The following is a 57671-nucleotide window of genomic DNA, read 5'->3' as shown; positions in this document are numbered from 1 at the left end:
TTCATTTACCGAGCAACAAAAGGCGCAGAATGAGCCACAGCGGCGACCTAAACTTTTTGAAACGAACTTCCTGACAGCCAATCTGTTCTGTCTTACGAGGAGTATTAAAAAGGTTAGAGCGCCAAGGCGGCCCCACTTTTTGGATTACGCTTAGTACAAATTTCCAATTCAGGTTACTCTTATGAATACGTGGCTTTCCCCGAGCGACTGTGTTCCTGAATGGCTGAGCTGGTTTGCAAACACTGCAGGCAGTGCTATTCTCGATACCGATTTACACGCCCCAATTGCCTGTCACTACTACCAGAATGAATACAACGAGTGGGAAGTGACTCTGTTTGTCTCAGATACCGAGGTGGTAGGAGGCTCTCGTGACGGAACTCGCCTGCCGTGTCCAGTTCAGCTGGATGTGTTACGCGTAATGGAGTTGTTTGACCAGATGCCGAAAACTCACTGGCAGTCCGGCGGCGTTCCCGAAGATGAAGAATTCGATCAGAATCTGTCATTCGAAGGACGAGTCCGCGGACATTACGTCTGGTTGAGAATGCTGGCGCAGGCTCCGAAACAGGCTGGTCCAGGACGCCTTTTGCACGCTACGACCGGCCGGCTGGAAGAACTCTGGTAGGCGACCGCCGACTTTTGTTCGATCCTGATGCGAGATCCCGACTTCAACACCTGGTAGACCATTGACGTCTGTCAGGAACGTTGACATCGCGGACAATAAAACGTGGAACGCTGAGCCTGAACGATACGGCAAATGCGTCCGCGGCGACAGGTCGGACACAATTCCCCGTTCTTCTGATAAACACGATGTCGGTTCTGATAGCTGCCATCACGGTTCAAAGCTGTTCGATAAGTACCATCACCAAGGGTCGATCCTTCGTAACGAATCGCTTCATTAAGAATCCGCGAACTCGCAGCTGCAATCCGCTGTATTCGCTCAGCGGACAGCAGGCCAGCGGGCAACTTTGGCGAAATTCCGGCTTCGTGCAGAATCTCACTCGCATAAATGTTTCCGATGCCTGCAACCAGGTTTTGATCAAGAATTGCATTTTTGATGGGGCGCTGAGTTCCGGACAGCCGGATGGCCCATTGATTCGGGTCCATATCAAGAGCATCCGGCCCCAATCGCCGGCGAAGTTCGATCATTTTCGTTTCAGTAAGAATCCGTACCGTTCCAAGCCCTCGACGGTCCCAGAATTCAAATGATTTCGCAAATCCGTCTTTTGGATCAAGCTCCCACTGAATTCGACGATGCGCCCGCGTTGGTGGCTCCGTAATCAGCAAAAGACCGGTCATTCTCGGTTCAACGACCATAGACAGATTCCGGTCCAGTGAAATGACAATACGCTTTGCCAGCCGCTGAACGGCATGAATCCGATTCCCCCTGAGTAAACGTTGAAATCGTGCTTTTGAAGGGTCTATCTGAATGGGTCTGCGAGAACACCGACAAAACCTGGTCGTCCGAATTTGACGGCCGACCAGATCTGTCCGGAGACCGCGAACCATGGTCTCAACTTCCGGCAATTCAGGCATAATGTCAGTTCAGCGGCCCAAAATCCGCATCATATCGTCGGGATTACAGATAAATTGACTGCTACAGCTTCGCAGCATGTCTCGCTACCCGCTACCCAATCGGTAAATCCGCTTTTTACAACTAAAACGGAGTGACCGGCAGGTTACGGATTCAGGGGAATCTTCTTGACGCTGCACGCTGACTGGACGATGCTAAATCACGTGTGCAGGTGTATCCAGTTGCGCCCCCGCTTGTTGTGCGTCCCGGTTTCCGTCGAGATCTGCTCCGACCAGTCATAAGGTCCAACTCATGGTCTGTCCTTCCACCTGTTGTCGCTCCATCGTACGGTTTTCCGCTGCCTTGGTTCTTGTCTGCATCTTGTCCTTTGCTGCTGTGGCGCATCCGGCGGAACAGTCGGATAATTTCACAGCAACAGCGACAATGCGACGAGCAGCCCGTGCTGCAGCGGAAGCAGGCGACTTCGTCCGTGCTGCATCAAATATCAGAGATGCTTCCAGAGTCTCGGGAAATCGTGATGTCGAGAAGCGTGCTGCACGAATTGCAGAATCGCTGTCCGGCGGTGGCTCACTCGCCGATTTCACCGAGTTGATCGAGTTGATCCAGGAACAGACGTCTCCTCCGGCGCTGTGGATCGAAGCGGACGGCGAAGGTGGAACCATTTCCACATTTGCTCAGGGCATTTTTGTGGGTGGTCCGGCGATGCTTGCATCGGTGGCTCTTCGCAACGATGGAAGCCGACTGGACACCGTCATGTCAGAGGCTCTGCGAGCCAACCAAAATACGAATGTTCGAAGTCCGTCAAATCTGCGATTGGTTTCATTACCCAGACTGGAACGATACGTCAGTGAGTTACTGGCAACAGGTCAGCCCGTCCCGGAAGAAGTACGAAATCTTGCCGGAATATCCCGAGTTCAGTATCTGATGACGTTTCCGGAAACCGGTGACGTTGTGATTGGCGGACCCGCAGCGGACTGGACAGAGAATGAAGATGGTCGTGTTGTAAGCATCACCGACGGACGGCCGGTATTGCAACTGGACGACCTGATGATTCTTGCTCAGACATTCTCAGATGGTGGTCCGTCGTTCTTCATGTGCAGCATTGATCCAAGGCAGGATCAGGTGCGGGCTGTGAATGAGTTTGTTAGAAAAAACCGACGGTCTTTGAACAAAGAGACTGCCGCACGATTTACAACCGAGTTGGAGCAGATCCTTGGCCTTCAGAATGTCATCGTGGATGGTGTGCCCGGTCAATCCCGTGTGGCCCGGGTCATTGTTGATGCAGACTACCGGATGAAACAAATCGGAATCGGAGAAGTCGTGGGTGCTGCGGGAATGAAAAGCTATTTTGATCTGCTGACCAAATCTGAACAGCGGGGCAGTGGGAGTATGGATGCTCTGCGCTGGTGGCTGGCGGCTGGTTATGATGCAATTCGGATGGACACGTCCGGGAATGGATTCGAATTCACAGGTGACTCCGTACGATGTTTGTCTGAAGATCAGATTGTCAATACCGACGGCAGTCGCCGCGCTACAGGGAAAGCTCGTGGAGCCAACGCCAGATTTGCACAGTTATTTACTGAGCATTTTTCAGCTCTGGCCCGCATCGATCCTGTCTTCGCCGATCTGCAGAACGTATTCGATCTGGCCATGGTCTCTGCACTACTGAATTCGCAGGGAACTGCGTCACTGGCAAACCTGGAGTCAGATGCATTCCTGGCGGCCACGGGACGCCAGGTAGATGTCCCCTCTGAATTGATGACGTCAGCAGCACACCGGGTCTTTTCCGGACGACATGTCGTCGTACAGGTGGCAGGCGGCGTGCGTGCGGATGTCAGGTCAGTGGTTCGCGATGCAGATCGATATCAGCATTCAGCTGAGTTGTCGAACACTCTGACTGACGCATCACCTATTGGCCACCGTTCTGATGCCTGGTGGTGGGACGCTGCCCGCTGAAAATCATCCGTTTCGGGTGGCACGTGAATATCCTTGAATCAGAAAACGACGAAGGTCAGGTACCATCGTCGTTTTTTTATGGTTCGTTGGGACGTCAATCCCGGAATCACAGACCACAGTGAGCACCGACAGACAACGATTGAATTTCTTAAAGCAAACGCCGCTGGCTGCCACAGGGCTTAGCCGTTCCTGAAACATCGGCACCGAAACATGCAGCTCCGCCCGCTTACCAGCTATTCGTGGACTCGCGAGTCACCTTTAGATCCGCTATGGTATGTGGATATAATTCCACAAACACTGTGGATTTCCGGAAAACAGTTGCCGAAGGCTGAGTGATCAAACATGTCCAGGTTGTCTCAGGCAGATCTGATGGACCTCAACCGGACGTTTGAGAATCGCTCGCCCCAGGAACTACTGTTATGGGCCAGGGAGATATTTGCGGACCGTCTGGCAGCTCTGTCGTCGATGCAGCGCGCAGGTTCGGTAATTTGCCACATGCTGCGGTCCATTCCGGTCAAAATGGATGTGCTATTCGTCGATACCGGTGTATTGTTTGAAGAATCCCTGGCAACGCGGGATCGCATCATCGAAGAATACGGACTGGAAGTACGGACGCTAAGCCCCCAAAAGACGATGCAGCAACAGACGGCCGATCTGGGAGTTTTGTATCTTTCTCCTGAGGGACAGAAACAATGCTGCGAACTACGGAAATCGGCCCCTCTCGATGCAGTCAAAGACGATTATGATGCATTGGTTGGCAGTCTGCGGCGAGCTGATGGAGGACAGAGAGGAACCTGTCCGATCCTGGCGGTTGACCCTCGTTTGAATGTGTTACGCATTAATCCGCTGGTAAACTTCACCGACGACCAGATGAACGAATACGCCAGGCAGAAAGATGTAATCACAAATCCTCTTCACGATCAGGGTTACGCAACGATCGGCTGCAATCGTTGTACAACACCGGTTGTGCCGGGAGAGCCTCGGCGAGCTGGTCGCTGGCGACATCTTGGTCCGTGGTCTGTCTACTGTGGTATCAATCCAACCGATCTGGACCCCGAACGGTCTCCATCGATCGACCTGCCACAGGATCTTGTCGACCGCATCCTGGGTCGAAGTACTGACTATATGATTTGATCCTCAGAGGTCTTTATCAGCAGTCGAAAACAGGGCCAACTTCAACATTGGCCTGTACCGCCGTTTACCACGTCGAACTGACAGTTCTTCGCAACCTGGCAGATTATTGCATTGGTTTTTGGTTCGTTTCAGCCGACACACTTTTGCGTTAGCCCTCTACACCAATAGGTATGTGAAACCAAACAGATCTCTTTCGTATTTCCTTGCTGCTGTAAACAGCCTCGTGTACTCTGGCTTGTTTGAATGGTGTGTCATCAGTGTTTGTGCAAAACATCCAATACATATTATCAGGCGTTCATTCGGCTTTAATCATAACAGTCTGAGTATCGTTGTCCGTCAGAATATTATCTTTGCATTCGCCCGTGAATTAGGCCCCAGGATCAGACCAGACACAACTTCCTCCAGTAGTCTGCCTCATGGAACCAAGTTTCCTATTGTTAAGTACGGCCTTTGTGATCAGCGCTATCTCGGCACCACTGATGGCCAGGCTGGCTCTACGATTGCATATCGTTGATTCACCCGATCAGCATCGCAAACTTCATAAACGATCGATGCCTCTGACGGGCGGTCCCACACTCCTGTTTTCTGGTGTTGTAACCGTCACGATCGCCTGCCTTTTTTTTCCGGATATTTTGAAGGATGGTCCGCGCGATACCGCCTTTCTGATCACGTTGTTTTTTGCCAGTCTGGTGATTGTTGGAGTTGGCCTGCTTGACGACAGATTTGCAATCCGTGGGCGCCAAAAACTTCTTGGCCAGCTGGTTGCGGCCATGATTATGCTTCTTGCTGATATTACGATCACAAAAGTCAGGTTCTTCGGAATCGAAATCCACTTCGGCCATTTTGGACCTCTGGTCACTGTCGCCTGGCTGCTTTGTGCGATCAATGCCCTCAATCTAATCGATGGCGTTGATGGTTTGGCAAGCACAACGGGAATCGTCCTTAGTCTTTCCATTGCCGCCGTGACGCTTGTTCTGGGTGGCCGTCCGGACGGTTTTTTAGTGGCGATCGTCCTGACCGGTTCTCTGTCCGGATTTCTGATTTATAACTTTCCGCCTGCCAAAATGTTTCTGGGTGATTCGGGAAGTATGTTTATCGGGCTTGTGCTGGGATCAATCGCTCTCAAGGCATCTCTCAAGGGATACACGGCAACAGCATTAATCATGCCGACCGCTATTTGGGCAATTCCGATCTTTGACGTATCCATGGCCATTATTCGCAGAAAACTAACTGGCCGCAGTATTTATACCACGGACCGGAGCCACCTGCACCATTGTCTGGAACGTAAAGGCCACAGCCGGTCGCAGGTTCTTTTGGTCGTTGGCTCTTTGTGTGCAATGACCGGAATCGGAGCAATTGTTGGTTCTGTAATCGACAACGAACTCGTCACATTGGTTGTTGTGTTGACTGCGATTTCACTCCTTGTACTCACTCGGTCGTTCGGTCATACAGAAATGTGTCTCATTCGTAATCGTTGCGTACGGCTGGCCAGTTCGATGATAAGACGCCACCCTGCGGGAGAGTCGTCAGTGAACGACGAACAGGTGCATCTTAACGGCAATCACGACTGGGAGCGATTGTGGTCCACTCTCACCGAATTCGCAGAACGATTTGAAATGGACCACGTAGAGTTGATGGTCAGTTTGCCGCTCATCGGCGAAGAATATCACGCACGCTGGCGACGTAATTCCAGTGTTGAAGATCACGAAGCGTGGAAATCTGAAATACCGCTTATAATCAACCGGATGCATGTCGGTTATATTAGAGTGGAAGGAACCGTTGGTGACGGCTCCATCTGTGAATGGATGAGCGATCTTATTGGTGGGTTGCGATCGTTTGAGGAAGAGCTCGTATCGCTGATTCATGAGTTACGACTTCAGCGAGGCATTTCAGTAGAGTCCACACCTGTTTCAGTGACTGAACCAGAACCACAAATCGTGTAGCGGAAGATGTTCAAACGCTCTGTCATGGCTACGACACCCGAGAATTTCCCGGGTTGCAACGACTGAACAAGCGACAAATTCTGCAAAACACACGGCAGCCCCAGTCACACTCACTACTGAATGGTTGTTCCGGTGCTGAATTTCCTGATCTCCTAAGGACAGTGGCGTGCAGTCTGAATCACCGTCGGCGGCCAGGTTTGGTAACGCAGCGGTTTTCATTCTCCTGACGACGGTATGTCTGATCCCTTGGGTCCACGGTGGGAACATCCCTCTCGCCAGACTGATCCTGCAGGCCGGGGGATTCACTGCTGCTCTGCTTTCATCAGTATCGTGCATGCTGCGTAATGAACGACCTGCGTTTCCTCCAATTATCTTTCCGCTCGGTGTTGTTGTCGCCATCGGCGTCCTTCAGTTGCTGCCATTGCACGCTCCCATGGCCAGTCAGATGAATCATGCCGTCCTTGCCGAAATCCGTCACGAATTCATCGACGTTAAACAAACAGAATTGACAGCTGGTACTGCGTCACCTGCTGACACACGAACGACACTGGCCCAACTTACGTCATTAATGCTGCTGGCAATAACTGCCTTCGAACAGATTCGAACGCGTCAAACCGTGGCAGCAAGCCTTGCTGTGTTTACGGCGAATGCATCAATACTGTCTCTTTTAGGTATTGTTCAGTCGTTTCAGAACACACTATTTCTGATTCAGGATCAATGGTGGACGGGACTGGGAACGCCATTCGCAACCTTCATCAACTCCAACAATGCAGCAGGCTGGTTGACACTGGGCCTGGCATCCTCCATTGGATTGCTCGTTCTGCAGCTTGACACGTCATTTGCCGCCCGCGGACACTTTCATGACCGAACCCCGGGAGTATTTTCCGGAGCTGTTCGTTATGTAGCTACCTTGAATCTGCAACAGATTCTTGTGTGGTTCTCTATAGCATTGATTACGTGCGCAGTTATAGCAACGCGGTCGCGGGGAGGAATTTTGGCGACTGCCGTCGCATTTGTCGTGACAATTCTGGCACGCTCACAGAAACGGCGACTGACGGCAATTTTAATCGTGGTGATGGTTGGCGGAACTCTGACCTACAGTCTCATGGTGTTTCTGAGTCTGGATCAGACAGCCGCACTGGAACTCTCAACGCTAAAAGACCCGGCCGGAGAACTTCTGGTTCGCATTCAGCACTGGCGTGATTCACTGAACGTTGTCGCAGACTTTCCAGTCTTCGGTGGAGGGTTAGGGGCATATCGCTACACAACGCTGCCTTATCAAACTCGGGATGCAGGTGTTTGGTTTCAACATGCCGACAATCAGTACATTGAAATTCTGGTTGATGCCGGCATTGCTGGAGGCATTGCCTTGCTCATGATCGGACTTCCGACTCTGGTTCTCGCTTTTTGCACAACACGTCGGTCCATTGCCGGCAGGACACGAGGTTTTGTGTCGTCCGTCGGAGTGGTCCTCCTGTTTGCCACCGTTTCTCAGATGGTAACAGCGCTGGTCGATTTCGGCGCTGGCATGCCGGCTGCATCATCGCTGTTTGTAGTACTCGTCTCGATGTTGTCAGCCATGCAGAACCCTGATAAGCAGATCGATTTTCGCCCATCTGGACGAATTTTGTCATGGGCAGCACGCTTCGCCCTCATCACTGGCACTGTCTCGTTTACCGGCGACCTACTGGCAGCGCACAAATGTTACCTCATTGTGATCGATGGTCGGAAAGTGGAATCACTGCCTCTATCGTGGAACGCAATCGAAGCACGGGAAAAGCTGCTCAATCAGGCCAGGCTTGCCCTGAGACATCGCTCAGACGATGCGCAAACTCACGAATTGGTGTCCAGGCTGCTAAGCGATATCACTCGTTCACAGTTTTTGAAAGGTTTACCCGAACTTGCTAACCCTGAACAATTTCAGACAGCGTGGACACAAACGTCGTGTCTTGGGATTGCTCGGCGGATTGATTCACTTCGAGACGAACCAGACAGACAACAATACCTAAGGAACGTTCTTGAGATGTACCTGGACGAATCGGGAATTGTGAAACATTCACAGCGGCTGGTTAGTCGAATTCCTTTTCCGGGCGGAGTATTTCGGCGAACAGCAAGGTGGGAAGCAGCATCGACACGTCTAGACCAAGTGAATGAACTTCAGGCACGCGCTCGATTTATTGAACCCACTAAAAGCAAACTTGGCCTGGAACTGGGCGAGTTAATGTTGAGGAACGGTCGGCCATCAAAGGCCGTTTCCATCTGGCAACACGCATTAAACTCCGATGAATCGTTGCGATACCAAATCCTTTCCGTCTACTCGATGACTAACGCTCTTAATGATGGATTCGAGAATTTTGGTCCGACAACATACGCTCAGGCCGTCATTGCACTCACTCAATCAAGATCTTTGGGAGAACTGACAGATCGTCTGCGTACGCAGGCGGCTGAGTTCTGGAATTACCGGCAGTTACCACCCACCAAGGAGTACCAGCAGCTCCGGGCCGGCCATCTTCGTCATCTTGGCAATCTCGATGACAGGATCCAGTGGCTGGAACAGTGTGTCCACCGACAGCCCGACACCATTCAATTCCATCAGGAACTGGCAACGGCCTATTTCACTGCAAATCGCCTGAGTGACAGCGAAGATCAATGGTATGAAGTCCTGCGAATTGATTCCGGAAATCTATCGGCGGCACGGAGAATCCGGGCAATCAAACGCAAACGACAACAGATGGTGAAACCCTCCTTCCCGGAACGATGACAGAATTTGGCATCAAAAATTAATAGTTTTGTAAAATGATGAACCAACTTTTTCGGTTCGGCCAATATATTTTGACTTCATGACAACACCAACTGATTATGGATTTGTTGTTCCTGCATGGTAAGAATCAGTGCCTTGCGACACTGAGGTGTACTTCTGCAACCGGACTCAAGGAATGCAAACCATCAGAGGCAGCAATTCTTTGCATCAGAACTTTGACAATCCATGGTCTGCCCTGGAAGGACCGGAGGCCGGAGAAACCGGTCTCGACATCTGGGGTTTTCTCAGGCGTCGCAAGTCATTTGTTGTCGTGTTTGCAGTCTTTGGCGCAGGTCTCGCCTACCTTCTCTACCAGCAGAAAGTCCCTCAATATCGTTCAACCGCACGAATGGAGGTCATTCAGCGGACAAGTGAAAGAATATTTGACGGAATGCTCAGTAAAGACATGCTGGCCGATGCAAGTTTCGTCATCCCCAGCCCACATGTCCTGCGACCAGCGTACAAAATCCACAATCTGTCAAAGCTGGAGACTCTTCGCGATATACCTGAAGACGAAGCAATGCTCGTGATGTCCGGTGGGCTGTCGATTATGCAGCTCTCGCAGGGCATCATCGAACTCCAGTTCACAGGACCAAATCCATACGATGCCACACGAATCGCCGATGCGGTGGTGGACGAATACATCAGGCGACAAAAGTCAACATACGCCTCTGAGTCAGAGAAACTGACCAACATACTGCAAAATGACCGTAGTGAGATAGAAGCCCGTCTGGTTGCCGCAGAAAAGGATTACGAAGACTTCATGCAGCGGTCCCGGATACTGGCGACCGGCAACAGTGACCAGTCACGAAGTCGCCTAAGTGTCCTCAACGGACAGATATCTCAGCTGGACATCACGGAAGCGGAAATGAGTTCCCGCCTTGGTTTGTTCAATCAAAAGTTGCAGGATAGCGGACAGCGCGATGCGTTACTGCTTTTCATCGGGAGGGAAGGGCAAGGCGAAACCACGACGAATACGTTTCGACAGCGTCGGCAAGAAAAAAACATTGAGAGCGAACGCCGACTGTCCGAAGCTTTGCTGCCCCTCGTTGTGGAAGCAGCAATCATCGAACAAAAAGTGGGCCCGGACCATCCCAAACTCCGTGCAATACGTAAGCGAATTGACCTGGTACAGCGGGAACATGCACGAATCGAAGATCTGTTTCCGAACTCGGAATCAGATCCTGAATCTGTCGCAGCACCAGTCGATTCTGAACTGGAAGTGGACTATCTCTTAGTCTATCAGAAGGCACTTCGTCATGAACTGGAGCAACTGCATAATCAGCGTTCTGCGCTGAGGGAACTGGCCACAGCCGCCGAAAGTCAGGCTCAACTGGTCAGCAAGGATGAACAGGCCGAACTGCGTCTTCGACGCAAAGTCGATCGCCTGCAGGAACAATACATCAGTATTGCCTCAAAGATCGGCCAAACCGAATTGAACAAGGACATGAGCGGCGTGCGGGCCACCGTTATTATGCCAGCGTCATCCGGTGTTCTTGTATACCCAATTCTGTACAGATTTCTAGGCTTCGGCAGTGTCTTGGGACTGCTCGCCGGGCTGACGCTTGGTTACCTGATCGAAATGGCGGATCGGCGATTCCGAAAGCCGGAAGACGTAATTAAGGAATTTGGGCTCCCAATCCTTGGTCATATCCCCTATCTGAAAATCGATGAAGAAAGAGACGACAGCAATATCGCGTCCAGCGATGTCAATCCGGTTTTAGTTTGTGCTCATTCACCGCAATCCCGAACAGCTGAAGCGTTCCGATCAATTCGCACAACCGTTTATTTTGCGGCTTCAGAACATCCACGGCGGGTACTACAGATCACAAGTCCGGCAGCGGGTGACGGGAAGTCAACATTAGCAACCAATCTGGCTATTTCACTGGCTCAATCCGGCAAGAAAACAATTCTGGTTGAAAGTGATTTTCGAAGGCCAAATGTGCACACAATTATGGGTATTCCCAATACAAAAGGGATAGTTAACGTCTTGAAGAAAGAGTTAGAACTGGCTGACGCGATTCAAAGTACAGATATCAATGACTTGAGCGTTATAACGTGTGGAAAAGTTCCCGAAAATCCGGCGGAACTGTTGACCCGACCGGAATACGAAATATTGCTTGACAGTTTGCGACAACAATATGAATACGTTGTCATCGATACACCACCGGTGCTGGCCGTGACCGATTCCAAAAGCGTGGCACCTCGAGTTGATACAGTAATCATGTGTATGCGGTTGAGTCGCCATACCCGACAACTCGGACGGCGTGCGTTGGCTCAGTTGCGGGATATCGGCGCGAACATGGCCGGAATTGTGGTCAATGGAGTTGAAGAATCAGATGCATATGGCTACGGCTACGCAAGCTATCACTACTATGACTATCGGGATTATCCACACTACAAAAAGTACAAAACCTTGCAGGATGTCAGTGAGGACACCGAGCCTGCAATTGTGTCAAATTTGAATGCACCTGAGGGTAAAAACACCTGACCCCTGTGTCGAAACAGGAACAAACTTTGTTGCCAATGCACCTCAGTCAGGGCGAGAAATGATGAGGCTTTAGCAGCGATGGACGTGAAACTACTTCAAGAATTGGTGGTGTCAGAAGTGGTTTTATTCGCCCACAAACAAGGAGATGATGGAGCATGGTTGTGATGTACTCAACGAGCCGGGAATCCAGATCAACCAGACCATGATCGGGCACACATCCGAACGGAAGTTGCTTGGTGCCACCGTGATGCGAGAAGCTCTGTAAGGAGACAGGAGCCTCTAGCTTTTGGCAGCCATTTCTGTCCCGGCAAGACGCCCACTTGTCATCGCCCATCCGATATGCAGGCCGTGACTCCAGAGCACCATGCCGCCAAGTCCTGCCTGACCGGCAGCAAAAAGGCCGGGGATGGGCTGGTCCTGCCGATCCAGTACCTGGAATCGCTGGTTAATCGCTGCCCCTCCCTCGGTTGTTGTGAAGTAAGCCTTGACCGGTCCAAGCAGAACCCAAGGACCTGTATCCAGAGGGAATTCCGCCGCCGGCCTGCCAAAGGAATCAACAGTTCCATCACGGACGTGTCTGTTAAACTCGTTAAGGGTGGACTTCAGTCCAGGGAGATCGATCGCTCGTTGCTGGCAAATTGATTCAAGCCGCGTACTGCGGAGGGTAACGTCCGGTCGCAGGCGCAGGTAATCTTCAATGTAGGCATAAGCGATATCAGGTGCCGTGGAAATGAACTTGGGCCAGTGAGAATATTTCTCACAAAGCCGGCCGTCGAGCAGCAGATAGGAGATCTTATCCGGCTGGCGAGCCACGGCAATTTCTCTTTCCGGCCACGAGAGTTCGTTGACAAACCGCTGCCCTCGCGTGTTCAGGAGAATCACACCATCCTGAAAAAGACCATCCTCGGGATGTTGCCAGGTTACCAGCAGTCGCTTGATAAAATGGTTGATCATCCATCCCGGCATACGTTCGGCAAGCCATCCCATACAACGGAAGGCTGCGCCACTTGTCGGGAGCCACTGCTGAAACGGTCTGCGTGAACCTGGAAGAAACCGCAATTCAGGTCCGTACGTGATGTCCATGTTGACCAGTCTGGCCCCCACCTGCTCGGCCAGTTGGTGTCCGAGTCCGAGGGCATGGGGGTTAATTCCTTCGATCTCCCGATATTCTTCCCCCTTGTATCGAGCGATCATTTCCGGGTTGTTTGCATAGTCTCCTGTGGCCAGGAGAACTCCTCTGCGGGCCCGCAGCTGATACTGTTTTCCTCCCTGGTGGAATTCCACACCACTGATCCTGTCATTCTCCCGAAGTAACTGAGTGACCACCGCACCGGTGATGACCGTAGCACCAAGGCGGCGTAATGCCAGTTGAAACCTCACCACGTAGGCCTTGGCCCCGGGCACAACATTGTGCATGCGTGAGCAACGGTTTGGTGGTTCGGGACTGGGACCGACATAGTTCAGGCGAAGTTCTTCCTGGAGCCAGTGCAGAGTCTCAGCAGCATGTTCAAGAAAGAACCGGCGCAGGGGCTGGTTGTTGCGAGCCTCGAGCTCCCGGTCCGCAAAGAGGGACACATCCTCTTCATGGTCTTCCGGATTGTCATCAATTCCTGCCCGCTGTTGCCAGCGCGTCCCCGCCGCAGTAAATGAGCCAACTGCAATCCCCGTCGTACCACCCGGTTGTGGACGCCGCTCCAGCAGAGCCACGGATGCTCCCTGGCAAGCAGCAGAGTAAGCAGCCGCAAGTCCTGCACCACCACCGCCCACAATAATACAGTCATACGAATCGAGCATCTCTTGTTCTCAGGAACCTGGCAAGTGCTAACCAGCCGCCCTACAACGGAACGGTGATCGAACCTAACACGGAAGCGATAACAGTTTTGTTCCCGGCAATACCGGGGCATTGGTCCACCATCTGATGTCGGGTCATCATCAACGAATAAAAAGAAAAAATGGCTCGGATCTCTTTGTTCTTCTCGGGAAGACCCCACCAAACCGAGATGTTGGCCAGCGTCAGCCCGGACTTCGACCCGGCAAACGCAAGAACTCGTACGTCATTCAAAATAATTGTCGAGAAGAGGCGCAGGATCCGGCAACTGTCATTGTCATTCAGCTAACGGCGGCCGGCCAGTTACATCGATGAGGCTCAACGATGAAAGAGGTGATGCATCACAAGAATCGGTACCGCCACCGACCTCAACGGCTGCGATGCCGCCCGGACTAATGAAACAAGGGCCGAACCGGACGATCCAACTAACACTCTGGGTGACACCAGCAAAATGTCAGTTTGTGGCCCATAGCCGAAAGTCGGTAAAAACCGATGCTCCCACAAGGACTTGAACCTTGAACCTACTGATTAAGAGTCAGTTGCTCTGCCAATTGAGCTATAGGAGCGGTGTTCGCTAGTCTAGCGGTACCAACAAGAATTCCAAGAGACACTGCTGATCGGGTACAGTGCTGCGGTATCAAGGAATCAATGACCGCAAGACCAGTTGAAGAATAATGTTTCGGGAAGGATTTGAACTGACGTTGGTGAACGATTTAGCTTGCTTGGGGCACATCCGGAAGGTAGTTTCCTTTTGCACTGTCCCTCTGCAAATCCAGGAATCCTGGACTCAAGTTGTGATCTGGGTTGTCACCCAGGGGTACGGAGTTTGCGCAGATTTATTTCAATCGCGGATGCGGAATTCTCTGTTCGGCCCGTCCGAACAAATCAGGGAACCCGGAAAGAATTTTGGGTCGGGCGTAACCAAATCCATTGCAGACTCCAGGAAACCGAATTCAGTCGAATTTGACAAACGAATGCACAACACTGGAACATGGGACTGTGTCATGCTCCGGCGAAGGGATTTCAACAACCAGGTCACATCAATCTGAAGTCACGGCGATCCATCGGTGAATTGTGGTGACTCGGCAGACACTCTCAGACGCTGAACATAATGATTTAAAGATTTGCGGCCCGGAAAAGAGTAAGGAAACCACAATGAGGCGAAGAGCATTTATTACCGGGGTGACAGGACAGGACGGGTCATATCTGGCCGAACTGCTTCTCGAAAAGGACTATGAAGTTCATGGCCTCGTCCGTCGATCAAGTACCTTTGGAACCGAACGGATTGATCACATCTACCGGGATCCGCATTCAGAAGGAGTGCAGTTTCATCTGCACTATGGAGACCTCACCGATGGTCAGGGACTGACGAATCTGGTGCTCGATCTCGAACCCGATGAGATCTACAATCTTGGTGCGCAGAGCCATGTTCGCGTGTCATTTGACCAGCCAGCCTACACGCTGCAGGCGACCGGCGCAGGTGCTCTCAATGTTCTTGAAGCTGCTCGCCAGCTGCACAAACGCAAGACAGTCAAAGTCTACCAGGCATCTTCCAGTGAAATGTTCGGGGATGTCATTGAAACACCTCAGACGGAAACAACACCCTTTCGCCCTCAAAGCCCCTATGCCTGTGCAAAGGTATATGCCTTTCATCAAACAATCAACTATCGTGCATCCTATGACCTGTTTGCTGTCAACGGCATTTTGTTCAACCACGAAAGCCCTCGACGTGGCGAAACTTTCGTCACCCGCAAAATCACCAGAGCTGCAACACGCATAAAACTTGGCCTCCAGGAAAAATTGTTTCTCGGCAACCTTGATGCCAGACGCGACTGGGGATATGCAAAGGACTATGTCCATGGAATGTGGCTCATGCTCCAGCACGAGACCCCACAGGACTTTGTGCTGGCAACCGGAGAGACACAAACGGTGCGACGTTTTGCAGAACTGGTATTCGAACAGTTAGAACTGGATCCGGATGAGTTCATTGAAGTTGATCCCCGCTACTTCCGTCCAGCGGAAGTAGACTTGCTGCTGGGCGATGCGTCAAAAGCACAAACGGCATTGGGGTGGAAAGCGAAAACAACACTCGAGGAACTGGCTCACCTGATGGTCGAACATGATCTGGAACTCGCACGGCGTGAGGCAATCGTGTTGAACAATCGGGCCTGAATGAAGTCAAAATGCCACAAAGAAAAGGGCGGACGTGCCACTAACCGCGTTGATCACGGGAATTACCGGACAGGACGGGTCTTATCTCACTGAACTCCTGCTGAAAAAGGGCTACGAAGTTCACGGGTTAGTCCGTCGGTCCAGCACCCTGGATCGATCTCGTCTTAGCCATTTGTACGCAGATGAAACAGTTTACAATCAGCGACTGTTTCTCCACTACGCTGACCTGTCCGACCCCACCACGATTCGTCGCATCGTATCTCAGGTAAAGCCTGGGGAGTTCTATCACCTTGCAGGACAATCGCATGTTGGCCTTAGCTTTGAAATACCCGAAAGCACCTGTGATCTAACAGCAATGGGAACGCTGCGGATTCTCGAGATCCTTCGTGATCAGCCGAATCCTCCGCGGTTTCTTCACGCCAGCAGTCGCGAAATCTTTGGATCACCGTCAGTTAGTCCGCAGGATGAAGTTACGCCCATCAGTCCAAATTCTCCGTACGGCTGTGCCAAGTCGTTTGCGACTCAGATGACACGGGTCTACCGTAAATCACATGGTCTCTATTTCTGTAATGCCATCTGCTTCAATCATGAATCACCACGCCGTGGCGAAAACTTTGTTACACGCAAAGTGACCCTGGCAGCCGCACGGATCCGTGCCGGACTGCAGGAGTCCGTGTCGCTTGGCGATCTGGATGCCGATCGCGACTGGGGCTATGCCAAAGACTATGTCTACGCAATGTGGAAAATCCTGCAGCAGGATGTGCCCGATGACTACGTTCTTGCTACGGGAGTTTCCCGCTCGATTCGAAACCTGCTGAACATCGCTTTCAGCCATGCCGGCCTGCGTTGGCAGGACTACGTCAGAATTGATGAGAGTTTCCGACGCCCCGCAGATGCTTGTCAATTGCTTGGAAACCCCCGTAAGGCACAGCACAGACTGGGCTGGAAACATACCGTGGATTTCGAGGAATTGATCAAATTAATGGTCGATCACGACTCGGAACTGGTCAGATCGTCAACACGATAACTTCTGCATTCCAATCAATTCAGGTCGAACGTTTTTAGTGACTGATGCCCCAGTTCAGAGAATCGTCCAGACGTCTCGCAGATCGTGGCTGTATTTTTGCGTATACGGAACACACCGTCAAAATCGGGCGACGTCGCCAGTCAACTGCCTTTCAACTGAATGTCACGAGCCTGTAGTTTCAAACGTTGAACGACAATGTTGTCCGGAGGCCGAATACTCAAGATGTTGGCAGCTGCGTTCGCGCAGTTGTTTTTTGTTGACACCCCGGGTTTCAATTTTTCAGCTGTCGACTGAGCAGGGCAGGGCAGGGCAGGGCAACTGCGGGACTGGTGACACACCGGCAGCAACAGTGCTCAGTGGAGAGAAGTTCAGAGAATGTCTAAGACAGAATGCATTGCGGTCATTCAGGCGAGAATGCTGAGTACTCGTCTCCGTGGAAAGTCTTTGATGGCGGTTTCCGGAATTCCACTTTTGAAGTGGGTGATACAGCGCGTCCAGAAGATGGATTTTTTTACAAAGATCGTTGTGGCAACCAGCGTAGAAGCCGCAGACGATCCGATTGCAGCTTTTGCAGAAACCTGTGGAGTCAGTGTCCTGCGGGGAGACAGTGAGGACGTGTTACAACGTTTTGTCGACGCTGCTTCACAGCTTTCAGAAACTTCCGTCGTAGCTCGATTCACCGCAGACAATCCACTGTACGATCGCACCCGGAGTGCCCGACTGCTGGAACGACATCAGCAGGCGAATGCGGATTATACCCACATCGACGGTCTCTCCAAAATGGTTCCGGAGCTTATACGCGTGGCATGTCTTCGACAGATGGGCCGACGCGCTGAACAAGCGTGGGATCGTGAGCATGTCACAACTTGGATTCGACGTCATGCAGGTGAATTTGACGTCAATACAGAGAGTTCCGATTTCGAAGGTCTGCGACCGGAATATGACAATCGGTTCACAATTGATCGACGTGATCAGCTGGATGAATTCGAATCGATGATATCAGAACTGCGTTCCGGTGACCCGTCGTCAGTCATGCTTGATGACTGTTATCGCTGGCTCGACACTGAACGGAATACTGGTATCGGCCCGATTCAGCCTGGCCAGATTCGGGTTCGTCTGGCAGGTCGGGAAGTGGGTGACGGATGTCCCTGTTTTGTGATCGCTGAAATTGGTCAGAATCACAATGGGCAGGTAAATCTGGCGAAGAAACTGATTGATCTTGCGGCTCGATGTTCTGTCGATGCCGTCAAATTTCAGAAGCGTGATATTAGCTGGACGTTAACGGAAGAAGCCTACGACCGCCCCTACACAGGGCCAAACTCTTTCGGAGAAACTTATGGTCGGCACCGGGAGTTTCTGGAACTTAATGAATCGCAGCACCGGGAGTTGAAGGAATATGCACAGGCTATCGGTCTGATTTACTTCTGTACTCCCGGTGATCCTCCGTCAGTCGATATTTTGGAACGTATTGGGACTCCTTTTTATAAAGTGGCGTCGGGTGATATCACAAATGTTCCGTTGCTTCGACACATCGCACTCACCGGAAAACCTGTCATTATTTCCACCGGGATGGCTGGAGAAATGGAAATTAAACAGGCTTTGGAAGCGTTTGAAAACAGTTCGTGTGCAGTTACGCTGATGCAGTGTGTGTCTCAGTATCCTGCTGAACCGAAGAATATTAATCTCCTGGCTATTCCTGCGATGCGGAAGCAGTTTGGGACACTCGTGGCCCTGTCGGACCACAACCCAGGGATCATCACCGGAGTCGCCGGTGCTGCAATCGGAGCGTTCGCCCTGGAAAAACACATAACGTTGTCCCGAGCCATGCCGGGAACAGACCACGCTGCCGCACTGGAAGAATCCGGACTCAAACGTACCGTTTCCTACATTCGCACCGTCGAAGAGGCGATGGGGACCGGAAAAAAAGAATTCAATCCTGTGGCGCAGGCCGCTCGGGAAAAAATCACCCATTCACTTGTCAGCAGAGAGCCGATATTTGCCGGCAATGTGCTGACAGAACATCAGTTGGTGCTGAAGAGTTCTGGTACCGGAATTTCGTGGACGGATCGAGACCGCATACTGGGCAAAGTTGCCAAGAATGACATTCCTGCACATGTTCTGCTTCAGGAATCTGACTTTGAACAACAGGAATAATCCGGATCAACTCAGAAGTGGATCGAGGGAAATTCAACGTACAGGAGTACCACATTCCACGAACCGCAACCTGGTAATCGAGGTTCGCACTCTAAGTCTTAGTCTCCAGGGGAATTGTAACGTGATGCGTCCTTTTACGAATCTGCCGACATAAGCTGATCGCACCGAAACAAGAAACTAGGCACTGGTTATCGGTTACGAATCGATTGGTCGACGGCAGTTCTGTAGTTCACTCAATCGAGCATTCACAGATCTTCGTCGGGTCAGGTCTGGAGTCCCCGGCCGACGGCTTTTAACACCCCTGAGAGCACGACTGTTTATCATTTTCTATCGCGAGCTTTGTCTGATCGACCATGGATGGTCACCGTGACTACTCCCACATCCCTGCACTATGAAATTTGTCAGAAACTTTTGGCGGAAGATGCATGGATTTTTCTGGAAAAGCCCGTCATTGAACCCTGGATCACACTCCGCTCCGAAGAATGGCACAGACAACGACTATCACGGAAGGATCCTCTTTCATGTGCAGTCAGGCATCGGTCTATGTGACTGGCACGGTCGTTATTGTTGACGTTGGGTGAACGTCGTGGTGAGTATTTGAAGTTGCTGGATTATACCACGGCGACATTAGTCCGATCAGCAACATACAAAACAATGCTCAGAACATCCGGGCATGTCAGCCGAAAGCGCAAATCCAGTCTCTTCGATTAAAGACAAAGCTGTCCGAGGTGTTGCATGGAACTTTCTGAACGCCGGCAGTGGCTTCACGATGCAACTCGTGCGGGCTGTTGTCCTTGCACGACTGCTCTCCCGGACCGACTACGGCCTTACAGGTAAGGCCGTCGCAGCCACGTTTGTAGCAACACTGTTTACAAACATCGGATTTGGTACGGCTATAGTCCAGGCCCGGCACCTGAGTCGGAACACCGTGGAGAGCATATTTACCCTTCAGTTTCTCGTTGGTCTTCTACTGGCTTTGTGTCTGGCAGCCACATCCACCTTCCTGGCTGAATTCTACGGTGACACGCGATTGATATGGCTGGTCACAGCACTCGGAACCGGTATCTGGCTCAATTGTGCAATGGTCGTGCCTGTCGCGATGATGCAGCGAGAACTACGCTTCAAAGAGCTCAATCTCATGTGGATTTCGGTGCGGTTCGTCTCGTTTTCCGCCGCCATACTGATGGCGTTAACCGGCTGCGGATACTGGACTTTGATTATTCCGGATCTGGTTTCTCGTTTCTTGGCGTTTCCCTACATACTGTGGCGCCGTCGCTGGCGTCCCTCGCTGCGATTCGCGGTCAGTGATCTAAAGCCCGTAGCTTCTGTTTCGGCGAAATCATTTGCAACATTCTGTCTGGCAACTGCGAACACAAGTCTGGACTATGCAATCCTCGGTCGCTTTTTCTCCAGGCCGGTTTTTGGACTGTACTACTTTGGATATCAGCGAGTGCGGGGTCCGATGCGCATGGCTGTCACCAGTGTACGTTCGGCGTTATTTCCGGCTTTCACAAAAGCCACGACAGAGGAAGGGTTACGGTCGTCTATTGTTCGCACCATTCCTGTATTGGCCATTGTGACTTACCCACTGGCAGCCTGCCTGTTCCTGACTATACCCCAAATGGTCCCACTGATTTTTGGACACAAATGGCAGGACACCAGTCCGATCATGCAGGCGTTCACTGTTGGGGCACTGTTTATCCCGGCCAATCTTGTATTCAGCTCAGCATTTCTTGCACGAGCGATTTTCAAACCGTCCCTGATTGAAGGAAGCATCAGAGTCACACTAATTGGAATGGGTCTGATCTGGCTTGGAATAACACAGCAGTCAATTTTGACCTGTGCAATGTGGGTTGTCACTGTTGAGGCAATTGGAAACCTGATTCTTCTAGTATGGGGAACCCGATTATTCAAAGTTCCAATTCGCTCACTTTCCAGGGACCTGTGTCTCCCGTTTGCGGCAATTCTGACAGCCGCGCTGTGTGACCTGGCATGGGGAACACTCCGTTTCGAATACAGCGGAATCCACGCCTGGTTGATATTGGCCCTCCGGGTACTACAGATTGTTCTTGTCAGCGGAACAATCATCTGGCTGCTTGCCCCACAAACGGTGGCCGAAATCGGTAAAATCTTTCGATTGATTAAGAATTGAGTCACGTCCAGACACTGACGGCAAAACGAATTCAAATACTGTCCAGGTACTGGTCGCTGCTGACAAACAGTCCATTCGAGCAAGGTCACTCACCGTTAACTCACATTGGTCAATCTCTGACATTCTCGACATCTGAATGCTCAGAATCACCATCTGAAATCGAATCGTGAAGATAAAGAATTCTCTGAGTTTTCTGTTGCGCCAATTTGGACTCCTTAATGGAGCCAGAGCTGTCTATGACCGCTCACTTTCCGGACGTCTCGGTTTTCCGACGATCAGACTGCGGCCATGGGAGTCCGTTCGACGCGCCATGAACGGCGCCGGCGAAGTTACGAACTTCGCCGGTGAGCACCGACTCTTGCAGTTTCCGGTTCGGGGAGCGGGCTATCCAAATACGGTTGAAGGCCTTGTTGGTCGGGGCTTTCAACAGCGTGGGGCTACGGTGCTGGCCGCCGTTTGTAACTCGATCCTGCCAGCGTGCGACAATCGAGTGCGAGAAACGATGGATTTGATCACTTGTGAATCCTGTGTACGGACCTGTACAGAAATGTGGCAGCAGGGATTTTCGATCCCTCTGGTCACATACGACGAGGTGATTTCTGAGGATGAGATCGCAGTACTCAAAAATATTGCTGCCGATGTCACACCGGAGAACCTAAGTTCGCTTACTTATCGCAATATTGACCTGTCGACTTTCGTTTACAGTTCATTACTGCGTTTCATCACCGGCACAGAAATCCCGGACAACGAATCCGGCACTGAACTCCTGCACCGCTACGCACTTGCCGCTATCGTCACAACCGAGGTCACGTACAGACTCATTGAGCGTTTCCGACCAACGGTCATTCAACTCAGCCATGGAATCTACGTCACATTTGGCCCCGTCCTGGCGGTGGCCCGTAAAATGAACATCCCTGCCTACATCATAGCGCGAGCGTACCGCAAGAACACCATTATGTTCAGCAGGAACGAAACAGCATGGGACTCCATCAAACGAACCGGGATGGACGACATCCGTCGAACAATTCCGTACACCGAAGCACAGGACGCACAGCTCACTCAATACCTGCAAAGCAGAACAAAAGGGGACCAAGATCACATCCGGTACAACCCACGGTCATCACAAAACGTATCGCGAATCACTTCACAATCGAAATTAATCGGTGCGGACAAAACAGTCGCCATTTTTCCCAACATTTTCTGGGATGCCGCCATGGCTGAACAGGACGCTGTCTTTCCGACGTCCAGTGATTGGCTAATCGAGACGGTCAGAAAAGCCCACGACTTTCCTTCCACACATTTTGTCGTCCGGGCGCACCCGGCCGAACTTCGGCTGCCGGTGAAGACGACTGCTACAGCAGCGACTGTCATCGAAACAGCGCTGGGAGCTCTCCCCAAAAATGTTTCACTGGTAGCGCCCGATGACCCGCTCTGTTCCTATCGTCTGATGGATCTGGCAGATCTGATTGTGGTTTATTCTTCCAAAATGGGACTCGAGGCAGCAGCGCGGGGCAAAGATGTCGTTGTCGGTGGTGATTCATTCTATCGTCGGAAAGGCTTCACATTTGATCCGGTGACTCCGACAAAATATTTCGATTTCCTGAATCAGACGTTTGCAGAAGATTTGCCAGAAGATCGAGTCCAACGTGCGCGTCACTTTGCCTACTATTTTTTCTTCTGTGCCTACTTTCCGTTCCGTCTCTATAATGATGAAACATTTGAAATCAATGACGATACTGCGACACAGCTCAATGGGGTGAATTCCGGTGACCTGGACAATGTGATTCGTACTATGTTAGACGTGCAGGACCCGATGGATCCGGCGTCATGGTGCCACGCAACGCATCAGGCAACTCTGACATGAATGTTCCGCAAATCGCCTTATTCAGTTACGGCGGCGTCGCGAATCTGGGCGATGATCTCATTGCAACGGTTCTTCTGAATCACCTTGCCGGTGACATCACATTGTTTTGCCCGGGCCGTGACTTCGCCAACCAGGAAATTCCACAATGGCTGGCAGAGAACAACACGTCTGTGCAATTGATCGACGAAGTCGATTCAGTACAGCTGCGGAAGTTTGATGTTGTCGTCATTGGCGGTGGGTCACTGCTGATCGATTACGACCGCAGCTTCGGCACTGTTGTCTACTGGCTGACGGTTGTGAAGAAAGCAATTCAGGCTGGTTGCCGTGTAGTGTTTGCATTCATCGGAGTTGGAAATATCAAGCACGCGATCTCTACGCTGCTCATTCAGATTATAGAACTGGTTGATGTGATTGTTGTGCGGGATGAACCTTCCCGTCAACGACTGAAAGAGCTGGGTGTTCATCGTCGTATTTGTGTGGCTGCTGACCCGGTATTTCTGGTTTCCCTGACAACTCCGGCAGCAAGGCGACACGACAATGGACCTCTTCGCATTGGTGTCAATCTACGGTCCTATGTCGACCTGTATTCGGGATCTCAGTCCGAGCACTTCGATTTTGTGTCGAATTTCCTTGCCGCCCTGGTCGCTATTCATTCGGAACAGGAATTGGAAGTGACACTGATTCCGTTTCGCACCCATGACGATAATGATCTGCAGACGTTGTACTCGCTGGCTGAACAATTGAAACAAAGAGGAGTTCCCAGCTGTTGCATCAATTCGGTTCCGGACAGTATCGAATCGATTCGAAGTGTCTTTGGCAGGCTCGATCTGTTTGTGGGCATGCGTCTGCACTCAATTATTTGTGCTCTCGTCGCCGGAATTCCAAGCTCCGGAATTGTGTACGCTCCCAAAAACGAATCCCTTTTGAAACTGGCCGGTATTCCACAGTTTATAATTCGCCGAAACATGAACACGGCCGACGTCACACAGATACTACGAAAACTGATGCATCGTCGAGTAACTGCAGATCCGTTTCGGGTGTCGGAAATTCGTCGAAAATGCGAAACCGGATTTGAGGAAATCAACCAGTTCTCGCGACACGCTGCACGGACAAACAATCAGAACCGGTCACACTTCCGCAAACGATTTCGGTTGCACATCATCTGGATGCAATACCGTCTGGCTCTGCTTGTCCGACGACTGCAAAGGCAACGTAAAATACGCCTGGTTGCCAATCTGTTTGGATTGCTGCCCGCCTATGGCGACTGATTGCAGCGTAAAACAAATCTGATTTTTCGTGATAAATCACATCGGTTTTCGGAGTCCATTAACAGGTCCCAAAACGTGGCAACTCCAGCAGTCTTAATCCTGGTCCCGGCGGAGACATCGCAAACAGACTCTATTTTCGTGATCGGCACCACCTGAAGTTAGAGAGCATCTCCGGATGTACGATTGCATATTTCCGTGAACACGATGATGTACAGGTCATTGTGCGTCCGCATCCGGCGGAGACCATTGTCGTTACATCCCCATCGTATTCCGATCTGGTCAGATCAGAATTTGATGAGGATGCGACTGACAACGTAGCAGTAAAAACACCCGAAGACGACGTGAATTGGTTCGTAGTCACCGGGAAGTCTGATACCGGAGGCATCAATACATCCACCGTCGGAATTGAGCTGTTGATTGATACAAAGATCTGCAGACCAGTTTTCAAACACACATAACAGAGGTTGTGCATTCACCAGAGAAATATATTCAGGTCGTAAAGGGCATACTTAAGAGTCCGTATCTACTGTCGGAACTGGCTCGTCTGGCCAGGAACTATTTTCTCGTGATGATGTCTCCCGATCAGCAACCGTCGTCCGCGAAATATACGCCCGCAGGACACTTTGCCCATTACACCTCCGACCGATTTTCGAAACTTCGCGACACAGATGAACTTGTCAACTTCCTTCAGAACTACATCAAGGTCTCCCGAACGATTCCTTGCTCTGAAAACCACGGGCTGTCAACCTGCAAGGGCGACTCGCCGTTGCCCCGCCGTGGTAGACTTCAAAGTGCACAGTCAGTGAGAAAACGACTTATCGGCCCGGTGTTTGACGCATTCATCAGTGCAGGACCAGTGCCTTGCTGATTCCTGAAACGTGGCTGAAGAGAGTTCTGCGAACTGGAAAACTTCGTCTGACGGCCCGTCGCTGGAAAATCAGTCGACGTAATGAAGTTCAGAAAACACCATTGACAGACGGAATCGCCTTCGAGCCTGAAGTCAAGTTCATCCGTGAGCTTGTACCTCGAAATAGACCGTTCTTCGATGTTGGTGCGAACAACGGAATCTATTCTCTGATGGTCGAAGATCTGGTAGGGCGGGGCAATCTCTTTTTGTTTGAGCCCCTGCCTGAGCTTGTGGAATTATTGAAAGCCAGATTCGGACGACGTGCGGTTTTCAGCTTTGCGCTGTCCGACAGGGAGTCGCAGGAGGAGATTCGCATCCCTGTGATTGGAGGACTTAGATACGACACACGAGCATCGCTTGAACCTTCTGTAATGGAGTCCGGCCAAACGGCTGTCCAGGTGACCGAAGTGTCCTTGCAAACTCTGGACGGCTTTGTTCGCGCAGCGGGAATCCAGGACGTCGGATTCATCAAGATTGATGTTGAGGGACATGAGATGTCTGTCCTCAAAGGCGCACAACACACACTGGCGAAGATGCAGCCGCTGCTGCTAATCGAAATCGAACAGCGGCATCATAAGCAGCCGATTGATTCCATTTTCAGACAGGTTTGCGATCTGGGCTATCAAGGTTTCTTTTTTGACCCGGCTGCCGGGGGCCTTCGTAACATCAGAGAGTTTAATACATCACAGATGCAGGCTGTTGAAGATCTGAATTCCGGCAGAGTTCTGAGGTACATCAACAATTTCATCTTCGTTCCGGAACATCACTCCGAAAAACTCTGCAGACAGGTGAGTGCATGGACGAGTCGTCTGTTTTGACAACTGAAATGCTCAGCAGTTTTTTTTACGTGCAGCGGAAATAGAGCAATGAGAATTCGCGTTGCCAGTACTGCGGGAGTATTTCGCTCTGACAATCCGTACCTGAGACTGTTGTATGGTGTGTCCCCTGAAGGTAAGGCACTTTCAGGTTTCCAGTCGGATGTCCTGCTGGATGTTGTTGAATCTCCGGGTGTCAGCATCAGCTGGATCTGGAGTCATCGGCACGACCTGGATGTACTGCACCTGCACTGGCCTTCTTTTCTTTATGCTCATCCGCAGCTGGCAGCTCGCTGGCTGCGTTTTCTGCGGATGACAGTCGGACTGCTGCTCACTCGTCTGGTAGGAATTAAAATCGTCTGGACGGCTCATAATGTGATGCCGCACAAGTCGTCCGGATGGTTCATCGATTGGCTTGGGCGGCGAGTGGTGATGGCGGTCTCTGACCTTGTCATTGTGCACCAGAAGTGGTGTATGACGGAATTAAAAAAACGCTTTGGCGGCAGGTGCCGGCAAACAGTCATTCCCCACATGACCTACGAGGGAGTCTACCCCGATCCCATACCTCAGTCTGAGGCTCGTTCACGTCTGCGTGTTGAACCCGACGCTCTTGTCGTTGTGCATTTTGGTCTGATCAGACGCAACAAACATGTACCATTGATTCTTCAGGAATTTTCACTCGCTAATGCTGCGAAACAGCGCATGTTGATTGCCGGAAGTTGCATGGATGATGACGTCGCTGCTGAAATTTCTGATTACTGTCGCGCTGACTCTCGGATTCTGGCTTCACTGGACCGCGTACAACCTGAAGACGTAGCGTTGTGGTTATCTGCGGCCGATGTGGCAGTCATCGGCGGCAATATTACGACATCAGGTTCTCTGTTTCTGTATCTCACTTACGGATTACCTGTGATACTGCCGAAAACACTCTCCCGCGAATTTTCGAAAAACACTGATTGGTTGATTACCTGTAATATGTCCGCTCGCGGAGAACTGGCAAATTTGTTGAATCAGCTATCCCGTGAAGAATTAGCAACCACAAGTCAGTCTGCAGACACAGAACGACTTTCTCGCACACCAGTGCGTATTCATCAGATGCTGTGCAGCGAGTTGGCAACGATTGTTGGAGACAATCGATGAAGTCGGATAACAACATCTCATTCTCTGATACAAAAACTCCGGTCAGTCCTGTCTGCGTATTGTTTACAGCAGCGTGAATGACAAATATCGGAAACAAGTGAAATATTTTTTTGAAATCTGATGTGGCCTCCGACTCTGTAAAACATATTGCCGTATTCGTCGGGACTCGTCCGGAAGCCATCAAGATGGCTCCGGTCATTGCCGGCTTGGTCTATTCGAGCAAACTGCAGCCGATCGTTGTGTCAACCGGTCAGCATCGTGAAATGCTTCACCAGGTAATTCATCAGTTTGGGTTACGTATTGACCATGAGTTTGACGTGATGGTTCCCGGTCAGACACTGGCAGGACTGAGCAGTCGTTTGTTACCTGAAATCGACAATTTCCTGGAGAAACGCAAGCCCGACTTTTCACTGGCTCAGGGCGATACGACCACAGTATTGATGACTGCACTGGGAAGTTTCTATCGAAGCATCCCCTTCGGACATATTGAAGCAGGACTGCGGACGGACACCATTCGGTCGCCGTTTCCTGAGGAAGCCAATCGACGTCTGGTTACCCCGTTGGCGTCGGTCCATTTTGCTCCAACGGAACACAGCCGGAACAATCTGCTTCGTGAAGGACTATCCCCGGAAACAATCCACGTAACGGGCAACACGATTATTGACGCACTTCAAATGGAACTGCATCAGCAGCAGTCGGAAATCGGAAGGTCTCTGGATAGAGACCTCCAGAAGTTGTGCGGATTCGATCCAACCCGACAAAAATTTGTGTTGGTTACCGGGCACCGCCGAGAAAATTTTGGTGACGGATTCGATCAGATCTGTGCTGCCGTAGTTCAACTCGCACGTGAATTTCCACAGACCGTTTTTTTGTATCCTGTGCATTTAAACCCAAATGTACAAAAGCCGGTCCGTAAGACTCTGGGAACACTCTCCAATGTACGGCTCACCGATCCGTTAAGCTACCGTCACTTTGTGCGTGCAATGTCATTGTGTCATATGGTTTTGACAGACTCTGGCGGGATTCAGGAAGAAGCCCCCTCTCTTGGTAAACCGGTACTTGTCATGCGGGACCGTACCGAACGTCCTGAAGGGGTCCGGGCAGGGGCCGTAAAGATAATCGGAACAGGCCGTCGATCGATTGTGGCTGCTGTGAGTCAGTTGCTGTGCGATGAGTCCACCTATCAAAACATGGCCACTGCGACAAATCCCTATGGTGACGGACACGCCGCGCGTCGCATTATACGAATCATCGAAACCTATTTTGAGAACGATACTACGGATTGCTGATTGCGTTGTTTCATTCAGTAACGCATTGTCTTTGTTAACGTGAATTAAAATGGCATGTTCCGGTAACCGACCAGGCTTCTATCTTTACCTTTTCTGGTCTTTTTGCCCGGCTTCTGTCGAAGCTCCAGAACTGGCTGCATCGAGTGGCAGACGCCCGGTCAGAAACGGGCGAAAACTCCAGGAGCCGTGTCATATGAGTCGCTGGATACTCGCAGAGAGACTCAACGCTGTCAGAGTCTGTATGACCTCGCCTACTTTGAATCGATCAATCAGCGGCAAAAGCCCATACCGACGCTGAGCAGAGTCCTTGACCAGCATGTTGCGGCCGGCTCACGAAAACATGATCAGCTCAAACAGAAATACCGAATTGATTTACACGGAAAGTATCGATTCGATATCGCATGTAACATAAAAGCGTTGATCTTTTTTGTTTCCATAAAAAGGATCAGCGCTGCGAGAGTGTTAATGTTACCGACATGCGTTTGACGAACTCAGCCGAATGTCTGAAACCGGGGTCAAAATTTCACGTGTCATCGCGGGATCTCATTCGTTCAATTTCAACAGCTTTGACATAGTGTCTTGCCAGCATGCTTTCGAACAATTTCAGGATCCACATAAAGCTCTGGAGGAGATGGTTCGCATCCTGCATCGGAGCAAAATTTGTGTAGTTCACTGTGGTGATTAGTGCCAGGGCATCCTCTTACCATATATTTGTACCTTCGGTTTTCCTTTCCGCGGCCCCAACAATTGTTGCTAACTGAAGTCCGGAATCAGTGGTTCGAAAAACATGAACGTCCCGCCTCTCCCCAATATTTTCTTGAGAACCCGTTGAGTTACATTAATCGTTTCAGTTCGGTTGATTTTCGGGAGATGCTGAATCACGCGAACTTCGCAGTAACCGCATTTTTCAGAACGTCCGGAATTCAACTGCGAAGACTTAGAACACGTGTCCCGATTTGGTGAATGGCAGAAGATCGACTATCTAATTACCAACTTTGAATACATGGCCATTAAGTTGTAATTCGGAGCTTACCGGTTGTTTTGATCTTGGTGACAGAAGACCGCTCCCTTTCGAAGTGAATTCCACCTCTTTTCACAGCAAGACAAATGCGCGTTCTGTACCCCGGTGCCTGATGGTGGCTGCCGGAGGTATGCTGCAGGAAAATGGTTATACGACTCGTGTCTGGATGGCCTTAAAGGCAGTCAGGAAAGTCCAGTCAACTGCAGTTCCACGTCCGGTGCTGCTGTCGTTTGAGTCACCTCGAACCATAAGACATTCGCAACTGCGTGGAGAATTGCAGCAGAAAGCGAAGGCCTCAGGTGTGGAACTGATCATTCGGACTCTGTTACCCAAACGGTTACCTTTTTCGGATGTACTGAATCTCCGTGTAGCCAGACGTGCTGTGCGCCATGTTGTTGCACGTCACGGAATTGGTGTCGTCCACGGTCAAAGTCATGCGGCTGCAGCCTATGCTCTTGGTGCCGTTCGTTTGTCTCCGGCCCCGCGAACAGTGTTTGATGTTCACGGAGCGGACATTGCCGAACGACTCAGTGATGGACGTTTGGTACGCGGGACTTCCCTCTATGCACGGGCTCTAAGACGACAAAAAGAAACATGGACACGGGCAAGTGAGCGTTTCGTTGTGTCAAAGGAACTGGGAGAGCACATTCGGACAGCCACAGGTGAGAACGTCCCTTATCACGTGGTGCCATGCGTCAACACACTGAATATCCGGACAGAGACTCTCGAGGATATGCGGCGGCGGGCACGACAGAAACTTGGTTTTACTGAGAGTAACGATGTCATTCTGTACCTGGGAGGGGCAAGCGACTGGCAGCAGCCAAAATTGCTACTGAAAGTATTTCGTGAACTTCGGAACTTAAATCCGGCGGCACAGTTACTGATTTTAAGTGCGGAACCGGAGTATTTTCAGACCCGCATCGAGACCTTTGGAATTGAGAGAAACCATTGCCGGATCCTCAGTGTTCCTCATCAGGAGGTATCGAATATTGCTTCTGCAGCCGATTTAGGCGTTTTGATACGACAGGACCATGTCATCAATCGAGTGGCGTCACCTACAAAATTTGCCGAATATTTGAACCTTGGTGTGCCGGTACTGCTAACGGATGCCGTTGCCGATTTTTCCAGGATCGTGCGGAACAACGGGATAGGAATCGAAATTGGCTGTAATGATTCGCCAAAGCAGATTGCAGCAACAACAAACAGTTTTCTGAAATCCGTCCGGGAAACACGCAGTATGTTTCGAAAACGTTGTCGGGAGACGGCAGACGAACAACTGAGTTTCGAATCGATCCTTTCCACCTATCAGCGCATTTATGGAGAATAAACGTAATCCGATCAGATGTGCCTTTATGGCACATTACTACCCGCCGATTGGTGGCGCGGGAACAGCACGCAGCGATGCGTTCGTTCGCTATCTGCCTGAATACGCAGTGAATCCGGTCGTCTTTTCCGTTGAACCTGTTGCGGAAGAAGCACATCGAGAGTTTCAGCTGGACCACTCGTTACTCCTTGATGACAACGGTGTCGACGTCATCCGGGTTTCCGGCAGAGACCGTCTGGCTGGTCTGCGACAACTTCTGTTGCGTACAAGGTTGTACCCCATTTACTGGGCTTTGGCTTATCGCTGGGAATATGAAGGCTGTCGCAGCTGGGCGCGTAATGCCGGACGTACTGTGGCACATCAGCATGCCCGGAGTCCATTCGACCTTATTTATGCGACAGCAGGTCCCAACAGTACACTTGAAGCTGCGGCAAAGGCAGCCCGTACGTGTGGCATCCCGTGGGTTGCTGATCTGCGCGATCCATGGAACGTGGCTTCTCTCAAACGTTACCCGTCCCTCTGGCATTATCGATGGGAGAAAAATTTCGAACGCAGATTATTACTGAGCGCAGATGCCGTTGTCATGAACACTCCTGGTGCTTACCGTCTGATGCGTGACTGGCTGGGACGAGATGCTTCCGGAAAAATCACATGGATTCCCAATGGTTTTGATGCTAGACATGTCAGCACCTCTTCTGCAATACATGGTGCGCAGAATCGGTCACCTCGCTGCCAAATCATTCATACCGGAACTCTGTACACCCCTGGAATGCGTGCGTCCAGGCCTGGAAACTTTTATACCGGCGATATCGATGACACAGCGAGATCACTTGTGCCTCTGGCGCAGTCTGTGCGGCAACTGCTTGATCGACGACCGGAACTGGCTCAAAGGCTGGAAATCATTCAAATCGGACATGCTCCTGAAAAACTGATGCAAGTTGTCCGGGAAATCGTCCCTGAAACTGGTGTATTTCAGTTTTTAGGAGTCCAGCCACGACATGCGGTTTTGAAAGCAATGCGCGAAGCCGATGTGCTTCTCGTTGTTCAGGTTGCCTGGGCAGATCGCAATCGGAACGTGCCCCATATTCCCGGCAAAGTCTACGACTATCTTCCGTTGCACAAACCAATTCTGGCGTTTGTCCCTGCAGGAGATCTGAAGAACCTGCTGTTGCGCATCCCACAGGCCGCCGTGATCGATTACAAAAATGTCAGTGAGGGTGCGCGTCGACTTGAACAGATGGCAGACGGTCTTTTTTCGATTGACGATACATGCACACCTGTTGACCAGAGTAAACTAACACGTCAGTTCCAGGCAGGGATACTGGCTGAGATTTTTCGCCGTGTCACCACCGGAAAATCCTGCGAGGGACTGGCCAAAGCAGATTTCGAGTGACTCTGTGTTTCCCAAAGAACTGAATTGTTTTTTGATTGAACCACGATTCGCATTTCGGAAGCTCAAGTGCTGCGTCATCGTTGGCACGCTTCTTTATGAGCCACAAAAAACAGTGGTCTGGCATCGACCGGCAGCAGAAATCACCTAATGGATGTTCTTTATGTCACAAGTGGAATTGCACCCTATGTCCTGGGGGGCATGCAGGCAGTTTCTCGTCGTCACATCGAGGGCCTGACAGCAATGGGCGTAAATGTGAGTTTTGTACACACGTTTAGAGATGTCCCCGTGCGACCAACCGATCTTTCAGGACGCGAGTATGTGATCGACTATCCCAAATGGCGGGGACCAGGACGATTCTGGCCGTGGCATTACCCGGAAGAACTAAAAGAGTATTCACAGAATGTAGATCGCATTGCACGAGACACCAGCCCCTCCGTGATTTACAGCGAGGGTCCGTTGGTGACAGCCACGCTGAAACGCGAAGATCGTCCGCCTGTCGTATTCCATCCTCATGGTCTGAATATGTACCAGGACCAGAAGTCGTGGTACTGGAACCTGCGTGCCAGAACACTGAAGCCTCTTGTTCGGTTCCATCTTCGGAAAGCAGACTGTGTCATTTCGCAGGGTGGCATGCTGACGGAAATCCTTGCTCAAAAGGCAGGCGTATCCGAAGACCGAGTAGCTGTCGTGCCAAACGCAGTATCGGTCGTAAACGATCACCCGAGATGTCAGCCCCGAAAGCCGACATTGCGTTGCCTGTTTGTGGGCCGAAATGATCCTCAAAAAGGTCTTTCATTATTGCTGAATGTCCTGAGACAGCTGCCGGACACAGAACTGGATGTCGTCGGGGCAGAAGGAGTTGCCCAACCTGGTGTACGATGGCACGGGGTCATTCGCGACGTGGGTCGTCTTCGCGAGTTCTACCGAAACTCTGACGTTTTCGTTCTGCCAAGCTATTCCGAGGGAATGCCAACAGTATTACTGGAGGCGATGCGTGACGGTTTGCCGGCTGTAGCAACCGACGTTGGTGCATCACGCGAACTGGTGATACCAGGAAAGACCGGTTGGCTGATACCGGCCGGAGGTCGTAAGGAACTTCTGGCAACGCTGCGGGAAGTTGCTCACCTGGACAAAACAGTCTGGCAGAACTATTCGCAGCGTTGTCGCGACCACATTCGGAATGGGTTCTCCGAAGACACTGTTTGCCGTCGACTTTATGAATTGCTGCAACAGGTCTGCCCTCAGAATTCCCCGCAGGAATACAGCTGATGTGTGGTATCGCGGGAATACTGTGTACGTATGAGCAGCAGGCGCTGAAGATACTGCCGCGCATGCTGAGAGCACAGATTCATCGCGGCCCCGACGGCGAAGGCGAAGAATATTTTGTGGTGCAAAACCGAGTACTGGGTCTCGGACATCGTCGTCTGTCAATTTTAGATCTGAGTGATGCCGGCCGACAGCCCATGTCTCATCCGGAATCCGGAAATTTTGTGACGTACAACGGAGAGATCTACAATTATCCCCAGCTGCGGCGTCAGTTTGAAGCTGGAGGTGTTTGCTTTCGCAGTCACTGTGACACCGAGGTCCTTTTGTATGCCTGGGAACGCTGGGGCATGAACTGTTTTCGTGAACTGCGGGGTATGTACGCGTTCGCAATCTACGACCAGCAATCTCAGCGTTTGGTCCTGGCACGTGACCCGCTGGGCATGAAACCACTGTATTACGCTGCATCTAATGAAGCGTTTGGATTTGCTTCTGAAGTCATGGCACTGCATGCAGCTGGTTTCGGAAAAAAAGGGGTCGACCGTCGGGCCGTGGCAGGGTTATTGGCATATGGGTCTGTTCCTGGTCCCCTTACGATGCTTCAGGGAGTACGGCTTCTGGAACCAGGCAGCACCATCGAAATTGACCTGCGGAAACCTCCGCAGGTCAGCGACCATCCGGTTTCGCAACGATTCTGGAATTTTCCACAGCAGGATTCAGATTTATCTCCGGCTGAAGCTCGACGGCAAACGGGAACAATGCTTCGAGACAGTGTGCAAGCCCACTTGATGAGTGACGTACCTGTGGGTGTATTTTTGTCTGCGGGAATGGACAGTACGGCTATTGCGGCACTGGCATCCAGAACGTATCCGGGCAAGCTGAATACGTTTACAGTCGGTCTCGCTGACCAGCCTGAACTTGACGAAAATCCGACAGCGGCTGAAACAGCTCGGCGATTTGGAACGCATCATACGAATGTTGTACTGACGAATGAAGAAATTTGTAATTTGGCAGAGGGCTGGCTGGCTGGTATTGATCAACCTTCGATCGACGGTCTGAATACCTACATCGTTTCATGGGCAGTTCGAAACCAGGGAATCAAAGTGGCTTTGTCGGGACTCGGAGGTGACGAGATCTTTGGCGGCTACCACACATTTCGTGCTATCCCAAAATATATGCCGTGGCTGAAAATTAGTCGGCTGGCACCGTCGTACCTTCGTCACTGGCTGGTGGCTTGTCTGCTTTCCGGATTTTCTGAGCAGCAAAGAGCGAAGGCCCAGGAATTTGTGCAGGCGCGACCCTCAGTGATGGATCTCGTATTGCGCCGTCGCCGTCTTTTATCAGACACAGAAATCAAATCCCTCGGACTCATGACTGAGTCTTTGGGCCTAACCTGCAATGTTCTGCTGCCTCAGGCCGAACTGTCGGATGAACTGAAAGGAATGGATCCGGTTTCTGCTGTCGGAGTCACTGAAGCCCGTCATTACATGGGTAACACTTTGCTGCGGGATGCCGATGTGTGCGGGATGGCTCACGGCCTGGAAATTCGCATGCCGATGCTGGATCTGGACCTTGTTGAAACAACATCACGTGTTCCTGGACCACTTCGACTGGGAAATCGACAAATGAATAAACCACTTCTGGCCGATTCACTAGGAGGGGAAGTCTTTGGTGACATACCAAAACAGCCGAAACGCGGGTTCACAATGCCCTGTGCAGCCTGGATGCAGGGACCGCTCCGTGATCTCTTCGAATCCCGAATTGATGAAGTCAGGAATTCAGGGCTGGTTGATGCCGACGTTGTCGGCAATATGTGGCAGGAGTTTCAACGCAGTTCGCAAAACACTCAATGGACACGTGCCTGGTTAATGGGTGTTTTGGGTTCATTTCTGATTCGGTTGCGTGCCTGACATGAATGTTGTGCAGGTATTCAATTTTCGGAATCTCTACGGCAGCGGGCTGACCGAATCTGTTCCCAGTCTGTGTACAGGTCTCTCTCATGCTGGTGTGGAAACGAACCTGTTTGCTCCGAGCGCACGTCAGGAGTGGCATGCAGCTGAGTTTACTATGCATGAGCACCCTGTGATTTCGGGTTTCAGCTCGCTCGGCTGGTCACCTTCCATGCTGAAGGCACTTAGGCAGATGGCAGAACAGGCCAGCATGATTCACTGTCACGAACTGTGGACTCTGCCTGGAGTTTATGCGTCCCGCGTGGCTCAGGAATTCAGGAAGCCCATAGTGATATCCCCCCGGGGAACATTGTCTTCTGAAGCGCTGCGTTATTCCGGCTGGAGGAAACAGCTAATGTGGCGCTGGCGGCGAAGGCAGGACATACTGGCGGCGGACTGTGTGCACGCAACTGCAGATCACGAATGTGCCGACATTCGTGCGGCAGGTTACCGTGGACCGGTTGCAGTGATCCCTAATTCATTGTCGGTTCCGGAACTCAGCCCGCGGAATCATGGAGTCCGGCGCCGGCTGGTCTATCTGGGGCGCATTCATCCCATCAAAGGGGTGACAATGCTTGTTGACATTTGGAAGTCTGTTTTCACTCAGTTTCCTGAATGGGAACTGGAAATTGCCGGAATTGATGACGGGGGATATAAGGAGCAACTGCAGCAAAGGGCAGACGAACTGTGTCTCGAACGGTTTCGGATTCGTGGCCCGGTCTTCGGACAGGAGAAAACTGATTTTCTGGCATCCGCCGACCTGTTCTGTCTTCCCACAACTTCTGACAATTTTGCCATCACTGTCGGTGAAGCTCTGGCTCATTGTGTCCCCGTTGTAACGACGACTGCTGCCCCCTGGAAACCTGTCGTTGACCATAAATGTGGCTGGTGGGTCGCACCGAAACCTGGGGCAGTGCGCACGGCACTGGAAACCGCTATGAAGTTGACAACTGAGCAGCTGCAGTTGATGGGCAAACGTGGTCGGGACTGGGTCCGTCAGAATTTCTGCCAGGATTCTGTGGCAACTCAGATGAAGGAGACATACGAGTGGTTACTGGGACAGACCACTCAACCTGACTGGATCAACGAGGAAATACGGTGAACAGTGTGTCAGCCGAACCGAATCTGCGATTTCATTTTGTGACGTCCATTCCCAGTCCGTACATGATCGATTTTTATAACGCTCTACAGCTGTTGATACCGGATCAGTTTCAAGTGACGTTCAGTGCTGCTCAGGAAATCGATCGTCAATACTACCGTGTCCCTCATCACTTTGATTTTTCTGCTGATATCCTCAGTCACAACGTACGAGTGCGAGGTAAAGACCTGCACAGGAATCCCGGGTTGTGGTCGGCACTGAAGAAGACACCTGCGAGCACAGTGATTGTGAGCGGAAACTATTTCATGCCGGATGCCCGAACTGCACGCATGTTCTGTACCAGAGACCGGGCACGTTTTGTTTTTTGGGGTGAGCATCCGTTCAAGAAACAGGAAGCCCGCTGGAGACGACAGCTGAAATCGATGTACCTTCGCTGGTTTTTACGACCAGCCTCAGCTGTGATCGGAATTGGGCAGGAGGCAACGGACACGTATCAGCGGCTTTCACGACAGGTTTCAGGTACCAGCATCCCGTATGCCCCGGACCTTTCGTCGCTGCTTAAACCATCTAAGTTTCTGATCTCTCAGGCAAACAAATTGCGGTCTCAGATTGTGGGAGAACGTTCTTCTCTTATTTTGCTGTATGCCGGCAGTTTGATTCCCAGAAAAGATCCGCTGACATTACTGCGTGCTTTTTCTTCTCTCGTCCGGGAGCATAATCACGTCTTTCTGCTGATCGTCGGAGAAGGCCCGCTGGATTCAGATTTACGTCGACTGGTAATCCGTCATGACCTGCAGAATCACGTAGAATTCGCCGGGTTCCTTTCAGGCCGCCCCTTGCTGGCAGCTTATCTGGCCTCCGACATCTTCGTTCTGCCAACCAAGGGGCACGAGGGGTGGGGCGTGGTGGTTCAGGAAGCGATGGCCGCCGGCCTGCCGGTTGTGGTGTCGGAAAATGTTGGTGCAGGAAAAGACCTCGTCAGCAGTGGACGCAACGGCAGCGTATTCACTCCGGGCTCCGTTTCAGATTTGACCGACTGTCTCAGAAATTTGGTGGCAAACCGTCAGCAAAGGTTGGATTTCGGTCGCCACGCACGGCTGGTCGCAGCGGATACGAGTGCTCCAAACGGAGCACAGAATTTTCTGGACTTCATGGCCGGTATTGACGGCGTCAGTGTACGATGAATCCTGGCTCTGTGCGGTCTTTTCAGTTCGCAGTTCAAATATTTTATTTTACGGAACTAGTGCTCATACAGCGAAAGAATCATGGCACTGGTTCATGACCCTGCCGGCAGAGTTTCTGATTTAGGTTTTGATTCAACTGTCAGACGAACTCCGGCACGGACAATTTTACGGTCTGCAGGTTTCGTTAACCGTCCAATAATTTCTACAAAACCGTTGCCGTTTTCATTTTGACTTCCATAACTTAGTTTGTGCTCTGACACGAACTGACACAGGGAGGTTCACTGTGGTTGTTCCCACGCGTGACTAATGACTTCCTGTAGAAGCGTCTACGGAATAGACGGCCAGTTGAGGGAGACAGAGAGGATGAACCACTTTGATTGACTCTGTTCGTATATCCCTTTGGAAGTTCCACGGTATCGGGTAATTCACTGGAATCTGACAATCCGGGGTCGTCAAAATCTCGTGATGTCCGCATCAATTGTAACTCACCCATCGCAACAGAGGCTCGGGAGTAATCCCTCCCACAGAGTGCCTGACGCTCGAAGCCTGAGTCTCCTGGGCCTGGGCATCGTACTTACCTGGCTATTTCTTGGTTTGTACGACACCGGGATGTCGCATGTGATTCCCAACAAGAGCCTGGTTCGCCTAGCAATCATCGGTATACTGGCCGGTCTGGTATGTCTCCGTCCAACTGTGAATCCGGGATTGCGATTCAACCGCAGTTTTATCGGTTTCGCGCTGCTGACGCTGTTGACAGGTGTGGCGTCAAGTGTTTTGTGTAAAGCTCCTGAACTCGGACTTCTCAAACTGCTTCTGTATGTATCCCTGTGGATGCCTCTTGTGTGTTGCAGTCGCGGACTGACGGAGCTGCTGGAAACCTCACGTGGTCGCACCTGTTTTTTGATCACCGCTTTCCTGCTGATCCTGCTGGGACTGTACAGAGCGTTTCGTCCCGCTGAGGTCGAGATAGGAAACACAAATTTTCTTTCGGCGGTAGCGGTCTGTGTAATGCCGGTCTTCATGCTGGAGCAGGCAAACCCCAGGCCCCTTATTCCGCGCCGACTGAACGGACATATTCTTGGACTGGCAATCTTCATCTGCATACTCAACCATAGCCGAGGGGCACTCGTGAGTGGCACTGTTGCTCTGGTGAGCTGGTATGCGTTGTACAGAAGTCCATCAATCAGTCGCATCGCCGGAATCTTCTATCTCGGATTATTAACGTTGTCACTCTTTATCGTGATCAACGAGTCGCTGCGAGAATACGTGTACAAGGGCCAGGAAACCCTGCTGGACCGGACCCGGATCAACGAATTTGACCAAACATTTCAATTTGTGATGCAACGACCCCTTCTCGGCTATGGATTTGGTCTCTCCTGGCGCGTCGAACCCTGGCACACTGAAAAGGTACTGAAACACGGGCGCATCAGCTGGTATATCGGAGAGTTCGGAAATTCCACACTGGCAATACTTGGCGGTGGCGGACTGCTGTTACTGCTGGCATTTGTCGGAATGATGGTCACCGCCTTTTCTCAGGCCATCAGAGCCATGAAACTTGAATTCCACAGATTCGGTATCACACATGATTACCGAATGCTGGCAGCAACCTTTTCCGGTGCACTGGGTTTACTGGTACATTCTCAGGCCGAAGGATGGATGCTGTCTCCGGCGACGATGGCGACATTTTCTTTCTGGATGTTCATCGGAATGATGATACTGCTGACCGGAAAACTCCTTGTGAAGCATCGTACAAATCCGCCAACGGAGGTCCTGAAGCAGGTTGGACATTGAATGAAGTGCATCATCCAGAGTATCAGCAACGGTCGTTTGTCGGTGACCGAATGTCCGGCACCCGCTGTTCGACCCGAACACGTGCTGATTGCAAATACCGCATCACTGATCTCTGCGGGCACAGAGAAGAGCGCAATGGAACTTGCCGGCAGGTCCCTGCTGGGTAAAGCACGCCAACGCCCCGATCAGGTGCGCAGAGTTCTGGAAAAGATACGGAACGAAGGATTGCTGAACACTGTTCGAGCTGTTCGTGAAAAACTCGACAACCCGATGTCGATGGGATACAGCTCAGCGGGAGTCGTCCTGGCCTGCGGGACCGGTGTCGAGCAGTTTAAACCCGGTGACCGTGTCGCCTCGAATGGCAACCATGCGGAAGTCGTCTGTGTTCCAAAGAACCTGTGTGCGAGCATTCCCGAAAACGTCTCCACTGACCACGGAGCATTTGCTGTCCTCGGCGCTATTGCGCTCCACGGAATTCGACATGCACAGATTGATCTAGGATCAACCGTTTTCATCATTGGACTGGGTCTGACCGGCCAGTTGGCAGTTAGTCTGCTGAATGCTTCGGGCTGTCACGTCATCGGCACCGATCCTGATGTATCAAAGTGCGTTCTTGCAAAAAATGCAGGGGCTGCGTTTGCCGAACCGGAAATCAGCGCTTCACAAATCGACAAACTTACCGGAGGCATGGGTGCTGACGCAGTTCTTATTACGGCTTCAACCAGATCCAACGACCCAATTGAACTCGCCGCTCGTGCGGTCCGAAAACGAGGCCGAGTCGTGCTGGTCGGTGTTGTCGGACTGGAACTGGACCGCCGACCGTTTTATTTCAAAGAGGCCGAATTTGTGGTTTCCTGTTCTTATGGTCCGGGCCGGTACGATCCGGGTTATGAAGAACTGGGACGTGATTATCCACCAGCATACGTCCGGTGGACCGAGCAAAGAAACATTTCCGCTGTACTGCAGGCGATGTCCGCCGGAAAACTGGAGATAGAACAACTTATTTCGCATCGGTTTAAAATCGAAGATGCGGCTCGTGCGTATAACATCATCAGCAGCGGCTCAGAGCCGTTCCTGGGCGTTCTGCTGCAGTACGATGCTGATAAAAATAAAAAACCAGATCGAACCATTCAGCTAAAGCCCCGGCTTCCTCAGCGCAAGCGTGTTTCAAAAGGCGGAGAGACCACTCAACTGGGTGTAGGTGTTCTTGGTGCCGGCAATTTTGCGAACATGATACTGATACCACAGATCGTTGCCTGCGATGGACTGACACCCGTGGTGTTATGCTCTGCGGGGGGTGTTCATGCGACTCATAGTGGCAGGAAGTATGGTTTCCAGCGTGCGTCAAGCGACGAAAACGAAGTGCTTGCCGCAAATGATGTAGACTTAGTGTTTTCCCTCACACAGCACCACCTGCATGGCGATCATGTTGTAAAGGCAATTCGAGCGGGCAAGTCAATCTTTGTGGAGAAGCCGCTTTGTTTGAATCTCGACAACCTGCTCGCAATCGAACACGCATTGCTGGAATCCCGTGATGCAACACCACTGGTGATGGTGGGCTTTAATCGCCGCTTCGCCCCACTGGCACAAAGGCTGAAATCTGTCTTCGCTGACCTGAATGCGCCACTCACAATCAGCTACCGATTCAATGCCGGATCAATCTCGGTCGATCACTGGACTCAGCAGACAGAGATTGGCGGCGGCCGCATTATCGGTGAAGCCTGCCATGCGATCGATTTCGCAACATGGCTCACCGGATCATTACCCACACGTGTGTATGCCGAATCCGTCGGAGGTGAAACCGCTCCGGAGATTACAGACGACCAGACCTTCATCACGATTCGTCATCAAAACGGAAGTGTTTCCAGTATCGCATACCTTGCCGGGGGTGATAAAGCGTGCCCGAAGGAACGGGTGGAAATTTTCGGTGGTGGCGCAACGGCAGTCCTCGATGACTTCCGCCGGCTAACGGTCTACAACCGAGGTAAAAAAACCGTTCGAAAGCATCAGCAGGACAAAGGTCACGCTGCAGAAATCCGGCGATTTACTGCAGCCGTGAATGGCACGACGGAACCACCGATCTCATGGGACCAAATTCGCAGTACTACGATCACATCGATACTCGCCGTACAAAGTCTTCGTGAGGGAATGCCGTTCACAATTTAATTTTGACAGCTCAGCCCCTCACGAACTGCACAATTTTTACAACTGAAGGACGCTGACACCATTCAGATGGCCATCAGGGCGTTTCTGGTTTTAATTAGTATGACTTGTGGTTAAATCCCGTTGAAAATTCTGTTCTTTTCACATTACTTTCCTCCGGAAAGTAATGCTCCGGCATCTCGAACATATGAACACTGCGTGCGGTGGGTCAGGGCAGGACATCATGTCACCGTGATCACTTGCGTACCCAATGTTCCGAATGGACGACCCTATCAGGGGTATAAGAACACGATACGGCCTCAGCGAGAAACCATGGACGGGATTGAGGTCATCCGTGTCTGGACATTCCTGGCGCCTAATGCCGGTTTCGTAAGACGCACACTGAACTATGTGTCTTACATGATCACAGCCGTCTGGACCGGTCTGTTTGTGAAACGCCCGGACGTCATGATTGCCACAAGTCCGCAACTGTTCTGCGGCTGGGCCGGCGCCGTTGTTAATTTTCTTCGACGCGTACCTTTCGTCCTTGAAATCCGCGACATCTGGCCGGAATCGATTGCCGCCGTAGGTGCCATACGAGGCGGATTTGTATTACAGATACTGAAGTGGCTGGAACGCAAGCTTTACCTGAGTGCTGACCACGTTGTTACTGTTGGCAAAGAGTATCGGAGCAATGTGACATCGAAAGCTGACGTGAGCGACTGTATCTCAGTCATCTACAATGGTGTTGACGGAAAATATTTTTCGCCGCGTCTGCCGGATCCCGAGTTCCGCCGGCAGTATGGCATGCAGGACCGGTTTTTGTGCTCCTACGTGGGTACCATCGGAATGGCTCACGGACTGGAAACCGTGCTGAATACAGCAGAGCTTCTCAAAGACTCAGGTCGTGATGATATCGGATTTCTCCTGATCGGTGACGGAGCCCGCCGGCAGTCCCTGGAGCGAGAAGCGGAAACCCGAGGTTTGTCTGATCTCGTAAAATTCACCGGACGCCTAAGCAAGTCAGAAATGCCACGGGTGATTTCGAGTTCTGATGCCTTACTTGTGCATCTCCGTCTCTGTGATCTGTTTACCACTGTCGTTCCGTCAAAAATATTTGAAATAATGGCCATGCAGCGCCCTATCATTATGGGAGTTCGGGGTGAGTCGGCTGAAATTGTGCGAGAAGCCGGTGCAGCTATCGAAATGGAACCAGGAAACAGTGACTCGCTGCTCAGTTGTCTCAATCAGTTGATTGGTGATCAGGAACTTTACCGGTCACTGACATCCAGAGGGCGTCAATTTGTTCTGGAAAAATTCAGCCGAGACACCTTCGCCACCGACTACCTCAAACTCTTTGCCACACTCATTTCTGACGAGAAACCAGATCATTCCGGCCAGTCAGTCGGAATGCCAACGATCCATTAGGCCTGCTCGTTGACGTTTTCCCTTACACAATTCGGGCGAACTATACGCCATATTCCACCCGAACGGCTGTGGCTGCGTTTCTGGTTCAGTCTGAGACGTCGACTGACGATGTCGCCACCAGGTCGTTTTTTGAAGGTAAGACGAAATAAACCGCTGCCACTGGCCGCGACATTACCTGCTGCCGTCTTTCCTCCACGTGAGCACCTCATTCATAATCGCGAAGGGAAGTTATTTCTACGCCAGCTGAATCGGTCCTGGCCGGTCGGTGACGAAATCGACTGGCAACTGAATGACGACAGCCGGCCAACGCAACTGGAGTGTCTGGCATTGCACTACCTGGAATTCGTTGAATCGGTGGAGGTGGAATTGGGAGAATCAATTCTCCTGAACTGGATCCGCCGAAATCCCCCGTGGCAGTCAGAGTACTGGCTAAATTCATGGAACAGCTATGCGATTTCGATTCGAACTGTGTGCATGATGCAGTGGCTGGCTGCCCATCGTGCTAAAGTATCACCGAATACCGTAGATAAAGTCGTTGAGTCTGTCGCTGAACAGGTCCGCTTCCTGGCCCGAAACCTTGAAACAGATATCCGTGGAAATCATCTGATCAAAAACATCAAGACGCTCCTGTGGGCGGCTAAATTTTTTCACGGACCTGAGGCGTCCGCGTGGTATCATCGGGGGCGCCGTTTTCTGCGGAAAGAAGTGGCGTCACAATTTCTTTCCGACGGAATGCACTTCGAAATGTCCCCCGCTTATCACTGCCAGGTGTTTGCAGACCTGCTGGAATGCGCATCCATCCTTGTTCCAGGTGAACGCAGCGAACTCATTCGGTGTCTTGAACCAGCGGCACAGGTGATAGCGGACCTGACTCATCCTGACGGACGTATCAGTCTGTACAGCGATGGGGGACTGAACATGACATATCTGCCGAAACAGTGTCTGTCTCAATATGAACAGTTCGGCGGACCCCGTATCGATCAGAGACGTTGCTTTGGTTTCGAAGATTCAGGCTACTACGGTATCCGTACGGGTCAGGCGTATCTGACGTTCGATTGCGGTCCGTCATGTGCTGACACATTGCCTGCGCACGGTCACGGAGACATTTTAGCATTTGAATGGGACGTTGACGGCCGGCGAATTGTGGTCGACGCCGGAGTTCGAGAATATGAATCCGGCCCCGAACGCGACTGGAACCGTTCAACAAAGGCTCACAACACCGTAACAGTTGGCAACCGTGATCAGTGCGAATTTGTCAAATCATTCCGAGTCGGGCATCGGGCGCACGGTCGTTGTCTGCGTGCTGCATTGAGTGCAGACAGCATGTCAGTAACGGGCAGCTATAGTTCGCGCAGTGCCGATGGTCAGCAGATTAACCATACACGAACAATCTCAGGATCACCTGAATATTTTCGCGTCGTTGACCACGTCACCAGTCGGTTTTCTGAACCGGCTGTCGCTCGGTTGCTCCTGCACCATGATTGCGATGTCTACAAAGTCAGCGAACATGATGTTGATATTATGATTGATACAAAGCGGATCCACCTGAACACTGAATCACCGGTTCACATCCGTACCGCAAAATGGTCACCCGATTTTGGAACCGAATTCAAAACCGTTCAGCTGGAAATTGAATATGGCAACACGCCGTGCGAATCCGGATTCACACTAACAGTGGAAAATGAATCACACGCATGAAACGATTTGCCTGTATTGTTGGAACTCGCCCAAATTTCATGAAAATGGCTCCGATCCTGAGGGCATTCGAACATTATGCAGAGGCTGATCCGCTGCTGATTCATACCGGCCAGCATTACGATCACAATCTGTCAGATGTGTTCTTTGACGAACTGGGAATCAGGAATCCCGACATCAGTCTGGGTATCGGATCCGGCAGTCACGGTGAGCAGACGGGCCGACTCATCATAGAATTGGAAAAGGTCTTTACTCAGGCACGTCCGGAAATTGACCGAGTCGTCGTTGTCGGAGATGTCAATTCCACGATGGCTGCAACTCTGGCCGCCGTCAAACTTAATATTCCGGTAGGACACGTGGAAGCCGGTCTCCGCAGTTTTGATCGACAGATGCCGGAAGAGACTAATCGAATTGTGACCGACAGTCTTTCTGATCTGCTGCTGGTCTCTGAGCCGTCCGGCCTGGACAACCTGAGAAGGGAGGGACATCCCGATGATCGGATTCGCCTGGTCGGCAATGTTATGATTGATACTCTGTTCCGGCTGGTCGAAAAGGCTTCACATCGATGCGTGTTAACAGACCTGGGACTGCAGTCCGGCACATATGCAGTCTTCACGGCACATCGCCCGTCAAACGTTGACAACCCGAAAACACTCCAGGGCATCGTTAAAGTACTGGTTGGAATTTCGGAGGCATTACCAGTCGTATTTCCTGTTCATCCGAGAACCCGGACACGTCTGAAAACGTTCGGGCTGCTGACATCACTTGAGTCGGCCCCTGGTGTGAGATTACTTGAGCCGCTGGGTTACCTCGATTTCCTTGCATTGACGTCCGGGTCACGAGTGATTGTGACTGATTCAGGTGGACTGCAGGACGAGTCCACGGCACTGGAAATCCCGTGCCTGACAATGCGTGAAAACACGGAGCGACCGGTGACAGTAACAGAAGGCACGAATACCCTGTGTGGATCCGATCCACAGACGCTGGACAACAACCTGCGTGCCGTTGTCAACGGCACTTACAAATCAGGTCGCTGTCCCGCTCTTTGGGACGGCAAAGCTGCAGAACGAATTGCCGGCGAACTGATGTCTGTTTAAGACAAAACCACAGACAGTCCCGTCTGCCATGGAGGCAAGGGCTGTCTATATCGTTTTTCACAATCCGGCTGAACGTGACAAACATCGTTTGTGACAAGCCGGGTTTTCTTCATGTTCGCAGTCCCCCGGTTCCGTCGGTAACCGGGGGTTTTGTTTGCGCTGTGAAAAACGTCCGCAGATTCTGGGGAGCTGTCCCGCAATCAAACATCGGTCCGACACGAATATATTCCATTCTCTGGTGAGCATGAACGAACACACAACGGAAAAACTGCTATAGCGTTGAATCCGGAGGTTGAAATAGTCTGTCCGGCGGTGAGCTGTAGTGTCTGTATGTCACTAACCGGATCTTCATGAAGGATTTCCCAATCCTGACACGAAGTCCTCTCCAATAATACATGTCGTTGCGAGGGCCATGTCCACGCAGACAGTCGCACGATTCGCTGTAAAGAATGGATTCTTTATGAAGCCGCGACTCCTATTTCTGAATCGATCTTACTGGCCGGACACCGAAGCCACCGGCCAACTGCTCACAGCACTCTGTGAAGGCCTCACAGATCAGTTTGATGTGCATGTCCTCGCCGGCCAGCCAAACGTGCCTTCGACCAGCACAGACTGGAAGAACATCGAAGAGCGAAATGGCGTTACCATTCACCGAGTCAAACACACAACATTCTCCAAAAGAAACATGCTGCAGAAAGGGATCAATTTCCTTTCGTTTGTTCGTGCCTGCCAGAAACAGATTCGATTGCTGCCACAGCCGGATGTAGTCGTTTTCGAAACGGATCCGTTCCTGCTGCCGTTCGTTGCCGACCGATTTCACCGATACAGCGGGTGCAGCATGGTGGGCTACTTGCAGGACATCTACCCGGATGTTGCGGTCGCTCTGGAGAAAGTCGGGAACAATCGGGCTATTCGGAAACTAAGAAGCTCACTGTTCGACATATACCGCCGCTGCAGCAGAATGATCGTCCTGAGCAAGGACATGAAACAACTGCTTCTGGAAAGCGAAATTCCCGATGAAAGTGTGTCAATCATTCCAAACTGGGCAGACACACAACAAATCGTTCCGGTTGAGAGCAGCAATCGATTTCGGCGAAAATTCAGACTCGAAAAAAAGTTCGTGGCAATGTATTCCGGAAACCTGGGGCTGACTCAGAATCTGGAGGAATTCGTTGAAGCAGCTGCAATTCTGCAGGACGACACCGAGATTCAGTTCGTTTTTGTGGGGCAGGGCGCTCGCAAAAAAACTCTGCAGCAGCAGACAGAGTCATTGGGACTGTCCAATATTCTGTTTTGTGACTATCAACCGATTGAGGAATTGTCACACAGCCTCAGTGCCGCCGATCTGCATCTGCTGCCTTTGACTGCCGGACTCAGCCGCTGTCTGATGCCAAGTAAACTCTATGGCATTCTTGCTGCCGGACGACCATTTCTGACCAATGCACCTGAGACTTCAGAACTTTTCGAACTTACGAAGTCTCATCACGTGGGATTCACCGTTGAAGCCGGATGTCCTTCTGCGATCGCTGAAGCTGTTCGCACAGCAAAAACTGACCGTGCCACATTGAAAAACATGGGACAAAGAGCGCGTCAACTGGCAGAAGATAGATTTACGAAGACACTTTCGGTGTCTGCTTTTGCGAAGTCTCTGCAGGAAGTCACCCGGGAATCTTCGAAACAAGTGATACCGACAACTCGGACAACCAGATTGCGCAAAGCAATTCTCAAACGTGTTCCCGGACACGGTGTCATCCGCCGTCGACTTCCTCCGAAATTCGGAAGGCGATCTTGCTATATCCCCGCGAATTCTGACACGGCCTTTGTAAATCCGGGATTTACGGAATTCAAAAGTCTGATCAGAATCGCGTCTGAATGTATTCGCGAAGGTGACCGTATTTGGGACATTGGCGGAACGACCGGCCTGTTCAGCATTCTGGCAGCTCATCAGGCCGGACATCGCGGCAACGTTTTATCGGTCCAGCCGGATCCGAATCTGGCAGCACTGATCCAACGAACCTCCGAACATGCGGACAATCGTGACCTCACAATCGATGTTTTGTGTGCCTCTGTTTCGGCAGAAACAAAGATTGCTCAGATTTGCCCTGTTGAGCAAAATCAGCGTTACCGCAGCCCGGCGGAAGTCCTCAACGGCATGCAGACAGTTCTTGCCAAACAACCACAGTTCTCACCTGCCACCACACTGGATTCAATGCTGTCGGTATTTTCACCACCAACCTTTATCAGGATTGATGTCGAGGATGCCCAACAGCTGATCTTGGAGGGAGGAAAGCGATTAATCGAAGAGTACCGTCCACGTATCTGTGTCATAGTCGAAGAAAAACAGATTCAGTCCGTCAAAGCAATTCTCAGTTCATTCGGCTATGACCTGTTGGAAAGTAGTCTGCCGGTGTCCGGTCGGGAAGCTGGCCGGCAGGACGTATTCAATATGATGAGTGTTCCTTCTGAGCAACCATTGTCTCAACTGGCATCAGCCGCGTAGTCCAACAGGTGGACAGGAGTTCAATCCGGAGTGACAATTCATGTCCGTGCAAACCAGGCACGAACCGGACAGGATGAGTCGTGGTCGACAGTTTTGCTGTTCCGTTGTAATTCCCGTCTTCAATCGAATCAAGAGTCTGCAACGACTATTGGGAGCAGCTGACAACCCAGACGACGTCAGCTTCACAATTCGAAGTCATTGTGTGTGACAATGGAAGTACTCAGTCGCTAAGGCGGTTAATCTCTGCACTTCAAAGGTTACTTCCACATGTGAGATATCTCGTGTCATGAAAACCACGGAGTGGCCGCTGCACTAAATTTGGGGAATTGTGCACGCAGTCAGTCATGTTGTGCTGCTTCCGGACAGTGACGTTACGATCGGTCCTAAACTGGTCTTTGAACTGAGAGGCGCACTCATTGTTCGTCCCGGCTTGAAGACAGTTGAAGTACATTCAGAACTGACGCGGCAGAAAAAATTGGTTCAACGTAACAGGCATCGAACCACAATCGAAAGGACCTGCCGGACAGCGGCAATTCGCTTATCGGACAGACGTATTACGACGTGAGACAGCGCGCACACCGTTGACCACAATCGATAGCAATCTGGACAAATAACGAAGCAGTATGCCCCAGGTGCATAACTTGTCTTGTCTCTGACTGGCCGTTTGAGCGGTGTCGTCACCGTCCACGGCACGGATTCAGTCCGTTAATTCAACATCGGCTTCGTCAATCGTTACCGATGCACCCTGCTGCATGAAACTCACCAAAACGGTGAGCCTGTGTTGTGAGTGAATCTCGGTAATAGTCCCTCGAACCCCGATCAACGGACCGGAAACAACGATCGCATTTTGGCCGACCAGTGGTACAGGCTCAGGACGTACGTCCGACCCCTCCTGATTGAGCAGTCGGATTCTGCGAAGATCGGCAACCAGCTGTTCGCTCTCCACGACTTCCAGACAGTTGGCCACGCATCCGGTAGCGACTGCTTTGTAACGGTCTTCTTCTTTGCCTCGCACGAATACATAACTGCGAAACAACGGCAGGTAACTCGTGCGAATTCGACCGGCAGGTGATCTTTTACGGGTTTCTGCCAAAGGGCAGTAATGTGAAATCTTCTGTGACCGCAACCGCCTCATTAGTTCCTTTTCCCGTCGGCTGAGGGTGTGAATAGCGTACCATTCAATACCCTCACTGCTCTGACCGTTCTGATTCAACAGATTGTCGGGGAAAATGTCCGGTTCATTTGCCAGAATTGGCATTTTGGTTGTCCGCTGTGGGTGGTTGAGAGGTTCCTTGCCACATGGAGTGACCGAAAAGACTTACGCAACTCGTATGAGTCTGTGACATGAACAGGAACTGCACAATAGTTTTTGCTAGGTTTCCCTGATCTGAAGCTCCGAATCGGAAAATTACGTGATCCGAAACCAAGAAATTGATTGTCTGAACCACTGTTGGTTCAACAAAATTCAAACGATGGTCGGCAACAATTTGGTCAACGAACACAATCAGGAAAGAACATGCTGGTTCTGTTAGGTGGAAGCGGATACGTCGGCCAGGCACTACAGGCAGGATTGTCTCGACGGGGGCTGGAATTCAGCTCAATCGCCCGTTCGGACGTTGACTACACTGACGCATTATCCCTGAAGCAATACTTGCAAAGTGTCCGGCCGCAGTACGTATTCAACGCAGCTGGATATACCGGTCGTCCGAATGTCGATGCATGTGAATTGCACCGAGCCGAATGTCTGGCAGGCAATGGTGTATTGCCAGGAACGGTGAGAACGGTCTGTGAAGATCTGAAAATTCCCTGGGGGCACGTATCTTCCGGATGTATTTTCACGGGAACGCGCAGTGACGGCATCGGATTCCGGGAAAGTGATGACCCCAACTTTACATTTCGTCAGGATAACTGCAGCTTCTATTCGGGCTGCAAGGCCTTGGGCGAAGAAGTACTGCAGGGCGCGGAACGTTGCTGGATCTGGAGACTGAGAATACCGTTCAATCACGTCGATTCGCCCCGCAATTATATCACTAAAATGATGAACTACCCCCGACTGCTCAATGCGACCAACAGCCTGTCACATCTGGACGAATTCGCTGATGCCTGCATTGACTGCACAATGAAGGAATGCGAGTACGGACTCTGGAACCTCACCAATCCGGGATCAATCACAACTCGGCAGGTGATCGAACGCGTTCAGCAACACGGACTCAGTCACAGGCCTTTCGAGTTTTTTGAAAGTGAAGAACAATTTCTTCGAATTGCCGCAAAGACGCCACGTTCCAACTGTGTGCTGGACAGCAGTAAGGCTGTTGCCGCCGGACTTCCACTGAGTCCCGTTGAGGAGGCTCTTGAAAAAGCGATGAAGAACTGGATCAGGGCATGAAGACCATTCTGATTACTGGTGGAGCTGGATTCATTGGCAGTTGTTTTGCGCGGCAACTGGCCTCACGCGGCGATGTCCGTCTGGTCAATCTCGACAAACTCACGTACGCAGGTAATCCCGATTCACTTCCGGATGGTCCCAGCCACCAGCTGATCGTTGGTGATATTGGAGATTCTTCACTGGTCCGTGAACTGCTGCAACAGCATCAGCCTCAGGCCATCGTTAATTTCGCGGCGGAATCTCACGTGGATCGTTCAATCGACGGTCCACTGACATTTGTGGAAACCAATGTGCTGGGAACATGTCGATTTCTGGAAGAAGTGAGAAATTTCTGGAACGGTCTGGATGAATCAGCCGGTAAGGCATTCCGTTTCCTGCACGTGTCAACAGACGAAGTTTACGGCTCATTAGGTGATACCGGATTATTCACGGAATCAACGGCATACGCTCCGAACAGTCCCTATTCCGCATCCAAAGCTGCGTCTGATCATTTTGTCCGGGCCTGGCATCACACGTATGGATTGCCGGTGCTGCTGACCAACTGCTCGAATAACTATGGGCCATATCAGTTTCCGGAAAAGCTGATTCCACTCATGATCCTGAATGCCATGGAAGGTCGACCACTGCCGGTGTATGGTGATGGGCTCAACGTTCGCGACTGGCTGTATGTCGAAGACCACTGTGAAGCGATTCAAACAGTGCTGACACAGGGAGTGGTCGGCGAGTGTTACAACGTTGGCGGAAATACGGAACGGACGAATATCGAAATAGTGAAGACGATTTGCGGAGCCGTAGATCAGTACTGTCCGGACCTGGCACACACACCATGCGATTCATTGATCACGTACGTGAAGGATCGTCCCGGCCACGATCGTCGCTACGCCATTGATGCCTCAAAAATTCGTGATGAGCTTGGCTGGGTGCCGAAAACCGATTTTATGACCGGTATTGAAACAACCGTGCGCTGGTACCTCGACCATTCCGATTGGGTTGAACGAGTCCAGAGTGGCAACTACCGGCGCGAGCGACTTGGATTGGAGTAGATTGCAGTGAACACCCCGGTTACCGAGTGACCGGGGTGCTTGTCTGCGCAGAGAATTCATTGGAGAGGAATCGAGATGAGTTGTTTCAAAAAAGGCATCATTCTGGCCGGAGGGTCCGGTTCTCGGCTCTTTCCACTCACTCTCGGCATCAGCAAACAAATGGTGCCGGTGTACGACAAGCCAATGATCTATTATCCGCTTTCGGCGCTGATGCTGGCAGGGATTAACGAGGTGCTGGTGATTTCGTCACCACGCGACATCGGTGGTTTCGAACAGCTGCTGGGCACTGGTGAGCAGTGGGGAATGAAGTTTTCCTACGTAACACAGCCAAAACCCGACGGACTGGCCCAGGCCTTCGTCCTCGGGGCCGATTTCATTGGCGATGATCACGTAGCGCTGGTTTTGGGAGACAACATCTTCTACGGCAGAGGATTCCAGCAACTCCTGGGAAATGCGGTGTCACAGGACACCGGAGCGACCATATTTGGTTACGAAGTGCGCGATCCGGAACGTTACGGAGTGGTCGAATTTGATGACACCGGAAAAGTCGTGTCACTGCAGGAAAAACCAAAGGAACCCCGTTCGCATTATGCCGTGCCAGGGCTGTATTTCTACGACAATGATGTAGTAGAGATTTCACGGAATCTCGAACCCTCAGAACGTGGTGAGTATGAAATCACGGACGTCAATCGCGAGTACATGCGTCGCGGCCTGCTAAAGGTCGAATTGTTGTCACGCGGATTCGCATGGCTGGATACGGGAACTCACAATTCACTTCTGGAAGCCGGCCAGTTCGTAGCTGCCATCGAAAATCGAATGGGGCTGAAGGTCTCCTGCCCGGAAGAAATCGCGTTTCGTCGAGGCCTGATTGATGCAGAACATCTCCGAAACCTCGCGGCCGAATATCCAAATGATTACGGAGAATATTTAAAACACGTCGCATCCGGTCGCTAACGACAGAAGAACATCGGCAACCCGCAGGCATCTTATCAGAGGGCAATGGCACAGCTGTCACCTCAGGGATATCAACACCGTCCCGGTGGCCGGTCAGTCCGCGCGTCGACGCTACCCGGGCTTTCCGTCCGATGTCATATGCCAGCTCGAAGAGAATGACTCACCGGCGGCACAGATTCCGGACGTGATTTAACTTGCAGTCGCAACGTTGTCTGTGTTGTCCCTGCTTTCGAAATACTCTCCGTTTATGATTCTGCTGATCGGATTGCATTTCTGATCCTGCCGCCTGGTACAGATCCGGAAACTTCTGCCGATTGTTGAAAAGAAGAACCGGCAGTCATTTCATCACTGGCACCTCGTCCGGCTGAATCTGCGCGAAGTCGGTCTAGCATTGAATCACAGATTTTGGCTAACCTCGCGAGAACAACCGTGATCCATGCGGTTCGCATCAGCGGAATGCAATCGAGTGACCGGAGTTGCGTCGACTCCTGATGTCACCCAGGAGGGCGAAGTTTGCGCGGACATCTCGCGTGTCTCGTTCAATTTTCAGGCACAAACAGACATTGTTGAATTTCGGATATTTTTTAAATCTGCATAACTCACGGCACCTCGATTTGATGCGGCCATCACGGAATTATTTACTGATTGTTTATTGAACGCACACGATGCTTAGAACAATCGCAGAACGCGTCGCTCGTCGAATCGTGATCCGCCGTCGGCTGCCATCCAGCTTTGGCCGACGTCCGTTCTTCGTCACCCCCGATTCGGCACTGACGTACTTAAAACCAGGATATGGCGCATTCCGTGATCTGGTAACGATCGCTTCGGAATACGTTCAGGAAGGCGACCATGTCTGGGACATTGGAGGCAATTTAGGTGCTTTTAGTTTTTTGGCATCACACCGGGTCGGAGAGGCGGGCACGGTGGTATGTGTGGAGCCGGATCCGATTCTGGCGTCATTAATTCAACGATCGACTCAGCTGGCAGAAAACCGGGATCGCACCACTCATGTCCTGTGTAGCGCAGTGACCAATACGTCAGAAATCACACAATTTTCTATAGCGGTACGTGGCCGTTCTTCGAACTCATTACAGCACACCACCGGGCGTAGTCAGGCTGGCGGAACCAGATACACACAATTGGTTCCAACAACGACACTTGATTCCATGTTGGCTGTGTTTCCACCTCCAACAATCATAAAGATCGATGTGGAAGGCGCTGAACAGTTAGTGCTGGAGGGCGGTCACAACGTACTCAAAGAGCACCGGCCGAAATTCTATCTGGAAGTCGGAAAGCAACCGACAGCCTCCGTAACTGAGATCCTTCGGTCATATGGCTATCAGCTGTTTGACGGAACCCAACCGAAGGCACAACGGCAGTTGCGTTCGGCATGTGTATTCAACACACTCGCCATTCCATCCGAGCAGATTCGACCTCGTTTGTACCACGCAGCCTGAAAGCAGTTCGAGCATACGACGATCAGGGTTTAAGCAAACACGCCAATTCAGTCGTCTTCACAAGGGAGTCACCTCACTTGGTTTGTATCGAAATATCCTGGCGAACCTGCTGGTCCGTCTGAGAATTTCCGGGACGTCGGTTCACGCGGAATCGTTCGCCAAAAATCGTCGGACACTGATGGAGACATTCCGGGCCATTTTTGAGTCCCCACCATCACAACCGTTTGGCTGTTTCTGCCACGTCAAGATTCTATCGCAATCAATACGGATAATGTTTCCCGTTTGGTATTCCTTATGGCTGGCGCACTCAGCTCCACGCGTTGGTTGATGTAGTTCTGAATTGGACGGAAATCGCCTCAGAACTGGATTCGATGTCGCAAAAAATCAGTTTATCGTTCTGGCGACTGTATGCCTTGCCGGTAATACAGCAATTCAGTTTGTGTTCCTTCGTCACGACTACCCCTATCTCTTTTAACAGTCAGATAACACCCGGCGTCTCACGAAAGTGACGTGGTTGGACCATCAGCGACTGAAATAAATATCTCATAGTCCGACTGGAACTGACATGCACCTTGTCCATCTGATGTTCAGCGGACTTGAAAGAATTCTGACAACTGACTGATCCCTCCTGAGAACTCAACATGAAACTCAAAGTTGCACCACATTGTGACAACTCAGGACACAGACATGACAGTAGACGCTGATTTGCAATCCAGATCACTGCACCTGTTTCGCTAAAGACATTTTCAAAAACCACCTCCAAATATTTGTGAACTGTAGGTTTCAGTAAACTGTCATGAGTGTAGCAATCATCACCGGATCCGGGGGACTGATCGGTTCTCAGGCCGTTCGACATTTCTCGACTCAGTTCGACATTGTCGTGGGAATCGACAACGACTCCCGGTGCTATTTTTTCGGCACTGAAGCATCGACACGACCATCAACCACGCGACTCGAAGCCGAAGTCAAAAACTTTCAGGCTCGAAACGTTGATATCAGAGACACAGAAACCATTCAGACCATCTTTTCTGAATTTGGCAGCGACATTCAGTTAATAGTGCATACCGCTGCTCAGCCGTCGCATGACTGGGCGGCTCGAGAGCCGCTGACAGATTTCACCATCAACGCTAATGGCACACTCAACCTGCTGGAAGCCGCGCGTCAATCAAGCCCGGAAGCGGTTTTCGTGTTTACATCAACCAACAAGGTCTACGGCGACACGCCGAATCAACTACCACTGATCGAGTTGGAAACGCGCTGGGAGATCGACCAATCGCATCCGTACTTCGAATACGGAATCGATGAATCAATGTCCATTGATCGGTGTAAACACTCGCTGTTCGGTGCTTCGAAAGTTGCTGCCGATGTTCTCGTGCAGGAATACGGCCGCTACTTTGGGATGAAGACCGGAGTTTTCCGGGGTGGCTGTTTAACCGGGCCTAATCATGCCGGAACCGAAATGCACGGCTTTCTGTCGTATCTTGTGAAGTGTTGCGTGACTGGACGCCACTATTCGATTTTCGGATACAAGGGAAAGCAGGTTCGAGACAACATACACAGTCACGACCTGATCATGATGTTCGATCACTTCTTCCAGAATCCTCGATCCGGTGAGGTTTACAACGCTGGGGGAGGGCGGTTTTCGAATTGCTCGTTGTTGGAAGCAATTCGGATGACAGAAACACTGACCGGAAACAAAATGAACTATTCGTACAAAGAAGATAATCGCACCGGCGATCACATCTGGTACGTCAGTGACACACGACGGTTCCAAACTCACTACCCGGAATGGGAGCAGCGGTACTCGGTCAACGAAATTCTGCAACAGATCATTAACGTCGAAGCGACTGGTGCCGGAAGGGCTGCCTGAATTTCCCACGCCCGGAGGTACCGATCTCCGGCAGCCTAAGAACGACGGTACAGCATCATTTCATTCATGACGTTTTCGCGAACTTTTTTCCGAATCACAGAATCAGAAGGATGATCACGATGTCTGAAGAGCGAAGAGTCGCCATGACGGTGTCGTGCACAGACACCGATTACATACCCAAAGTTGGCGATGCGGGGTCTGTATTTGAAACTTCCAATGGTCGGCGAGTACAGGTCATGCACAACGGCATCAAGGTTTATGCCGACGGGTATTACGGACCGTTCATCACGCAAATCGTCGAAAAACTGGGCGGTCACCATGAACCGCAGGAAGAAAAAGTGTTCTTCGAGGTACTGAAGAAAGTGGGACCTGATTCGACGATGATCGAACTGGGATCCTATTGGAGCTATTACTCTCTTTGGTTCCAGCAGGCGATCTACGATGCGAAGAACTATATGGTCGAACCCGAACGGGAGAATCTCGAGCTCGGCAAACAAAATTTTGACATGAACAATGCTGAAGGCATTTTTGAGCACGCCTTTGTCAGTGATGTAGCGGATCAGTCGTCGACACCGCCAACCATGAGCGTGGACAGTATTATTAAGAAGCATGGCATCGAAAAGGTGGCGATCCTGCACTCGGACATACAGGGATTTGAACGCTTGATGCTTGACGGAGCAAAGAATGCGCTGTCGAAGAAGAATGTTCGCTTCATTTTCATATCCACCCACGGCCATGAACTCCATCAACGTTGTCTGAGTCGCCTGAAGGAACTGCGGTACCATCTGATCGCGAAGCACACTCCCAGCGAGAGTTTCTCCGGCGACGGTCTGATCGTGGCATCTGCCGAACAGGAATTTGACGAGCAGATCACGATCAGTCACCGCGGGCGCTTTGCAATGGGATTCAACGAGAGCGTCCGTTGGTCTCTGTATCGAATCGGAGTCTACGCTGCACTCTCTGCAGTATTTGCGAAGCGTTATCCGGCTCCGGTGCACCGGGTCCTTCGTTGATACGGCAATATTGACGGCCCCTGCAATACGCCCCACCGAGTCGCTCACATCGATCGCCGTACAGTTCGGGCGGTGCACATCCAGACAGCGGAACATTACGGTATTCGCAACAAAGATACTGGTCAGAGGAGACGTTCTTGTGTCAGATAAATTGTCCTATGCAGTCGTGTATCAGGGGGCATACCCACCGCCGCAGATTTCGGCGGGAGTACGGCGGGTTCGTGACATATGCCGCGGACTTGCAGCAACTGGCGGTGAAGTCCGCATGATCGTCCCCAGACATTTCGGCCACCTTGAGCAAGCCACTGACACCGACTTTGGCGTCGTTTCCGTCGGTCCGATTCAACATCGACCGACGGTGAGTTCACGTCTTCGCTTTTGGAGACAGTTAACAAAAACAGTCGTTCAGCAATCTCCCGACTTATGTCTTTTCTATGACACAACGCTCGACAGCTATTACTCAATGCAATCCATCAAGCGAGCAGGAATTGCAGTGGGGTATGAACTGTGCGATCTGTTCTCAACATCCGAGCCGAAAATGGGAAGGAGGATTGCACGTGTGCTGGCGGAACGATTCCTGCCACGGGTCAG

General features: G+C 51.3%; 38 protein-coding genes and 1 tRNA gene. 34 read left to right on the top strand and 5 right to left on the bottom strand.

The features are described from left to right. Positions 1–181 precede the first annotated feature (181 nt). Complete coding sequence (locus MK110_17865; protein ID MCH2213176.1) at positions 182–622, top strand: hypothetical protein; 441 nt, start codon at positions 182–184, stop codon at positions 620–622. Between the two features lie 71 nt (positions 623–693). Here the strand turns inward: MK110_17865 and MK110_17860 are convergent, their stop codons facing one another. Next, positions 694–1506: a formamidopyrimidine-DNA glycosylase gene (locus MK110_17860; protein MCH2213175.1), complete on the bottom strand. Its 813-nt coding sequence runs from the start codon at positions 1504–1506 to the stop codon at positions 694–696. A 316-nt stretch (positions 1507–1822) separates the two neighbouring features. Between MK110_17860 and MK110_17855 the strand changes: the two genes are divergently transcribed. The 5 genes from MK110_17855 (at position 1823) to MK110_17835 (ending at position 11855) form a co-directional block, all read left to right on the top strand. Then, positions 1823–3487, top strand: coding sequence for a DUF1598 domain-containing protein (locus MK110_17855; protein ID MCH2213174.1), 1665 nt, complete (start codon positions 1823–1825; stop codon positions 3485–3487). Between the two features lie 342 nt (positions 3488–3829). Next, positions 3830–4621, top strand: coding sequence for a phosphoadenylyl-sulfate reductase (locus tag MK110_17850; protein ID MCH2213173.1), 792 nt, complete (start codon positions 3830–3832; stop codon positions 4619–4621). Between the two features lie 416 nt (positions 4622–5037). Further along, entirely contained in the window at positions 5038–6564 is a 1527-nt protein-coding gene (locus MK110_17845) for an undecaprenyl/decaprenyl-phosphate alpha-N-acetylglucosaminyl 1-phosphate transferase (GenBank protein ID MCH2213172.1), read from the top strand. Positions 6565–6730: 166 nt separating this feature from the next. Beyond that, positions 6731–9325 carry an O-antigen ligase family protein gene (locus MK110_17840; GenBank protein ID MCH2213171.1) on the top strand — a complete coding sequence of 865 codons (2595 nt, stop codon included), beginning with the start codon at positions 6731–6733 and terminating at the stop codon, positions 9323–9325. Positions 9326–9500: 175 nt separating this feature from the next. Continuing rightward, positions 9501–11855, top strand: coding sequence for a polysaccharide biosynthesis tyrosine autokinase (locus MK110_17835; protein ID MCH2213170.1), 2355 nt, complete (start codon positions 9501–9503; stop codon positions 11853–11855). A 279-nt stretch (positions 11856–12134) separates the two neighbouring features. Here the strand turns inward: MK110_17835 and MK110_17830 are convergent, their stop codons facing one another. Together MK110_17830 and MK110_17825 are read right to left on the bottom strand one after the other, a co-directional pair. Continuing rightward, positions 12135–13649: an FAD-dependent oxidoreductase gene (locus MK110_17830; protein MCH2213169.1), complete on the bottom strand. Its 1515-nt coding sequence runs from the start codon at positions 13647–13649 to the stop codon at positions 12135–12137. A 527-nt stretch (positions 13650–14176) separates the two neighbouring features. Further along, positions 14177–14249, bottom strand: a tRNA-Lys gene (locus MK110_17825). A 589-nt stretch (positions 14250–14838) separates the two neighbouring features. On the opposite strand from MK110_17825, the gene gmd reads away from it, so the two are divergent. The 6 genes from gmd to MK110_17795 all read left to right on the top strand — a co-directional run bounded on the left by gmd (position 14839) and on the right by MK110_17795 (position 24320). Then, positions 14839–15855 carry a GDP-mannose 4,6-dehydratase gene (gene gmd, locus MK110_17820; GenBank protein ID MCH2213168.1) on the top strand — a complete coding sequence of 339 codons (1017 nt, stop codon included), beginning with the start codon at positions 14839–14841 and terminating at the stop codon, positions 15853–15855. 34 nt (positions 15856–15889) lie between these two features. Further along, the gene (locus tag MK110_17815; GenBank protein MCH2213167.1) at positions 15890–16882 is read left to right on the top strand and encodes a GDP-mannose 4,6-dehydratase; all 993 of its coding nucleotides are present in this window, start codon (positions 15890–15892) and stop codon (positions 16880–16882) included. A 375-nt stretch (positions 16883–17257) separates the two neighbouring features. Further along, entirely contained in the window at positions 17258–19036 is a 1779-nt protein-coding gene (locus tag MK110_17810) for an N-acetylneuraminate synthase family protein (protein ID MCH2213166.1), read from the top strand. 673 nt (positions 19037–19709) lie between these two features. Next, complete coding sequence (locus MK110_17805; protein MCH2213165.1) at positions 19710–21188, top strand: oligosaccharide flippase family protein; 1479 nt, start codon at positions 19710–19712, stop codon at positions 21186–21188. 166 nt (positions 21189–21354) lie between these two features. Then, complete coding sequence (locus MK110_17800; protein MCH2213164.1) at positions 21355–23052, top strand: hypothetical protein; 1698 nt, start codon at positions 21355–21357, stop codon at positions 23050–23052. Continuing rightward, complete coding sequence (locus tag MK110_17795; GenBank protein ID MCH2213163.1) at positions 23049–24320, top strand: polysaccharide pyruvyl transferase family protein; 1272 nt, start codon at positions 23049–23051, stop codon at positions 24318–24320. The genes MK110_17800 and MK110_17795 overlap by 4 nt, the downstream gene beginning before the upstream one ends. Before the next feature lie 284 nt (positions 24321–24604). Here MK110_17795 and MK110_17790 read toward each other — a convergent pair whose 3' ends face one another. Then, entirely contained in the window at positions 24605–24796 is a 192-nt protein-coding gene (locus MK110_17790; protein MCH2213162.1) for a hypothetical protein, read from the bottom strand. Positions 24797–25181: 385 nt separating this feature from the next. Here MK110_17790 and MK110_17785 point away from each other — a divergent pair, with 385 nt between their 5' ends. The 15 genes from MK110_17785 to MK110_17715 all read left to right on the top strand — a co-directional run bounded on the left by MK110_17785 (position 25182) and on the right by MK110_17715 (position 48357). Then, positions 25182–26045 (top strand): FkbM family methyltransferase, encoded by an 864-nt coding sequence (locus tag MK110_17785; GenBank protein ID MCH2213161.1) that lies wholly within the window; start codon positions 25182–25184, stop codon positions 26043–26045. A gap of 48 nt (positions 26046–26093) precedes the next feature. Further along, positions 26094–27182 (top strand): hypothetical protein, encoded by a 1089-nt coding sequence (locus MK110_17780; GenBank protein MCH2213160.1) that lies wholly within the window; start codon positions 26094–26096, stop codon positions 27180–27182. Between the two features lie 110 nt (positions 27183–27292). After that, the gene (wecB, locus tag MK110_17775) at positions 27293–28471 is read left to right on the top strand and encodes a UDP-N-acetylglucosamine 2-epimerase (non-hydrolyzing) (GenBank protein ID MCH2213159.1); all 1179 of its coding nucleotides are present in this window, start codon (positions 27293–27295) and stop codon (positions 28469–28471) included. A gap of 1076 nt (positions 28472–29547) precedes the next feature. Beyond that, positions 29548–30819 carry a glycosyltransferase gene (locus tag MK110_17770; protein MCH2213158.1) on the top strand — a complete coding sequence of 424 codons (1272 nt, stop codon included), beginning with the start codon at positions 29548–29550 and terminating at the stop codon, positions 30817–30819. Between the two features lie 25 nt (positions 30820–30844). Beyond that, the gene (locus MK110_17765; GenBank protein MCH2213157.1) at positions 30845–32209 is read left to right on the top strand and encodes a glycosyltransferase; all 1365 of its coding nucleotides are present in this window, start codon (positions 30845–30847) and stop codon (positions 32207–32209) included. Positions 32210–32356: 147 nt separating this feature from the next. Continuing rightward, positions 32357–33478 (top strand): glycosyltransferase family 4 protein, encoded by a 1122-nt coding sequence (locus MK110_17760; GenBank protein MCH2213156.1) that lies wholly within the window; start codon positions 32357–32359, stop codon positions 33476–33478. Beyond that, the gene (gene asnB, locus MK110_17755) at positions 33478–35382 is read left to right on the top strand and encodes an asparagine synthase (glutamine-hydrolyzing) (GenBank protein ID MCH2213155.1); all 1905 of its coding nucleotides are present in this window, start codon (positions 33478–33480) and stop codon (positions 35380–35382) included. The genes MK110_17760 and asnB overlap by 1 nt, the downstream gene beginning before the upstream one ends. 1 nt (position 35383) lies before the next feature. Beyond that, positions 35384–36523 (top strand): glycosyltransferase, encoded by a 1140-nt coding sequence (locus MK110_17750; protein ID MCH2213154.1) that lies wholly within the window; start codon positions 35384–35386, stop codon positions 36521–36523. Beyond that, a complete protein-coding gene (locus tag MK110_17745) occupies positions 36520–37704 on the top strand; it encodes a glycosyltransferase family 4 protein (GenBank protein ID MCH2213153.1) in 1185 nt (394 codons plus the stop codon). Before MK110_17750 ends, MK110_17745 begins: the two co-directional genes overlap by 4 nt. A gap of 528 nt (positions 37705–38232) precedes the next feature. Further along, positions 38233–39495, top strand: coding sequence for an O-antigen ligase family protein (locus MK110_17740; GenBank protein MCH2213152.1), 1263 nt, complete (start codon positions 38233–38235; stop codon positions 39493–39495). Beyond that, positions 39496–41661: a bi-domain-containing oxidoreductase gene (locus MK110_17735; protein ID MCH2213151.1), complete on the top strand. Its 2166-nt coding sequence runs from the start codon at positions 39496–39498 to the stop codon at positions 41659–41661. A 228-nt stretch (positions 41662–41889) separates the two neighbouring features. Continuing rightward, a complete protein-coding gene (locus MK110_17730) occupies positions 41890–43065 on the top strand; it encodes a glycosyltransferase family 4 protein (protein ID MCH2213150.1) in 1176 nt (391 codons plus the stop codon). A gap of 9 nt (positions 43066–43074) precedes the next feature. Next, positions 43075–44763, top strand: a complete 1689-nt coding sequence (locus tag MK110_17725; protein MCH2213149.1) for a heparinase II/III family protein — start codon at positions 43075–43077, stop codon at positions 44761–44763. Next, positions 44760–45857: a UDP-N-acetylglucosamine 2-epimerase (non-hydrolyzing) gene (wecB, locus tag MK110_17720; protein MCH2213148.1), complete on the top strand. Its 1098-nt coding sequence runs from the start codon at positions 44760–44762 to the stop codon at positions 45855–45857. The genes MK110_17725 and wecB (MK110_17720) overlap by 4 nt, the downstream gene beginning before the upstream one ends. Before the next feature lie 460 nt (positions 45858–46317). After that, positions 46318–48357: an FkbM family methyltransferase gene (locus MK110_17715; protein MCH2213147.1), complete on the top strand. Its 2040-nt coding sequence runs from the start codon at positions 46318–46320 to the stop codon at positions 48355–48357. 697 nt (positions 48358–49054) lie between these two features. Here the strand turns inward: MK110_17715 and MK110_17710 are convergent. Then, complete coding sequence (locus MK110_17710; GenBank protein ID MCH2213146.1) at positions 49055–49615, bottom strand: hypothetical protein; 561 nt, start codon at positions 49613–49615, stop codon at positions 49055–49057. 258 nt (positions 49616–49873) lie between these two features. Between MK110_17710 and MK110_17705 the strand changes: the two genes are divergently transcribed. The 7 genes from MK110_17705 to MK110_17675 form a co-directional block, all read left to right on the top strand. Next, positions 49874–50743 carry a sugar nucleotide-binding protein gene (locus tag MK110_17705; protein MCH2213145.1) on the top strand — a complete coding sequence of 290 codons (870 nt, stop codon included), beginning with the start codon at positions 49874–49876 and terminating at the stop codon, positions 50741–50743. Continuing rightward, the gene (gene rfbB, locus MK110_17700) at positions 50740–51786 is read left to right on the top strand and encodes a dTDP-glucose 4,6-dehydratase (protein ID MCH2213144.1); all 1047 of its coding nucleotides are present in this window, start codon (positions 50740–50742) and stop codon (positions 51784–51786) included. The genes MK110_17705 and rfbB overlap by 4 nt, the downstream gene beginning before the upstream one ends. A gap of 75 nt (positions 51787–51861) precedes the next feature. Continuing rightward, positions 51862–52740, top strand: coding sequence for a glucose-1-phosphate thymidylyltransferase RfbA (gene rfbA, locus MK110_17695; GenBank protein ID MCH2213143.1), 879 nt, complete (start codon positions 51862–51864; stop codon positions 52738–52740). A gap of 665 nt (positions 52741–53405) precedes the next feature. Then, on the top strand, positions 53406–54197 hold the full coding sequence (locus MK110_17690; GenBank protein MCH2213142.1) for an FkbM family methyltransferase: 792 nt from the start codon (positions 53406–53408) through the stop codon (positions 54195–54197). 796 nt (positions 54198–54993) lie between these two features. Beyond that, a complete protein-coding gene (locus MK110_17685; protein ID MCH2213141.1) occupies positions 54994–56067 on the top strand; it encodes an NAD-dependent epimerase/dehydratase family protein in 1074 nt (357 codons plus the stop codon). Positions 56068–56186: 119 nt separating this feature from the next. Further along, a complete protein-coding gene (locus MK110_17680) occupies positions 56187–57080 on the top strand; it encodes an FkbM family methyltransferase (protein MCH2213140.1) in 894 nt (297 codons plus the stop codon). 139 nt (positions 57081–57219) lie between these two features. Beyond that, positions 57220–57671, top strand: a 452-nt coding sequence (locus MK110_17675) for a glycosyltransferase (GenBank protein ID MCH2213139.1), incomplete at its 3' end; no start/stop codon positions are given.

Origin of the sequence: Fuerstiella sp., from assembly GCA_022447225.1 — a bacterium.
In the GTDB taxonomy this organism is placed as follows: Bacteria; Planctomycetota; Planctomycetia; order Planctomycetales; family Planctomycetaceae; genus S139-18.
The sequence above is the reverse complement of the archived record's forward strand: the minus strand, read 5'-3'. Positions and strand labels throughout refer to the sequence as shown.

Coding starts and splice junctions, on each gene's coding strand:
- MK110_17690 (MCH2213142.1), top strand. CDS start 53,406: ATGCTTAGAACAATCGCAGAACGCGTCGCTCGTCGAATCGTGATCCGC.
- MK110_17850 (MCH2213173.1), top strand. CDS start 3,830: ATGTCCAGGTTGTCTCAGGCAGATCTGATGGACCTCAACCGGACGTTT.
- gmd (MCH2213168.1), top strand. CDS start 14,839: ATGAGGCGAAGAGCATTTATTACCGGGGTGACAGGACAGGACGGGTCA.
- MK110_17830 (MCH2213169.1), bottom strand. CDS start 13,649: ATGCTCGATTCGTATGACTGTATTATTGTGGGCGGTGGTGGTGCAGGA.
- MK110_17780 (MCH2213160.1), top strand. CDS start 26,094: ATGAGAATTCGCGTTGCCAGTACTGCGGGAGTATTTCGCTCTGACAAT.
- MK110_17810 (MCH2213166.1), top strand. CDS start 17,258: ATGTCTAAGACAGAATGCATTGCGGTCATTCAGGCGAGAATGCTGAGT.
- rfbA (MCH2213143.1), top strand. CDS start 51,862: ATGAGTTGTTTCAAAAAAGGCATCATTCTGGCCGGAGGGTCCGGTTCT.
- MK110_17845 (MCH2213172.1), top strand. CDS start 5,038: ATGGAACCAAGTTTCCTATTGTTAAGTACGGCCTTTGTGATCAGCGCT.
- MK110_17835 (MCH2213170.1), top strand. CDS start 9,501: ATGCAAACCATCAGAGGCAGCAATTCTTTGCATCAGAACTTTGACAAT.
- MK110_17855 (MCH2213174.1), top strand. CDS start 1,823: ATGGTCTGTCCTTCCACCTGTTGTCGCTCCATCGTACGGTTTTCCGCT.
- MK110_17705 (MCH2213145.1), top strand. CDS start 49,874: ATGCTGGTTCTGTTAGGTGGAAGCGGATACGTCGGCCAGGCACTACAG.
- MK110_17735 (MCH2213151.1), top strand. CDS start 39,496: ATGAAGTGCATCATCCAGAGTATCAGCAACGGTCGTTTGTCGGTGACC.
- MK110_17865 (MCH2213176.1), top strand. CDS start 182: ATGAATACGTGGCTTTCCCCGAGCGACTGTGTTCCTGAATGGCTGAGC.
- MK110_17750 (MCH2213154.1), top strand. CDS start 35,384: ATGAATGTTGTGCAGGTATTCAATTTTCGGAATCTCTACGGCAGCGGG.
- MK110_17805 (MCH2213165.1), top strand. CDS start 19,710: ATGTCAGCCGAAAGCGCAAATCCAGTCTCTTCGATTAAAGACAAAGCT.
- MK110_17760 (MCH2213156.1), top strand. CDS start 32,357: ATGGATGTTCTTTATGTCACAAGTGGAATTGCACCCTATGTCCTGGGG.
- MK110_17685 (MCH2213141.1), top strand. CDS start 54,994: ATGAGTGTAGCAATCATCACCGGATCCGGGGGACTGATCGGTTCTCAG.
- MK110_17795 (MCH2213163.1), top strand. CDS start 23,049: ATGAATGTTCCGCAAATCGCCTTATTCAGTTACGGCGGCGTCGCGAAT.
- rfbB (MCH2213144.1), top strand. CDS start 50,740: ATGAAGACCATTCTGATTACTGGTGGAGCTGGATTCATTGGCAGTTGT.
- wecB (MCH2213148.1), top strand. CDS start 44,760: ATGAAACGATTTGCCTGTATTGTTGGAACTCGCCCAAATTTCATGAAA.
- MK110_17680 (MCH2213140.1), top strand. CDS start 56,187: ATGTCTGAAGAGCGAAGAGTCGCCATGACGGTGTCGTGCACAGACACC.
- MK110_17860 (MCH2213175.1), bottom strand. CDS start 1,506: ATGGTTCGCGGTCTCCGGACAGATCTGGTCGGCCGTCAAATTCGGACG.
- MK110_17715 (MCH2213147.1), top strand. CDS start 46,318: ATGAAGCCGCGACTCCTATTTCTGAATCGATCTTACTGGCCGGACACC.
- MK110_17710 (MCH2213146.1), bottom strand. CDS start 49,615: ATGCCAATTCTGGCAAATGAACCGGACATTTTCCCCGACAATCTGTTG.
- asnB (MCH2213155.1), top strand. CDS start 33,478: ATGTGTGGTATCGCGGGAATACTGTGTACGTATGAGCAGCAGGCGCTG.
- MK110_17765 (MCH2213157.1), top strand. CDS start 30,845: ATGGCACATTACTACCCGCCGATTGGTGGCGCGGGAACAGCACGCAGC.